The following is a 57,671-nucleotide window of genomic DNA, read 5'->3' on the forward strand; positions in this document are numbered from 1 at the left end:
GCATACTGGCTCAATACGGTTGGAATAGCAGGGTCGGTATCCGTAAGCCACTCTTCGAAGGTTTGGGAAATCTCACTAGGTGAAGTCTCGATAAAATCCTCGGTAGCTCCGATATAAGGTGGGTTAATCACCGAAACGCCTTCCACCGGATCCTTGATAATGATCTTCATCGTTCCTCCAAGAGGCTTCAGACCTTTATAGGTTGGCCATCCATCTAACAGTTTAGAGACATAACTCGAAGTAAAGTACATGGAGATTTCTGTCGTATCATCCTGGTAGAATAACGGCTTGGCATTCACCAGGTTTCCGTCTGCATTAGGATAAGAGCGCTGATAATCGATATACGCTCTCAAAGAGGTATGAGGATACTGATCAGGATGTGCCGTCTGCTGCTCAATGGTATTCCAGTTGGTATCACGAAGAACTCCTGTGGTATCTTCCAAAATATGGATCGATCCGTCCGGATTTTCAATCTCGATATCTCCATACGTAGCATCCCTGTCCAGATGGAAGAACCCTAAAGGTCCCGCCGTACGGAAGGCATAGCCGTAAGTATAAGGCTGGTGAACCAAATTATCTACCGTATCTTTAACCGTAAACTTCATATAATACGCCGTATCCGGTCTCCAAATCGGCTGTACAGAATGCGTGATCGCGGCAACAGCTGCCTGGGCTTCGGCTTCAATGGCATCCTGAGAAGGAATACTAAGGTTGAACTCATAATCTTCTACCGATAACCATTTAACTTCGTGGAATAACGTAAAGCATTTCTTGCTGCTTGAGCAGTTGCCCAAATCTTTAAGAATTGAAATAATATCTTCACAAGCCGTATTATAGGCTCCTCGATACATCACATAATAGCTCCACCCTCTCATAAGCGTCGTAGAGATGATATTAATCTGTCTGAATAAAACATCATTCAGATAGAAATATTCAGGATGACTTTCGATAAACTGATTGTAAGCTTCCATAAATGGAGAATTGCTCATCGGCGGTCTGTCATTAAAGATCCCAAACTCTTTGGTAGAAAGCTCTGTACTTAAATTACACAAAGTAGAAATTACACAGATATTCATATCTCTCGACAATCTCTCAATCTGTCTGAACTTCGTTCTTAAAGACTGGAAACGAGAGATAATACCCAGGTTATCCATCGGATTACTGCCAACATAGTATGAAAGATCTTCAAGCAATTTAGCATACTGATCCAGATAAACAGTATATAAAGCAGATGAAGTAATACCCGCCTGCAAGTCTGAAAGCATCGAATGGAAAACTCCCGACTCTACCTTACTTCTGATGAAAGCTCCGAACTGTAATGCATTAGGAGCATTAACACCTCCGGGGAAGAAGTCATTATTATAATGCTGGACAATCTGCGGATATAGTTTGCACAACATCTCGTCCTTATCCTGTCTCATACCCTCGCATCCGATCGACTGCAGTTTTTCCAGCTGAGACTGCAGACTCATATACTGCTGCCAGTCGCTTGGCTGTACCTGCCCGACATAGCCCCCATTGGACAAAGCCTGCTGGTAACCCTGCTGCATCAATACTGCCATCTGTTCCTGGATAAGATTGATCTGTACGGAATCCGCTACATCAGGAATAATAACGATTTTTGTAATCCCTTTTTTCGCAATATGTTCAGGAACCTCAATCTTATCATTCAGTGTATCCCGTGAATAGTATTCTTCATCCATATCGTACTGAACAAAAGACTGCGTATCATCAATTAGAGGACTGAAATACTGAATCGTTAATCCTGTACTGTACGTACTTAGCTTAAGCTCAACCTTTTGAGACGGTGCAGGAAGCATGATCGTAAGGTGAGATTTGTTCTTGAATTCCAGTGATTTTTCGAAGCCATAGATATTTACGGCATCGGATACCTTACCCGAATCGCCCTGCATCACAGGATTGCCGTTCGGATCTACACTATACTGTACATCGCCCGAGATCTGGTAAGAAGCTCCTTTACTCTGGAAGAAGCTGTTGTTCGATGCATAATACTGAATATTCAATGGCTTATCTAAAAAGTCGGAAACAGAATCATCGATATTCTGCCCTGTACAGAACAAGGTCGATGGCATCACGCCGTACTGCTCAGGAATAAACCAACCAGGATTTCCCTGCTCCGTATAAGAGAATGGCGTCATCCCCAAAATACGGATCGCATTGTACTGATTGTCCTTTTTCTGCCACTGACCCGCTTTGGCCGCATCCAGATACGTATTACCCGGATCCATAGCCTTGAATGGGTTATATTTAATCCATCCTGCAGGAATCAGCTGACCGGTAGCAGGATCAACATGCGCTTCTTCTTTGTAGGCATTGATCTCGATACTCTCAAGCGTATACTGGTGTTTGACCTGTCTCATTTCAAGACCTTTCATCACCTTATCAGGCGGGATAAGATCTACGGCATTACCCGCAGCGCTCGTATATCCGCCAATGATCTCATTGGATATTGAGCTCGGAAGTAAGCCCTTCGTGGTTTTGATATCAATATAGGTATCCAGTGGGACCACTTTGGTAATCGTATTTACCGCAGGATAAGATTCAGGATTAATAACCTGCTGAAGATCAAAGGTCTCATTGGTAAGCATGCTCACCCCTTTAACAAGACTCTCGGTCTGATCTGATATTTCTGTAAACGGATTCACAGGGTCTCTTTTAACCGTCTTATTGAATTCCCATTTAAGCTCGATCTTGGCACTGAAGCTCAGCTTAAAGAATAAAATCTTGATCTTAAACGCTACACTGAATGCGCCGTAGATAAGGAAAGGCTCGGGAGATTCTACCGCAAGAAGGATCGTGACCGAAGCGTAAATACGGATGATTTTAACATCGATATCAATCGTTAAACCAGCCTCAAAGTAAGCGCCCATCTGGGGCTTCTGGAAACTGATTTTTCCACCCAGTTCAAGATAAGCCAGAACAAAAATCTTAATCGGTCCGAATTTTCTGTCGAACCTGAATTCTCCTCGTGCTCCCGCTTCAATACCTTTGCCCGAAATCATTAAAAATGCTTTCAGCGTAAAGAGATTCTTCAGAAGACTCGCCGTAATAGGCGCCTGCTTGGTTCCGAAATTAATGTACCAAGCCGATGGATTGTTAAAGAAGAAACCGGCCTGAATCTCAGCATAAAGCTTGATGATATCTCCTGAACTTTCAGGGAATTTATAATCCGCTCCAAATCCGAATTCCAAAGAATTATCTCCGAAAATAAAGAACGCAAAGAATGGTGGATCATCCTGATACGTTACCCTGCTCGATAAAAGCTTCATCCTGGCATCTACCATCACCATCGACGGTAAAGACAACAGAAGCATCGCATTGGCTGAGATGATATTTCCATTGGCCATCGTATCACCTAAAAGGGCACCGACTCCTAACGAGAACGGGAAATTGTAATGCTCTGTCTTATCGGGACGGTTGAATTTATTAACCCCAACTCCACGCTCAGGGGCGGTATAATACTGATACCACGTGTTCTCGGAAGTCATCCCGATCGCTTCTTTCTCAGCCACATAACGGTAGCCTAAAAGACCGCGGAAGCCATAAATAGACACCGGACCAAGCGCAATAGGGTTCGGTAGTTCAATATGCGCATCAATCAGAAACGCAGGATATTTGGGCGCAAGACGCATGTCTACGCCTCCCGTGATTCTAGGGTTTTTGACCTTTAAGCTCACTCCACCCTTATATTCCTGGAATTCTCCCGGCTCAGGGATCGAAAGCCATCCTTTGATTGAAACCGTAGGATCACTCGAATTCGCAGGAATGATCATATCGACATGGATCGTCTGGATATGAAGATACGAATCCGGTCCTTTACCCTCAGCATCATTATTATCAACCGTATAGTAATACTTGATTCCGTCTCCTCGTGCATCAATTCCCGCGACACCGATACTGACCCCGCCATCAAAGCCGAAGTAGTTATACTTACGGATAACTCCTCCTTTTTCTCGCTCGTGAGAGCCAAAGTGGATCGCCGTAACTGAAACATCTACCGGTCCAATCGGAATTTTAATAGGCTTAGGTAACGTCATATTACCGCCGTTGACCTTGAAGTCGATATGCCCGTCGCTGTAAATCCTTAACGCGGAAATACTTAAAGTCTGGCCTTTTAAAAGTTCGCCGAAAGTGCCTAAGAATTCTACGTCGGCCGAAGCGCCGATATAAAACTTATCGCCTTCTTTGCCCAGTTCTACGGACTTTAAATGTAACTTGAAGACATCCGGAAGGGTAAGCGTAGGATCAAATGGTGGAACGGCTGCGGCAGCTACACGGAAGTCTCCATTGGCTTCAATATGTCCCTGAACCGTAATATTAGCAGGATTTCCTGAAGAATCCGTAAACTTCGGAATATACAGCTGTCCTTCGATATTAGAAGAGACCACAGCATTTTGCTTCAAAGTAATATCAAAAGATTTGAAACCTACTTTAAATCCGTCCTGTGAGCCGATTCTCTTCCATAAAATATTGTTGCTTAATCCTGATAAATAGGATTGATAAGCAGCCGCATTCTGGTAAGTAATGGAATTGGTCTGACCTACAGGCGTTAATGATAATGGAAATTTAAACGGATATGGGAACTCAGAGGATGTACTAATAGCCTGAAGATGAGTCTTAAGCTCAGCATAGTCATTTATCTCGACTTCTGTCATCTCCTGAGTCGCAGCATCTTTCTCAAATAGGGTGACAGGATAATCAAAATTGAATTTTGAATTATAGTATTCAAACGGCACTCCCGGATTCACAATCGGAACGGATTCTAACATGATCGTTCCGGAAACGCCTCCTGTTCCTACCAAAAGATCATAGCCGCCTAGGCGTAAAGATGTAGTGGTATTTTCTGGTGGGGTATTGTCATTATGGAACCATTTTGGCGGGAAAGTAACCGAAATAGCTCGGGCATAAACTCCGACAAAGTCATTAGGTCTTCCATCAGCATCAGCTTCAGCAATGTTCGAGGTTTTACTTAAGTCCACTTTTAAGCTTTCAAGCTGCAGAATTAATCCTGTATTCCCGATACTGGCATACGCCGGCTGCAAAGAACCCGCAAGCTCCATCTGATAACCGAAACCGGAATCTGTATCGGCATAAAAATCTGCTTCAGCAAATAAAAACTTACTGTTGGTTGTCGTAATTTCATTACCATTAGCATCAACAGGCTTTAAAATGTTTCTAGGAAACTCAATAGCTGCCGTTAATTTTAAAGTGGCACGGATTTTAGGTAAAATTAAGTCCTTGACGAAATCTTCGAAATCTCCGGGTACAAATGCAGAGAAGAATGTGCTTACCTTCTGTTTGGCTTCTGAAACACTCCCGGAGGATAAGATGTATAATCCTAAAACGGTAGGGGCAACAGCTTTATTAATTCCGTTGATTTCAGCAATTAACTTCTGATATTTATTATCTTCATAATCATCAATGATAATATTACTTCCATATAGAAGGTTGATATCTTCTATTAAGTTTTGGAAGTTAGACTGTACTGTATTTCCGGTCACAAAAGAATCTGTAGCAATCTTAAGTACCGTAATTTCTGAAACATCAAAAATAGTCAGTGCCAGATTAAACAAATCTTCAGCCGAAAATGAAAATTGATTCGCTTTAAAATATTTTACAAATTTTAATATTTTCCAATTCCAATATAGTGTCATCGGAAAGGATGAAATATCTCCATCCTGGAAATCAGGATTAAGAACCAAGGATATTCCGGTGCCCGGAATCTCTAGTGCAAGTTTGGTTTTGCTGACAACACTTAAACTGTAAAAGGCTTCAGTGCCTGATATATTTTTAGTGAAATAATAGTCTTTGTAATGTAATTTGCCCAGTATATTTTCCAATCCTGACTTAAGAAAGGATAGAAATTCTGGCAAATCATCTGCTTTTACAATATCTGTAACAGCAGGATAATATGTTAATGTATTTTGTGTTGGCATATAATATTTTTAAAATTTGGATATGGGGGTATAACCCTCTTATGAAAAGAGGTTAAAGTATTATTCTTATGTACAAGTTATTTACCTTAGATCATCTACCCGATATTCTTCTATAAATTTCCCTGTAACAGGGTCGTAAATAAAGCCTCTGGGAGGTCTACCATCCGGATATTTAGGTGGGCAAGCAATTTTATAAACTGCTTTCTTAAGGTCATCATCTTTAACAATCCTCCATCTTAGGATCTGATCTTCTTTTTCAATATCGATTTTAAAATCGTTTCTCATATTTTGAGCTATATCAAAAATAGAAATTGGATACCCTTCATCTTTTCTGATTTGATCATAATTGATATCTTCAATCAAATCTCCTTTTCCAGAATATTTTTTATGATGTCCGATTGGAAGGTCTAAAAAATAATGGGACTCAATAAATAAAGAATAATTTGGGTGATAGATATATACTTTCTTATAACTTCCTCCTATTTTAGATCGGATCATTTTATACGAGTCTACTGTAGAGAGTTTCTCCATATAGATTAATGAATCTTCTTTTTTAAACTCATAGACTTCCCAAACAACCCGTTTAAGGGTATCTCTAGCATCCTGAATTGAGCTTTTAACTCGCTTATGCTTATTGAATGTATCTATATCAAAAAATTTGAAATTTTTGTTTTCATTAATTTGAGAAAAACAGCCTGTTGTAAAGACAAATAAAGCTATAATACTAAATATATTTTTCATATTTTAATTTTGATCTTTCGACAATATTCTATTAACAATTTTCTTTTGCCAATTCCATATATTATTCGTAATTGTACTATAACTCATGTAGTTATCTGTAGATTTAAATTGATATGGATCATTATTAGGATCACCTGAGGCTATAAATGTATACTTTTTGTCAGTTTCAATCATAGGATTAGTGTCATCATGTGTATGATAAAGGCCAAGCGCATGATAGCCTTCATGCCCTAATGTCTCATTATTTCTACCTTTACATGCAACAACCGTTCTAACACCTATATGCTCTGTAATCCCTCCTAAATTCTTACCTGCAGAAGCGGAAAGAGCAGGTAAGGAAAATGCAAATATTTTAAGCCATTTTTCGTCATAACCTGAAATTCTATTCTTTAGATCAGTAAAAATACCAGCAGGTTTAAGATGAACAATGTTTATTCCATTAATTGGAACATTATACACAAACCAACCACTCGCACCTAAAGTATATCTTACATCACCTTGAAGCGATAAACTCATATATTTTATTTTTGGTACAATAAGAGCCTGATAAAAACTTTTGAAAAAAGCTTCTTTTTCACCATTCTTAAAATCTGAAGTTACAGTATCATAACTGGTTGAGCAAGCTGTTAAAAGCACATTTAATGGTTTCCTGGCTATACTATCATTACTATTTACCACAATAACACCTGCAAGCAATGGTTCACCGCCGCCTTTTGGATAGTACATCGCTTTAATCAATTGCTGATTAGTCATATCCTGTAAGCATGTAACTTTTAAGGATAAATTCATTCTTAAGGTATTATTACTTTGCAAGCTTGTAATTGAAGTTTTATCTAGTGAAAATTTATCACTTTCACTAAATTCAAATTTAATGATTCCTTGTTTAGCAGAAGGATTTTTAATATTTACTCTTAAAACTGCTTCATAGGACGGGTCAGGAGGAGTAAAGCCTAATTCATCTGCAACCGGAGCATTTTTGTCTCTATAATCTTTTGAGAATAAAGTTAAAAACGGAATACTATATGCTCCACCGGCAAATGGTAAAGAATAATATTCTCTTTTCAACGATTTATATGCTGTATCTTTATCACTATAAATCATATTACCCGAAGATACAGATTTTCTGTTATAACCGTTGAGAAGCCCATCATAAAGTTTAGGTCCGGGAAGAGTATTAGTGGGAGTATCAAAATCCTGAAAAACATTATCTGCATCTCTTAACCAGTCAAATCCAAATTCTCCATCATATGCTTTACTTACCGGTAAGAAAGGAACTGGATTACGCGGAATCGTTTTAAATTCAATCTTAACGGGTGCTAATTCTTTATAAAAGCGCTGGTACTTAGAATATTCAGCTGAAAAGAAAAACAGATCATCTAAGCTATAAACATAAATTGGAACAGAAGGATAATATATAGTCGTGCTAATTTGACCTGTAGTAACGTCTTCATATCGTATTCCAAGTTTAAACTTCCTAATGTTTTCATTCACAAAAGGTTCTTCTTCCAAATTGAAAAAAACATTATCCGCACCTGAAGGCAAAACAAAACTATTATATTCATCCTCAGTTATACCAAGTAACATATAAGAATATTTCTGAAAAGGATATTTTTCATGAAATAAACATAACGAATTAATAGCCGGACTTCCAAAAGTTCCTTTATAAATGGATAGGTCTTTATCTCCAAAAAGACTCACAAAATAGTCTTTTGAAGTTTTATGACCTTTCGCTGATCCGAAATTTATTTTATCTATACTTATATCATCATAATCCTTATTTTGATCTGTATTATTTTTAATTGTAGCTATAAAAAGACGTCTTTTCTTTCCATCCTTGCCTTCATCAAAAACAACTCTGTTTTGTATTATTGCAGTTTCATCAATAGAATCATCCAAATTTATATTTCTATTTCTGTCATATCCTGTCCAATACATTTTATCACTAGGATTTACAGTTATCGAGCTTTTAAGATTAGTAATCCATAAATCATTAAGATAATTTTCTTTTGGAAACTTTTGGAACATTCTTACATATAAAAAAGCAAATGAGGCACAAAAGCTAGATCCAGAATCTTTAAAAAAGTTTATCTTAACAGCAGAGGATTTTCCTTCCACATCTACCGGTGGATGCTCAAATTGTTCTGCTGTAAGTTGAGGACGTTCCGTTACTGGATATAGTAACAATTCTTTATTATTACTATTATTAGCCGGAGCGATTACATCTACTGAAATATTACGTTCTGGAATTCTTTCGTAAATAGTTTCCGTAATTTTATAATCAAACTGTATATTAACTGTCTGAGAGGCTGAAGTTCCTAATTGTTTTATTAAAATAGGCCACTCATGAGTAGCATTCTTTTCACTTGCAGCATCATTAAATCCATATACTTTTCTTGTATCCTCATAGTAATTAAAACTTCTATTATTTTCTCCTTGGATATACACATAAATTTTATCTTTAGTCTGATACTTTTTTAATATAGGTGAAACTTCATCTGCACTTTGTTTTTCTGAATTATCTTTTAAAATAATTTTACCACAATTAATATGGGATCCCCAAAATGCGGCAGCATCTAAAAACTGATGAATATGTTCTTTATATCTTTTCTTTTTGAAAGCTGTATTTAGCTCAGGAATGGATGTGTCTAATAAAAAATCTTTTGAAGATGCATATCCCAAATTAAGTTTAAACACATCTGATGTTACTATGGCATCTCCGTAATCCAAAATAATATCTAATCCTAATGCCCCGGAAAAATTTCCAATACTTTTTCCTTTCAAGCAAGAAAAATTTATTTTCTTATCAAATAGCTCATCTAAATGCATTTCGTTGGTCCCTGCTCCATACCCTAGCAAGTTTGCAGCAATAGTAGTTCCTCCAGGATTTAAATTATGATAAGCATCCCATAATTGGCTGATTATTTCAGGTTGGTTCTGATTTGCTGTATTTTTGGCAACAATATTATTATTTGCATCAATAAGATCAGATTTGTTAATACCTCTATAGACAAAATATTTAATCTTCAGTGGCGAGTAAATATCTGCATTCTTAATAATAATATTAACTTTATCAGGCTCTCCAGTCTGTTGTAAAATAGCTAATTGTCCATTTGCAATTGCAAAAACCTTAGCATTATTGCCCTTTACAAAAGAAGTAGTCCTATATTTTGTGAGTTCAGAACCTTTTACCGGACCAAACGCATCTGTTGTCAAATTTTGATCCGTCATATTTGCATCGGAAAGCTCTGAAAGCTCAGTATAAAAATATGATTCAGGGTTATAAATTTTATTTATTTTCATTTTTAATAGTAATTATTAACAACTATATCAACTTAATTCATTAATGAACAAATCAATATATTTATTAAATTAAAAACATTTTAAAATCTACATCATATGTAAGATTTTATCAAAAAGCAATAAAAACAAGGGAAGAGTTTTTATGGTTGTTTTATTAAAAATTTGATTGATTTTTTCTAGAATTTTAAAATATATTTTGTGATGTATTACTTGATTCGTTAGTTTGGAACAAACTTATTCCGTGTGAACGACAGAACTTGGCGTGATATATTTAAAAGTAAAAAAATGAATGATTCTCATGAGATAAGTGTTTTTTATATTAGCGCTAATATATTTTCCCTTGTTATTATTCGCTTAATTTTCTAAAGCAAAACTATCCCCTCTCAACGCCAAAACTTGACGCAACAAATTTATTTTTAGAAAAATTTTAATCTATTTAACCAATATGCTTATAAAAAAATAAAAAATCACAGGTTTAAATTATAATACAAAAAAATCCGAAGAAAAATTTTCCTCCGGATTTAATGTTGTTTAACAGATGTCAATCTACTTTAGAAAAATAGATTTTAATTATTTGCCTTTATTAAAACTCTTTTTCTGAACAAAAGCAATAAAGTACTGAAAAACAAAAGATAAGCAATATTAAATATCGCTCCTCCCACCCATCCGGAATAAGGAAGCGGTAAAAGGTTCTTCAAAGGGATGATCAACAGAGTCAGTACAAAAGGAGTCATTAAAGCCATCCATCTCGGAAGCAGGGTTTTCTTTAAAATAATACAGACAGCAAAAGCAATCCAGCCGACAGCCAAAACACCGATAGCTGATCCCCAGGCAATATTCAGCATTTTCATAAAGCCTTTTCCGGTTTCTAAAAGATAAGGATGGGAAGCCTGATCTGTATGGTAAACAGCTTTATAAATTTCTCCGACATAGAAAAAACCCGCATGTCCCAAAGGAGACAGAACCGCTCCTGCTAATAAAATCCAGTTAACAGCAATGGAATACCATTTTGTTTTATCTGCAAAAAACTGAAAAACAAGCCATGTGGCAGGAAGCAATAATGGAGCGGTCAGAGCACCGATCAAAGCACCAAACATCAATCTGGGAGTAGATCCTTCCAACATTAAGGTTGCAAACTCTACATCCACCCGATCTGAATAGGTTGTCGAAAATAAAGGATAATCGTCCGGATTCGGATCAAATCCGGCAACAAATATATCTCCGGTCAGCCAGCATACTGAAACCGTTATGGCAGCTGCAAAAGCCCAGTTTATTTTTTTTGAATAGTTCATATTTATTATTTTTAATGGAGTAAATGATTCCGAAGGCTTAAAGAATCTGAGTTTGCAGAATATCTTCTATTTTAATTTCATGGCCCGACATTTCAATAGTTTTCAGTCCTTTACCTTCCACAAGTTTAAGTTCTGATTGACCGATCAGTAATTCATCTACCAATTTTGTGTTTAAATTTTCTCTTCCCACAACAATATTTTGTATTCCCGTAATTCCATTGGGATGGTTGATTTTCTTAGGCCGCGGATTGGGAATATATGCAGACATCAGAAAGGGAAAATCAAAGTCATCAGGCATTAAAAGCTCCCACTTCAAAATTCTTCCGTGGATATCTTTTCTTTTAGCTTTATGAAATTTAACCGAAATATTTTTCTGGTTAAAAATCTCTTTCTCAGCATTTAAATGTTCAGCCTCGGACTCAAGAGACCATTCACTCCATCCCTCGCCTACATTCTTCCATTTTTTCATCCTGTTTAAAACAGATTGATAGCCTAAAACTCCCATCATCCATTTCTTATAAAAAGGAAGTTTGCAATCATGGTAAATTTCAATAAAAATTCCTTTTTCAAACCAGATCATTGCATTGTATGCTTTTACAGGATCGCTTCCATATTCTACTATAAAACCCGCTTCCCGGAGTTTTCCAACAGCAATATGCAGATCTTTGACCTGATACAAAACATGGCTTATCTGTAATTTATTCTGCATCAGTCTCAACATTTTCTTTATGTCTGTCCATGGCAGATTTATCTTCAGCAACACCCGATTTCCAGTACGAATACGCATAAAGTTCTTCCTGCTTCCAGGATTTTTCTTTTCGGAGATGATTTCGGATCTTTTTTACTGTAGAAAATTCTGCTGCCACATATCCGGATCGTGACCCTTCCGGCAATATCTTTTGTTTTACAATATCTGCTAAAAGACTTCCCTGCTGGGGATGCTCATTATAAACCCAAATCAATTCAATATCTGCCGAAGTCTGCAGTTCCTGCTCATCAATTTTACTGTCAACCTCCAGAATGCATATTCCTTTTGCTGTGGACGGAAGATCTTCCAAAATTGCAGCTATCACAGGAATTCCTGTTGAATCGGCAACCAAAAGATAATTTTCAGCTTTTCCGTAGAGATCTGTTTTTCCATCTTTCATCAAAATTCCCAGTAGATCACCTTTTTTTGCAGCAATAGCCCATTCTGAAGCAGGCCCTTCATCTCCATGAGCTACAAAATCGATCCATATTTCATTTTTCTCAAGATCAATTCCACGATGGGTATAGGTTCTTACAACCGGGCGGATTTCTTCCGGCTGGGTTTTCCACTGCATTTTTTCATAATCGAATTCCGGAAAATAAATCTTATCAACACCTTTCGGCGGAACAAGAATTTTGTTATTTATCCCTATTGTTGTATTGGCTATTAACGGAACATTTTCTCCGGTAAGAAAAATTCTGATGTAATGAGGAGTAATATATTCTTTTCTGCTCACTCTGAATTCTCCCTGTATTGTTTTAAAATTCTTCATTATTATATTCTTCTTTTATTTTTTTATGCCTGTCAGACGAATTACACTTCCTGTTCCTATATGATACATCCCTTCATTTAAATCAATGATTTGCTCTTTAAAAACCTGAAAATCAAAATTTTTAAAATCATTTTCGAGTTCCTCTATAGAAAATAAGCTTTCAATATCTGCCGGACCGCCAACTTTTCCGTTTTTTAATCTGTATTCCAGATGTTTTTTACTAAAGGCTTCAAAAATTATAAAACCTCCTTTCTTTAAATAGCCATTAAGTAACCGATGATATACCGACTTGATTTCTGCCGGAAAATGAGCATAAACCAGAGCAATTACATCAAAATATTCCTCTTCAAAACCAAGTTCCGGAAGCTCTCCAACCTGATAATCAATCTCAACATGATGCTGTTCTGCTAATTGTAAAGCTTTATTCTTCCCTTCTTCACTGATATCAAATGCTGTCACCTGCCAGCCTTTCTTTGCCGCATATACCGCATTTCTACCCTCACCTTCAGCCGCTAAAAGAATTTTCCCGGGTTTAAGTCCATCCAGTTCCTGTTGAAAATACATATTGGGATTTTTTCCATACGCATATTCTTCATCACGATAGCGGTCATCCCATCTTTTAAGCCAGTTTTTATCCATTATTTTAAATTTAATTTTACCTTACAAATTCTTGAGACCTGATATATTCATTTTCACGATTATGGTCTTCACTGCTGCACTTATGTTGTTCTTTTTGAATATCTTTTATAAAAACAAATACAATTATTAAGAATGATTCTAAATAATCAATACCTTTGTGCAAAAGTAGCCCCTAAAACTGATGGTCCGGGTACGCAAAACGGAATAAAAACTCCGTGAAAAGGAAAAATTCTAATTAAAAAGAACGGAAAATGACACTACGCCTGTACGATGAAAAAATTGGAAGAACATTAATAGAAAGAAAGTATCCCAACACGTATTTTTTGAATGACGGAGACATTAAAGAGTGTATCACCTATCTGAAACCACCTTACGGAACGGGGTTTTATCACGAAATCTGTTTTGGAAGTGTTCATATCGGCTTTGGAAATGTAGCCCTGGCTGATAAACTTCTCCTTTATTTTGAAACAGATTTTGATTCTGTTGAAATGCATTTTACATTGAAAGGTAAAAGTTCTGCAATGTCAGAAAATTTTCACAAAACGGTAACCTTTGACAGCTATCAGCATAACATCATTTATGCCCATCAGATGAGAGGCAAAATGGAGTTTGACGGTCGGGAAATGCAGATGCTTGAAATAAATTTAGCACCGGCTTTTTTCAAAAAATTTTTACCTGAAGATTCTGATCTGTTCAACAGTTTCAGAGCTGCGATAGACAGGCAGGATTCATGTCTGATCAATCCCGACCATAGTAGAATCAGCCTGGAAATGTATCAGATTCTCAACGACATTATGTATTGTGACAGAAAAGGTATTTTTAAAAGAATTTATCTTGAAGCTAAAGTTGCTGAACTTTTGCTTTTACAGCTTGAGCAACTTTTCATCAATGAATCAACTTCATCGCTATCCCATAAAGATGAGGAAAAAATATATGCCGTAAGAGATTATATCATCAGCAACCTCAATAAAAACTGTTCCTTAGTGGATCTTGCCCATCAGGTTGGAACCAATGAATTTACTTTAAAAAAAGGATTTAAAGAACTATTCGGGACTACTGTTTTTAATTTCTGGAACGATACCAAAATGGAACATGCCAAAAAAATGCTCCTTGAAAGTGATTTAAATATTAATGAAATTTCAGATCTTATCGGTTATAAAAATGCCAGACACTTTTCAACTGCTTTTAAAAAGAAATATAATGTGATTCCCAGTAAAATAAAGAATTAATAGGATACTCCGGCTGTTTATGAATAGATTAATTGAGGCTCAACCACAAATTATGGCTGAAATTCGAAGAAAAACAATCTGGCTAAGTTAAAAAATCATTCCCGAATAATTTACATCAAACTATCTTAACCCGTTGTGCATTTTAATTTGTTTTCGTCACTTCGAGTAGGTTTTTGAAAAAAAATCGTATCGGGAAGTTTGTAATTTTGAAGATGAATATTTTCTCGATACATATTTTCTCCACTTTGTTACGAAAAAACACTCGAACTGACGAATCTAATACCAAAATTTCGCAAAATGCACAACGGGTTATCTTAATTAGTTTTTAAAATATTCAATCCCGTTCTCACCTAAAAATCCTATTTTATCATTTGGCAACGTTACCTTAAATATTCCAAATTGCCAATGGCTATTAATAGGTATCGCTTCAAGGATTTCTATTTTTTTGTACTTTGGTTCGATCGGATTATAGGCCGAATTGAGTATAAACATCCCAAACTTATTGTCTTTTTCTATAAAACAAATGCCATTAAGTTTATATTCTATTTTATCATAGACAGAATCCAGTAAGACTTTACCCGTTTCATCAATCATTCCCAACTTATTATTTCTCTTCACAGAAAAAGTATAGTAACCATGATTGGGTGGGAAAATATCGATAATATCATCGTTTTCTAAAATAATCTTTCCTTTAGCTATAGAATATACACTATATTTATTTTCATTTTTCGTAACCACCATATCATCTAAAATACTCACGATCTTCCCATAAATACTTTCTATTTTTCTGTAATTACTTTGTTTTTCTTCATATTTTTCCCGACTGTCCCCCGGTCTATAAACCAATGTTCCTTGGGCCGGATTTAATTTTTCCTCAACTAAAATTTTATCGTCAGTGTATATCATTTCTTCATTGTTACCATAAAAGGCAATCCAATCCATCTTTTCTTTATTTACATTTTCCTTTTTAGGCCATCCGATAAAGGAATACTCAACCGGTATAATTAGCTTTCCTTTAGAATTTATTAAGCCTTGTTTATGATCCTTTGTTACATTGAAACTGCCATTTGCAACAGAAGATATGTGATCATATTCAATAGGAATAAAGATTTTAAAATCTTTTAATAATCCGACTTTATTATTCTTGTAGATTAAAATTTCATTCGAAAAGTTTGAGATTCTTAAAGAGTCTAAATCAGTATTGGGAAGCAACACCTTTTTATATTGGTTAACAATAGAAAATTTACCTTTGTTCTTTATTATATACTGACCCATAAAATCTGACCCAATGGCAAAATCTTCAAAATTTGCAATAAATGGCTTCACTTTTATCACTCCTAAAGTATCACAAAGTCCCCACGAATTACCTTCCCTAAAAGGAATAAGCAACTCATTCTTCTTCACATTTTGAGAAAAAAGATGTACCGTGATCAATAAAAAAAGTAATTTGAAAAATTTCATAAAGTAAGTATTGATATGCAAAAATAAACATACATTTCGAGCTTTGAAATGATGATGATACCCTTCTTCAAAATTTTTATTCAGGATTTATTTAATGTTCAGTATAAAGAGTTTTAATTGTTTGACGTGATAATTAGAAGTCCTTTATTTTAGCTGTTCAATAAAAAATCAGCTTATGGAATTACAAGAAAATATATGGAAAGAGATTTCCGGAATAGTTTTTAAGCTTTCCTATGATGATTTATAATGCATCAGAAAGGAATGAATTCAAAAAATGCTATCTAATAAAATTTAACAGACAAAACAAAAACTTTATTAAATTACTCTTACGAAAAAAGAAAAACGAGTTTGCCATCCAGCTGTTCACCGAATTACTCACTTTCGTTTGCATTTCTTTAATGTTTGATAATAAAAAAACCTTCAAATATATTTGAAGGTTTTTTATTTTTTGGTTGCTCACCTTGCGGAGATATATGGATTTAAAGAGAATATTCTAAATATCTCCAACTTAAAGTTAAATAAAAATTAGTACTATAAATACTATACAATCGTTGATAGTTTTTATTTTCTCTTATTTACCAATCTCTTTATAATAACGATCAGAACACTGTTTGAGAACTTCCTCCGTCTCTTTGAATTCTTTTTTCTTTTTATCCAATTCGTTTTGAGCTTTGTTGTAGTTCTTTGTTGCATTACAAAGACTTACTGATAAGATAAGAATCGCAAGCGTTGAAATGATACTGTAGATTTTTAATACTTTCATAGATGTGTTTTTTATAAATATAGAAAGAATTTTTAAAATCAGACTTTACCTAAATTTACAGTAAAATCTATTTTTACAATGATTTCTCATATAATGAGTTTCATCTTTATCAGTTTTTAATTCCCGATTAATTGTTTTTTTGTAATCTTCATACAAGAAAAAATTGTAAATAAGTCTGTTAGTCGAATAACATTCTAAATATTAATTTATATTTACTTATCTATAATTTATAAATATGAACGATCTATTACCATTAGCTCAAACTGATATTAAAAGTGCGGAACTGCTTTTTAACAATAAGATATACAGTAATGCAATATATTTTTATCATCAAGCGGTTGAAAAAGCGGTAAAATATCTTGGTTTAAGAATAGGAGTTATAGATATTCAGGATTTAAGAAGAAAAATCAGCCATAACCCTATAAAAGTCTTTAAAATTTTAGATGAAAAAGAAAACATATTTGATGGACAAGGAATCGATAACTTCTCATCGATGATAAAATTGTTAACTGATGAACAACTTGTAAACCGCACATTATCTGAAATTGAAAAAAGCACAAGAAATTTGTACGATTTAAATAGTAAAATTTCATTCTTTCAGAATTTTAAAAATTACATTATTGATAAAAATTTTGAAGAAAAGGAATTACTACTTTCTATAGAGGAAAATGCATATTACAACAAAATGGCTTCGGACTTTTTTAACCAGTTAAATGTCGGTGCTACAATAATGAGAATGTTGTTTTTAAACTCTTGCTTATGTACAAAATATAGTCTGGATAGTTACAGATATTCAAGCAATGAAGTTGGAGATCCAATTGAACACTTTTCAATAAATAATCCTATCATTTTAAAACTGGATATTTTCATAAAATCTATAAATATATGTGTATCTCAATTACCTACAATTAAATGGGAAAATGAAAAATACAATCAAACTTAATTAAGATGTAAAAGTATAATTTGATTTTATTTATTAACACAAAAGCTATGGATAATGGGCATGGTAATAATATAGATTTGAGATACATTTAATAATGTAATTTTATTTTACACTGTTAAGTTCTTTAAGTTAATGACTCCACTGAAACTATTGAGAATTCTAAAAAACTTAATCAATCTTCGTAATCCATTCGATAAAATAAAAGAAGCATAATTCTTATTCTCGATTATTTTAGTTAAAACCAAATATTATTTAAAAAACTAAATAATATAAAAATGAAACCATTTAACATTAAAAATTAAGTAAATTCATAAAATCTTTACACTCCAAGAGTGCCAACTTTAGTATCGATTGCCAATAATTTCTACCCATAGCATTTCTTTCACTTTCAATCTGTTTTTTCACAACTTTCAGAGAATTCACACTCAAAATAGGTTCATCAAATGCTTTTAAATCTGATAAAAACCTGCTGATAACGCCATCGGATACTTCAATAAATCGTTCAAAAAGGCCCATTTTATTATAATGAGTTTCAATTAAAGCAAATAAGTCTGTATCTATTGACGTATTATTCTCTAGTTTAAATTCAACAGTAACAGCTTTATCATCTACTTTAATGGTTGCAAAAAGATACTGGTCTTCCGGTAATATATCTTTATATAGATTTAAAAAAAGTGTTTTATCATTATCTCTCCAAAAATTACTTTTCTTCGAATTACATTGAGAGCAGCAACAGTGAAGATTGCGAGGATGAATTGTAAATTCTGCAAATTCCTCCTGCGGCACAAAATGGTCAAAAGTATTTGTTATACTCAAAGTACAATATTGACAATGAACTTCTCTTCCATTTTCGGTTGTTGTCAACTCAGTCCTAAGATCAACGAAAGCTTTTGCAGAGTACTTATACAACTCTTTTAAATTGGTACATTCATTTTCTGAAAAACCACGACTTTTCAATAATGCTAGAGAGTCACTATCAAAATTATCGTCATAAATCTTATATAATTTTTCGATGTCATCAGCATAAGGTGCAAGAAATATTTTAAGATCCTTATCTCGTTTGCTTTTAAGTACCTTTTTATAAAAGTCAAATGAGTTGCCAGCATGAGGTTTACTATTTCTCATTTTTCTTATCTAAAATGTTTTTAATATAAATACGAGCATTCAAACTTAACGGCATTTCATCAAATTCAATAGCATCAACAATTTCATCAAAGTCCATTCCTCGGTCAATTAAATCAACGATGATTTTTTTGTATTGTTTTGATGATTCTCTTTCTCCGAAAACTTCTTCAGTCAAGGTACCAAGATTTTCTCCAAAAGACTCTATTCCGATTCTCCTTATAATTGGGTTATCATTATCACGTTCCAAGATATAGACATTTTTGGAAAATAATTCTCTAATAACTATTGGGGAATGGGTAGCGATAATACAAAAAGACTCAAATTCATTAACTAAGTCATAAATAGTATTCATTAATTCTACTACAGCATTCGGATGCAGATGTGTTTCAGGCTCATCATATAATATTAAAGAATCAAGTCTTATATTAGCAACAATTTGAGTAATTATATATAATAATATACTTTGACCAGAACTTAATTGATCTTTTATTTTATCATATTGGTCTTTATTTACAGCGGGTAAATCTGGATCGACATCAATTGATCTTATATCAATAAATGCATCAACAATATGTTTATCAATGAAGTTTAATAAAATTCGTCTCCATTTTTTAACCCGCTGAAGCTCTTGAATACGCTTCCAATTGAAGTGAAAGCTTTTTGAAAGTCCAGCATCTGACCGCACTGTACCCTTTTCATTTTTTAAACCACAATAGACATAATTTAGATTAACATTCTTCTTAGGTAAGGGAAAATTATCAAATACACTATATGATACTGCAATAATTTTGCTAAAAGAAGGTACTGAATTATTGAATGCTTCATCATTTTTATTAGCTAAATTGTGAGGTAAGCTATTCATAAGCTGAGTTTTCCCTGCCCCATTTTTACCAATAATTCCAAAAATTCTGTCAGGGAGCGGATATTTGGTATTAAAGTTAAAGTTCACATTTGTTTCGTTCTTGCTGTAAGCGGGTTTAAATTTATAATTAAAAGAATAAAAGTTTTCCATATTAGCTCCATTAAGCTTTGGCCTAACTTCCCTTAAATAGCGCTCAGCATTATCTGGTCTAAGTAATGATTTTCTAAAGTTATAAGTTTTAGAAAATTTATCAGCAATATCACTAAAGTAAGCGGCATCTTTAAGTGCAAAAAGGATAGAAATTGTTACCTCTAGTGAAAAAAATTCAGAAAAATTAGCATAGAAATCATCCGTGTACGCTAATGAGCAAAATTCGTTAGAAAGTGTGAAGAATTTTTCAGGTAACAGTGACCATGTAGTTACATCTTCATAATGAATAATTCGTAGCTTGCCAATAAACGAAATATTTTTCCCAAAGTCCCAATAGTAAGTAAGTGTGAATACAGAAATAACACTATAGTCATTCCAACCTTTGTTTGGAGATAGTAAAAAATAACGTTCGTCTTTTGAATCATTAAGACTTGTCCCCTCTAAATAAAATGGAATATCATTAACCTTAATACCTTGTGGCAGATCTCCAATTTCACTTATTAATTCTACTTTTTGTATTGGAAGCTCAAATTCATCATATCCAATAATAACTAATCTTAAATCATCTTTTTCGAGCTCATAATCAATAGACATGCTAAGATTACTGATTTGCTGCTGATCTATAAAGTTTCTAGTATCAAGAGCAGATTCGATTAACTTAACAATGCTATCAAAATCTAAAGAATAAACTTTAAGAACATTCTCAAATATATCAATCGCTTCATAGTCACTATTCCTGAAATAGTGCTGTAAGATATCCTCTTCAACATCTACATACTCTCTCTCTAATATTTGGTTTGAAATATCTGCCCAAACATTTTTAATAATTGCTATAGCATTGTCTGATTTTTCTTCTGCTAAATATTGCCAAAACGGAATAATAACTTTTAGAATTTCTCTAATTGTGGTTTTTGAAATATTTTTGGGCATCATGGTTTAGTTTTTTCATCAAATATAAAAAACTATGATTTAAAAACATTCTAGTTCACAAATATTCAACAAACAGCCACTTTAAAATATCAAATGAAATTTGGATTTTTTTGTTACCTAAAAATTTATTTAATCGATATTCCTCAGCTAAATTCAGTGAAAATACTGAATACTCATCTAGATTACTTTTTTATTTTTACTGACAAAAAACTAACAGTCCCAAATTATATGCAAAATATAACACGAGAAAACTACAGCGAAATACTGCACGACTTTATCGATAAATACAACTTGAACAAGAAAAATATTTCCAAAGTTATTGGTTGCTCTTCAGCAACAATGGAACGTCTTTTAAACGGTAATATTCTTCCAAGTGATGAAATGTTAAAACAGACTGGAATACTTATCACTTTAGGCATTGAAAAGTATAGTAAGCTGACTAAAACAGAAAGGGAAAATATTTCGGAACTTTTAGGAACTCTTTCCGGCGGAGGTTTAGGATTTGCAACTATAACAGCCATTGTTAGCGAGTTAGGGTTTTTAGGACTTTCAGGAGCTGGAATTATGTCTGGTTTAGCCGTTTTAGGCAGCGCAGTGGGTGCAGGTGCAGCTGCTGGAATTGTTGTTGCAGCAGCAGTGCCCATTGCCGCAGGTGCGGCTGGATATGGGATTGTAAAAGCTGTAAAAGCAATAACTAGGAAATATAAAAACAAAAGTACTTTCATTGACAATAAATGGGAAATTGCAAAAGTCGATTTTATACCACAATAAACACGCAGAGAATTACTTTATAAATTAATATAGCGAATTACAAAAACTTAACTTTAAAAAGAAAAAAAACACAAAAAAACAATTTTTACGGATTTCCGTAAAAACCATCTTAAAATTCCTTATAAATTGCTTATTTAAACTAATTACTTAATCGAATAATGTTAAACACAGAAACCACAAATAGAGAAGAAATAATTCAACAGACTAGAAGAGATGATGAACGTTCGGATTTGAAACAACATGCAGATAAAATGCTACGGGATTTTGAAAAATTTAATGACTTTTCATCTAATCGTGCAATTTGGGAACTGGTTCAGAATGCTTGCGATTTAAGCTCAAAATGTGAAATTACAATAGACTATAGAAATGAAAGAATATCTTTTTCTCACAATGGGAAACCTTTCAATACAAAATCACTAATTTCTCTAATAAAGCAAGTTAGTGGAAAGTATGGCGAGCAGCAAGATATTAAAGAGGTAGGTAAATATGGTACTGGATTTTTGACAACACATACTTTTGGTAGAAAATTTTCAATTAATTCTGTTTTAGATACAGGAGAATTTTACTTACCAATAAATGATTTTGAAATAGATAGAACTCCAAAAACTTGGGAACTTTTGAGTGATAATATATCTGATCAGAAGAAAAGAGTTTACGAAATTTTAAAAAATGAAACAGCAATAAGTATAGATAAGTTTTTAACAACTTTTACATACCAACCAGAAACGGTAAAAGAGGTTGACTATATAAAAAAATCACTAACAGATCTGGATGAATACATACCCTATGTATTCACTATCAATGATAGGCTCAATAAAATAATACTAATTGATGAAAATCAAAATGTATGTACTTATACTTTTGATAAAAAGAGTAAAGTAGAAACAACTGAAGATATTAATTTATTCAAGACAGTCATTCTTAAAGACAATGAAGAAATATTTATTTATAGTATCATCGACGAGGAAGAAGAAATCGAAATTATACTACCAATTAACAAGGATCAAGAGGTTTTTGAATTTAATGAACGTCTTGCAAGGTTGTTTTTATACTATCCCTTAATTGGCTCGGAAGATTTCGGAATAAATTTTATTATAAATTGTAAAAATTTTCTGCCCACTGAGCCCAGAGATGGAATACATTTAAATAGTGATAAGTATCAAGTTAAAGATCAGGAGGAAAAAAACAGGCACATTATTGAAAAATGTACTAATTTAATATTTGATTTTTTGAATAGTAACGCAATAGAAGTTAGCAATCCCCTATTATATTCTACAATAAACTTTAAAACGAATTCAGATGATCTACTGTTAAACGAATATTTTCAAAAACTTCAAATTTCGTGGAATAGTAAGTTCAAATCTCTTCCTTTTGTAAATACCTTATCTGGTTACAGAACAGTACAAGAGGCTGAGTTTTTATCACCAGACTTTTTGGATACCAGTCCTGAAATCTTTGATTGCTGCTTTGAATTACTTTCAAAATTTTACAATTTAATTCCCCAAAAAGAAAATATTATCAAATGGAGTAAAAATGTCATCGATTGGAATGATGATGAGATTACACTTATAACGCACCAAGATTTATTGGAAAAAATAAGAGGCTGCACACTTGAGGATTTTAATGCAAAAACTTTAAATCAATATTACTCTTTTTTAATAGATAGAGGATTTTCAACTTACTTTAGCTCGCTAGAATTAATACCAAATATTGATGGTAAATTTCATAAAACAGGTATTTTATTATTAGCTAAAGATTTAGATAACAATTTAATTACGCTAGGTAAAACATTAATACCTGATTCTATAGACAAACTTATTCATAAAGAATTTCTATTCAATTTCAATTTAGAAGAATTCAATCGTAGAGATTTTTCAAATGATATAAAAATTTCACTGGATCAAAAAGATTTGTCCAACTATATTTATTTCCCTAAGAATCTCAGTTTAGAAGATTATCATTCAGATTTAGTTGATTCAACTAATAAAATAGACAACGATTATTTTATTTCTTTACTAAGATATTGTATGATCGTAAATAATAAAGAATCCTTAAGTAAGCCTAATCAATTAATCAAAAAAATATGTCAGTACTATGGCTTAGAAGATGAATTATTTGAACTAAAACTCTTAAGTGAGGAAAGTGAAAATATCGAATATAGGTCAACTCGTAAAAATTTAATAAAAGTATTCTTTAATCTCGTAGCATTACATAACAATGAATGGGTTCAAAAAAATCAAAAATTATTATTTGACCTTTGTTCCTTAAATGATGATAGTTATAAAGATATATATAAGGAAAGCAAGATCTACCCAAATCAATTATTTGAACTTCATTTGTTAGAAGTCTTGAAAAGAGATTTAGGTGTCAAAGAAAGCATCAAAAAGATTTATTTAGATACAACAAGAAAAGATATTAATGAAGTTTTAGTTATATCCGAATTTAATGATTTTCTTCCCGAAGCTAATTATATAGACAATAGACATTTAACTACGATAATAGAGAATATAATATTCCAAGAGAACGTTATTAATATTGATTCTCATACTCATAAAGATATAATCTTAAAGATTATTCCAAAACTGACTGATAAAGAATATCAAAATCTTTTTCCGCAGTTAGATGATAAAAAAGCAAATATCATGATTTCTGTTGTAACACAAGAAGAGACTAAAGATGATATTTTTGCTATTGTTACTTTAGATAGTGAGAAACTTAAAAAAATTGGAAAATTAATTCAACAGGAAAATTTTGAAGAACTTATCAATAAAGCGGAAAATATAATTATTGATGAACAACAGTCCAAATCAAATTTTGAACATAAATATAAAATTGGAACTTTTATTGAAAACCAAATACGAGCAAAACTTGATCAACAACTGAACGATAAGATCTTAATTGACAACCTTGAGTCCAGAAACGAACAGGGAGGTCAGGATATTGTCATTAGATTAGATGATGAACCAATCTATTATATTGAAGTTAAATCGAGATGGGACAAAAGAAATTCTGTAACAATGAGCAAACTTCAATTAGAACGTGCAGCATTAAATTGGGAAAAATATTGTTTATGCTCAGTAGATATAACACATTATGAAGGTGACAATAATAAATACAATCTTCCAATTGAAGATATTTTACCATTAGTAAAAATTATTGATAATATCGGAAATAATGTAAAACCACTTGTTGAAAATAATATTAAAGCAGAAGAAAGAATAGAAGATCAAGTACATTTAACTGATTACAGAGGTGTTATCCCCCAAAATATTATTGAAACAGGAAGTAATTTTGAAACTTTCGTATCAACTCTTGTCACTCACATAAAAACTGCTGAATTGAATGTTGATAGGATTTAATGAAAAATTAATGTGCGAAAATAAGTATATTTGATACTATCAGATTTATTAAAATGTCAATATATAAAGATTATATATACTTAGACAATGCATCAACAACCAAGATTGACGACAATGTCTTAAGTGCAATGATTCCCTTCATGTCGGAATTATATGCTAATTATTCAAGTTCTCATTTAATGGGAAAAAAAGTTAGAAATGAAATAGCAAACGCTAGAGAGCAGGTTGCTAATTTATTAAATGCAGATGCTAACGAAATAGTTTTTACTTCCGGTGCAACAGAATCGATTAATGCAGTACTGAAAGGGATTGTTACAAACTCAGATAAGTCTAAAAAGCCACAAATTATTACAGTAGCAACTGAACACTCAGCCATTCTCAGCACTTGTAAATTTCTTGAAGAAATAGGTGTCGAAGTGGTTTATCTTCCTGTTTTACAATCAGGAGTACTTGACATAGCTAATTTAAAAAATGTGATTTCTGATAGAACCCTTGTAGTTTCAGTTATGCTAGCTAATAACGAAACCGGAGTAATTCAAAATATAAAGGGAATCACAAAAATCGCTCATCAGTATGGAGCTCTTATGATGACAGATGCTACACAAGCAGTAGGTAAGATTCCCGTTGATGTTAAAGATCTTGATATCGATTTTTTGGTATTTTCCGGACATAAATTTCATGCTCCAAAGGGAATTGGAGGATTTTACTATAAGCAAGAAAATAAATTCACACCATTAATTCATGGTGGCGGGCAAGAAAACAATAAGCGCAGTGGTACATTAAATACTCCCGGAATCATTGGAATAGGCAAATGTGCAGAGATTAGCCTCGATAAAATGGATCAAGACGTTCAAAAAATAAAAAAACTACGTGATCGATTGGAACAAGAACTTTTATCGATCGAAGGAACTTTTATTAATGGATATTCGGCTGAAAGATTACACAATATAACCAATATTTGCTTCCCAAACATAGAAGCTGATTTTCTAATAGGAACATTGAGAAATATTTGTGTTTCAAATGGCTCTGCTTGTCATTCTGAATTAATAGAACCATCTCATGTATTAACAGAAATGGGAGTGAGTATTTCGGACGCATTTTCAAGTATTCGATTCAGTTTGAGTAAGTACAATACTGAGGAAGAAATTGATTATACGGTTCGTAAAATTAAAGAAGTTATAACCAATTTTCAAAAATAGCACTATCTACAAACTAAAACACCATGAAAGAATTATTTGAACAATTATATTTTAGCGCTACAGAACAAGATGTTGAAAAAACAATACAACAATTTAAAGATATTTTTAAAAATGAAAATTGGGTACCAATCGGTGGAAATGAATCTAATTTTAGTATCATTGAAAACCAACAATCTAATCCTATCGCTGCATTAGTTGAAAAGGTAACAAATTCAATTGATGCCACTCTAATGAAAAGGTGTCTTGAATTAGGAATTGATCCCAAAAGTAAAAATGCTCCTAAGTCAATGGATGAAGCAGTGGAGAAATTTTTTCCAAATAATAAAAATTGGGATCTCAATAAATTTAGAAGAACACAAGCTGAAGACATTCAAATAATCGCCGATGGACCGACGAGACAAAGCTCAGTCATTATATACGATAATGGTGAAGGACAACATCCAGAAGATTTTGAAAATACTTTTTTGTCATTGATGAGAGGGAATAAAAATGAAATTCATTTTGTCCAGGGTAAATACAACATGGGAGGTAGCGGTGCTATTGTATTTTGTGGAACAAAAGGATATCAATTGATTGGATCTAAAAAATTTGATAGGACAGGCAAGTTTGGATTTACTTTAGTTAGAGAACATCCTCTTTCAGAAGCAGAATTAACCACTAAAAAAAACACTTGGTACGAATATCTAAAAATTGATGGAAAAATCCCCCAATTCGATATTAGCGATATTGATTTAAATCTTCTCAATCGAAACTTTACCACAGGTTCAATCATCAAGATGTATTCTTATCAAATGAAAGGGATTTCAGGCTTTGCGCAAGATTTGAATCAAAACCTTAATGAATTTTTGTTTAAACCTGTTCTGCCTATATTTACAATCGACACAAAAGAGCGTTATCCTAATAATAAAGTTTTGCAAACTACCGTATATGGACTTCAAAGACGTTTGGAAGATGAAAAAGATTATGTGGAAGATTGGTTTTCAGAGGAGTATGATGATGCGCTTTTTGGAAAAATGAAAGTTACGTGCTATGTTTTTAAACCAAAACAAGAAGGAAAAACAGTAAAAGAAACCAAAGCAGATATTCAAAGGCGCTATTTTAAAAATAATATGTCTGTTTTATTTTCAATGAATGGTCAAGTACATGGTCATTATACATCTGAGTTTATCACTAGAAGTTTAAAATACAATTTACTTAAAGATTATTTGTTGATTAATGTAGATTGTTCAAAAATGAAGTATGAGTTTAGAAAAGATCTTTTTATGGCTTCCCGTGATCGTCTAAAGAATGGAGCAAAAGCTGAAGAATTAAGAGATTACCTAAAAATAAAACTGACAAAATCGAAACTTGATGAAATAAATAAGCGCCGAAAGGATTCTATTGGACTAGAAAGTGAAGATACATCAGAGTTGATAAAGAATTTTGCTAAAAATTTATCCAAAGATAGCGATTTGTTCAAGTTGATACAGAATACACTTAAACTCGAAGAGAAAACAAAAGACAAACCAGAAAAAAAAGAATCAAGAGGTAGTAAACTACAAGAAAGACAAGAAAAGCCATTTAAACCTGAGCGCTTTCCAAGTTTTTTTAAACTACAAAATAAAGCTAGTAATCCTATTTCTGTACCTATTGGTGGCGAAAAAACATTAAAATTTGAAACCGACGCTGAAGATCACTACTTTGACCGAACAGATGAGCCGGGCGATTTACAAGTAAGTATTTTAAAAATTAGAAGAACAGAAAAAGAATCTGACAACCAACAAGGAAATAATAAAGAGCCTGGAGAACTTTTAAACATTATAAAATCAAGTCCTGATAAAGGTACAATTAAGATAACATTTAATCCTGATGTTGAACTCAGACAAGGTGATGAAATCGAAATTGAAGCCTCTTTAAAAGGTGCAGGTTCAGAATCTTTTCAAGAGATTGTTTTTCTTAAAATTGTTGATCAACAACAAAAAAAAGAAACAGCTCCAAAGGAGGAAGAAGATTTTAGTAATATGGGATTGCCTGAATTAGTAAGAATTACAAGAGATCAGTGGGAAGGTTTAGAGAGCCACGGCATATCTATGAATTACGACACTGTAATGAATCCTGTAGCTTCAGGAGATATTTTAGAAAAAATTTACGTTAATTTAGACAGTAATGTGTTTTTAAACTATCGTAAAAAATTAAAGAACGAGGAGCAGATCATAGTTGCCCAGAAAAGATATATTGCATCTGTATACTTTCACTCATTATTTTTGTATATGATCACTAAAAAGAAGAATTACAAACTCTATTTAATGACAGAAAATAATGACGGAGAAATAACTATCGATGAATATATACGTGATGTATTTGATAGTTATTACTCCGACTTTCTTTTAAATTTTGGTATGGAGCAATTGATGGGTAGCTTGGATGATTAGCGTTTATGACTTGATTAAAAAAAATATCTAATTAGTTAAAAGTAGACATCTTTATCAAATTAGATATTTTTTTAAATATTAGTTATATTCCCAAATTTTTTCGATCAGAATAATCCTTTCATTTATGTAAGGTATTTTTTCTCGAAAATTACTTTTCTGAACGCTAGAAATCAAATTGTCCCAGTCCTTGTTATTTTTTAATATTTGTTTAAATTCGTCTTTAGATAATATCTCGGTTATTTTAGCATTGACATCTCCACTTAAATCATTTAAAATCTCAATGAAATTTGTCAAAATGATTTTTTGCTTTGTTTTTAGTTCATCAATAAATTTTGAACTGTAATCTTTAAGCTTAATTATCAATAGTCCTACATCCTTGTTATAAAGTAATTTTAAGGAATGGCAATAGGTAATTAATTGATTTTTCGAAATATATTTTTTCAGCCAGAAGATTGTCATCAAATCAATAGAATTGAGAATTCTACCCATCAAATTAATATTATAAAAATGATCAAAATCTGTTTTAGCAGGCTCATCATCAGTAATGAAATGTGTTTTAAGTAAATTTTCACCGAAATCATTTCCAAATCGACTTTCTTGCACTGAATAACTTACAGAATGCGATTCTCCGTTGTCTTTAAAACAATTAGAATTGTGTGTACGTGTGAACTCTAAGACGTCAGAGCAGTCAGAATTATCTATAAAATTTGCTAATTGTCCAAAAATTATATTATCTAAATCTACTTTATTCAAATCATCAACAACGTTAATAAATTTATTTTTTCGTAACTCATCAAAAACTTTTGGTGTTAATTTGATGTGATCAAATGTTTTTTGCAAAAATTTAATATATTCATCATCATAATTAATCTGCAATAGATTTAGAATAGTACAAGTATCTAAGTAGGCAATCATAAATTAATTTTCAAATGAGGGAATTTCATCTTTAAAAAGTTTGACAAATTCTATATCTATCAAATCTTTTTCCTCTATTAATGCTAATTCTAATAACAATGAGAAAACTTCATTTATCTTCCTTATAGACAAATTTCCAATATTTTCTAACACATAAATTAGTGTAGCTTCACTATCAAAAGGTCCAAATTCATTGTTCTGACCAATTGCCTGATGTAAAATCAATTCTTTAATATATGTAATGGCTTCACTAATAGTAGGTGCTTCAAATGATATATGAATTCTTGCTCTTGTTGATAATGATTCTCCTAAAACAATAGATAGATCTTCAACATTAAAAAAGGTTTTTGGTGTAAAATTTAAAAAAAGTAAAAAATGACTGTGTGCTTTATCAAACAATTGCCTTAAAAATGTAGTCATGCGATCCTGACTCTGTTTGTTCAAAGTATCAATATCTTCAAACTCGTCTAGCCAAACTATAAATGAAGAGTATGTCCTTTTTTCGTAGGTGATACAATTAATGTAGGTACTCAGAAAATTAACTATTTGTTCATCATCCTTCAATCCAAAAGGAAGTCCTAGTTTAGAAAGAGTTCCCTTTGTGGCATCACCAAATAAATAAGCTTCGATCGCCGTCAATTGCTCCTGACTGTCATCGGATGCTATTAACTTAAATAAATCAGATATGATACTATCATTTGAGTTTAAATCAATTAAAGCATCTATAGTTTCCTCAGTGTTAAGCTTTGCCTTCAATTTGTTGAAATCAGATTTAATAACTGATAAACTGATTTGTCCCAAAAAACTACGAAAAAATGATTGCACAGGATCTTTGGAGGTTCTAGGTAAGTTGATTTTAATACCTTTTGCCGGTGTGGTTGAAGATTCTACACAAATATCAGCAAGTCTCTGAGTTTTTGTATAATAATTAGCAGCATGAGTTTTGCCACTTCCATATCTTCCCCAATTCAAAACAATCCTTGATGGTGAAGTTTTCATTGAAAATTTCAATCTTTGCTCTATTTTTACTTTAAGCTCAGGAAAACCAGCCCAGATAAGATCGTGAGGATTTATAGATGGGCCAATTCTAAAAGGATTTTCCTTTAATTTTAATTCTGATAATTCCATAATTAGTTTAGTTTTTTAATATATATAGTTCCATCATTTTCCGTTTTAAACCAATCTAAAATGAATCTAGGATGGTTATTTTGTAAATATCTCCTTAAATCGTCAAACTCTATAATAACACCATCCTTTAAAAATGACTGGAAGCAAACATAATCAATTCCTTGTGATGCAGCAATCCTATTTGGTGCATTTGTTTTAAAGAGTTTAAAAGCTTCTAAAATATAGCTTTCAATTTTATCAAAGTCCCAATCCTTTCTTGAGAATTCAATCTCATAGATATAAGCAAATGTTCCCATATAATTCTTGCTTATAAAAGATTGCAACACAAGTTGTTTATTAAAATTAGAACTGTAAATCTGCGAAAGAATAGCAAATAAATTACGTCCAACTTTCGTTAAACTGTATTTCTTTTCTTTTGAATTGGATTTTAATTCTAAAATTCTTAAATCGACAAGCCAATTTACTCTAGGTTCTATTATATGCTCTAAATATACTATAGGACTTTTCCAAGCTTCAATTCTAGAAATTATTTCCATTATTTTTCTCTTATTTGTATTATTTTCAGAGAATTGTTGATTCCTTTCTAATTCTGCTATAACGTAATTAACAAAAACCTCCTTTATCTTCAATGTACTAATGGGTTTTTGTGCAATAAAAATAATATCAATAATAGACCAGATATAAAGGGAGTCCGTAATCAATATTTGTCTCAAAAAAAACATTTTATCAAGTAAACCAAACTCAAAAACATTTGTTGATATCTCGTCTTGATTTTCAGTAGAAACATTATTAAGATGAAAATAAATCTTACTCTGTTTACTCAATATATACGAATTATTTGTTCGGACAGTAATATCCATCTCTTCCAAAAGATCTACATAAGGTTTGGCAGAAGCGCCAGTGCTAGTTTTTTTTATAAGTCCTTTGTTATCACCTTTATTATCTGTTCCATATTCTAGCAAATCATTTACATACAATAAACTGTTATCTTCCACTTTTTTATTAAGGTATGTCGTTGGATAATAACTAGACTTATTAAACATCTCAATGATTAGTTTTAGGTATCCTAAACGTCGAGCTTTCGTGTTAGTAAGTAAAATATTAATCGTTCCACTTTCCTCTACACTACTATTAATAAAATAATTCTCATTATGAAACCACTGCGCAGGGTGTTTATTAGATAGATAAGCAAAAAAATCAAATGATAAATACTGCGGATATAAGATAATTTCAAAAAAACTAAGCGTTTTATTCTTATCAACTTTAGTAAAATATTTTGGTATTATATTTAAGTAGCTGTAAATAAAATTTAAAGTACTATATAATTTCCAAATTACTTTTTTTTTATCTTCATTATAATTTTTAATTACAATAAAGATAATATGTTTAGTATCAGGAAAATTATCTTCTAATGTTATAAATTTATCAAAGAGTATCTCAATAATAAATTCTCCATCTATTATTTCAATTGTATCCTCTTTAGTTTTTTTATAATCTAAATTTGCGATTATGTCTGATAATTTTGTCATTATATAAAGCAACTAGCGCAACCTTCCCCCTCAGCATCATCTAAAATATCTAAAAGATAAGGTGATTGTACCTTCGATTTTTTTCTTTCTTTACGTTTAATATATTCTTCTTTTATTCTCTCTATACGATCAGGTTGAATAATTTCAACTAAAGTTTCATCTTGTATCCAACTATAACCGTCCTTCTCATATTCCATTGCTTTTAAGAATAGATCCGGATGTTGTTCATACAACCAAATCCACTCTATCTTCTGTTGGTAAAAACAAAAGAAGCAACCAGAACGACTTCGGGCATAAGTTGATTTTTTTCCATTTACTTCAAATTCTATAGCCTTATAATATTCTGGAACTCCAACACCGGACTCCTCTAAAATTCTAAAAATATCGTCTCTAACAAGGATATCTTCATTATTGATTAAAGGAAAATCATTTTCTTTTGACAATGGATATTCGGTTGTTTGAAGAAACTGAAAAATTGCTTTATTATACTCCTTTATTCCTAAATCTAAAAGACTGTTCAATTTTTGTGTTTGACTAAAATTTACTGAAGTTTCCTCATTTATCACTTCGAAAATCCTTTCCCTTTTTTCACCTAAATCAATACTCTCGTAATATTTGAGAACATTAAGAATATTACCATTAGAAAGAAATTTTGCAGTGACATCCTCGCTAAAAATATTCTTCCTAAAAGGAAATATCGATTGAATATTAGATTTCTTTGATATGTAACCCTCCCTATCCTCATCACCTCTAATTCCGACATAGGAAATAACTAGATCATTACCCACAAATTTCTCGAAAGGCTCCAATTTTAACTTTTTTGTACACCAACGAGACATATTGCCGGGTAAAAAACCATTATACATTTTGATATAGTGATCGAAAGGATTTAAAGTCTCATCTGAAATAGATGGTAGTTTTATAATTTCTTTTCCAAGAAAATTTTCAAGATTCTCAATTAAATCATAGGTATCCTGAAGCTCTTTTCCTGTATCCGAAGTATAGTATTCAATATCTAGTTCAGGATGATTTTGTTTCATGTATATAGCTAAAGCGGCGCTATCCTTTCCTCCTGATATTCCTAAAACATGTCTAACCTTACCCATTACATTAATTTTTTTAAAACACCTGCTACCGCAGCTAAATCTATACTTTTGTCCTTAGAAAGTAATACTTTTATTTTATCTTGCAGTTCCTCAACATCATGACTTTTGCTCTTAGGCAAACGGATTACTTTATTTGATCTCTCCTCACCAAACGAATTAATCTGAATATCAATTGCAATTTCTTTTTCTTCATCAAATTTACTTTTTGAGATTCTATTTAAACTGTCCAAACTTAAAATCATATCTGAAAACTTGTCATAAAGCAAGAGTTCATCCTCATCAGTGAACTTTTCCAATGATTTGCCAGTTAAAGATTGTGCAAGAGAGCTCAACCAAGCCTTTTTCTCTTCTATTTGAGAATCTAATCGGAGTATAAATGATTTTTGAGAATTAAGCAATAAATGTCTGTGAATATTTTTATACCTATTTTGAAATATACTCTTGTATTTTTCAAAGATCTCAGGCGAACCTATAAATTTATCCTGTAAAAAAGATTCAAATCTATTGACAAGTTCATCAAAACTATTTCTAACCTCCTTTATCGAATCCTGTAAGTGAGTAATGAAATATTGTAACTCCGCTCTGTCTTTTTGTATTTTCGAAACTGAGCAACCTAATGCAGCAGGAAAATCCTCAAAAAAAGATTGTTCAGGATCCTTTGAATTAGCTATAGCTTCCCGAACTGCAATACTCTCCTTAGACAAACGCTTTGTTTGTTTTGAATATTCAGGTAACCCTCTGTAAAAAACCAAAAATGGTTTTATAGTTTCAATAAAGGTTTGAGCATTACTCTTATTATTTAAATCAATATTCAAAAACTTACGATAACTGTTGAAAATATCTAATTTAACACCGTCCAAAGCAAACGATTTAACTTCAAAATCTTCAGGTATTTTGGCTAATCTTTCCAAAATATCCTCATTAATTACTGGTGTATAAATACCCTCATTAAACAACGCATATTCATCCCTCTTTATGAATAAGAAAGTTGGAATCCAGAAATCAATAAAACCTTGTTTTAGTTTAAAAGGTTTTTTGCTAAGTACATCAACAAATTCAGAAACATTTCTTTTTGAAACTTTAGCGTTACTTAAGAATTCAATTGAAATTTCCCATAAATTATAAAACTCATTTTCATTATGTGGTTCAATAATATTTAATGAGCTATCATCATACAATTTAATTCCGTTATTTTCTAAAAGTGATAGATAAATCGTTTTTTCAGGTGGAAATTTATCCTCAGAAAAACCTAAATGTGGAACATCCCACTCATTTGACAAAGCCTTAAAATAATTCCTTTTGGCTGTATGAATAGAAGCAGATATTTTATGTTTATTTACTAACTCATTATTAAAATAAGGTGTTTTATGATAAACTGTTTCACAAATATAAGAAAGGAAAGAGTTGAATTCTTTTTGTGACTTTAATTTGATTTTCTCACCATTAAAAATCCATACAACGGATGCTTTTTCCCCGAAAAAACTATTCAGAATCTTATGATTTAATAAATTTCTCTGATGTAAAACAATATTCTTAAGCTCTGTAACGGCTACTCTATCATCAAGGTTTTCTTGAATAACTCTTCTAGTTTTTTCTATTTCGAAAAGTAAGTCTTTTATTTCCCTTGAATTCAAATAATAGCAATATAGTATTGCTTCTCCGTTTTCTTCTGATATTTTTTGAATATCAGAAAAAATATTTTTCTCATTAAACACCAAATTTATATAGCCATCAACATCGCCTAATGGTTTTGTGTCAATTGGCTGTGAGGATATTTTATATTCAAAGAGACGTGGAGTTCCAGTTTGAAACATTGCTTTCTTCGCAAGTACGGACGGAAGAGAGTAATTTTTATTAAGTAACGTTACAACGTCAGTAATATCGTCAATTTTATTTCCTGCTTCGTATAAAGCTGTCGGTATATCAAGATCTGTTCCTTCAAAGAGTATATATCTGTTGTTATAATTTCTGTAAAAAATTATTTTTTTATTCTCTAGATTCTCAATCAACATTCTTGCATTTGCGATACCAAGGCTCTTTTCAGCATAACAAACTAAAAAATCATGATTAATCACTGAACCGGATTGAGAATATATAGATAATAATCCGATGGTCTTAATTATCTTTTCATAATCGGATTGATATTCGCCAAATAATGTTTCAACTTTTTCCAAAGAAGACTTTATAGACTTCCATGCACTAAAATCCGGATTATATCTTGAGTTAAGGAAAGAATAATAATTATAAATTAAGTAATCATACACTTCAGAAATTGAATAAAAAGTATCATTCAATATTCCATGCTGATATAATCCTGTATGATCTGTTGATTCTAAAAATGAGAATAGTGATCGTTCATTTTGTCCATATTTTTGTAAGGATAAAGTCAGGACGTAGGACGAAATTACATCTAATGGATAAAGTTTCTTAGCTATACTATTTATATAATCTTCATTCGTATTAAAAGCTTTTGATATAGTTAATAACTCTACTATCTCATTAATAAATTTTTCTTTTTTAGTAGTCGAATTTTTTTCTTCAATATATTCAGATGCTAATAATAACAATTGTTCTACTGGTTCATTGAAAGTAATTTCTTTAAACCTCCCTTTAACCTTTGTCCACTCTTGTCTCTGTGAAGGCTCTAAATGAATTGCGTAAGCATCAAAATTTTGATGTACAGTTGTAAGTAATACAATATTATGGTCTGCATTATTTATAAATTCTGTAAACTGCTGTATAAAATATAGTTCTTTTTCTGGTTCATTATTAGAAGCATATTCCAAGAACTTCCCAAATTCATCAATCATAATGAATAACAGAGGGTTTTTAGAACCCAAATCGTAATAACGATTGTATATCTCTGAAAATATATTTTTGGAGAAGTTTTTATCGCTCTCAATTCCAAAACTATCAACTAATGCTTCTTTCAAAGAATGGTATTCTCCTACAATTTTTACAAACCCAACCTTCGGATTCGGTAGTATGTTCAATCCAAAATAAGCCTTATTTGATTTTAGTGTTTGTTCAATAGCCCATAAAAAGGAACTTTTACCTGTTCCATATGAACCTATAATATTAAATGACCTCAAACCTTGTTTAAAATCATTACTTATCTGATTACTGATACGAATAGCATTGGGTGTTGGAATATATTTTAACTCTCTATCAGTATCACGAATAATGTTTATAGAGGTATTAAACTTATTTGCCATAGTACTCATTTAAAATATCAAACTTATTAGGTTTTAAAGTAAACTGTAGCTCTTTAATTCCGGCATTATCACTAAATGTAATACCATATTCTTTATATTTAGAATTTTTTGCTATTGATTCTAACATTTCCATAAGAGAATTTTTTTTGATGGCAAATACAGATCCAGCATGATTTCGCTCTTGAAAGATAGTATTCAAACTAATGGAATTTTGGAAATCGTCTCGGTCTAGGATAGTATATAAAATTATTTGCTCCGGTATATTGATTCTTTGCTCATTTGGAATAGAATATAGCGAAGTTGATTTTTTTTCTTCCTGGATTAAATTAAGATCTGTAAGCAATCCCGAAAAAGTATCTTCTTTATCTTTTACTTGTTCAGTTGTTCTAGTATACATTTTAGTTAATACATCGAAATCTGTACTAACAGTTTTTTTGTTAAAGGTTAGACCGCCAAACTCATTTAACTTTCTTTCGGCAAAAGACAAAAAATTATCTTTAGTAAACTCTATTTTTTCTTTTCTTAAATCGTTAAATATTAAATCATATATGGACGCAAGTCCCTGACTAACTAGATGATAATGAAGCAACCATAGTGAGGTTTCATCTTCTAAGTATGGATCTTTACCATCAATAGAAAATAAATAGTCCGCTATCTCTGTAATATTTCCGTCTTTGTCTATCAAACCAAAGGCTTTCATCCAAAAGTTGATCGCAGAAACCATATTTTTACCTACCCCTAATATAACTACTGAATCATTATCAGTAAATCTACATCCCTTTTTTACAAAATCATATCCTTTTTTAAGCCATAATTGTCGACAATGAAATGTTTCATGACCTGAAAATGTAAGCTTTTTTGTAGATTTTGTCAATATTTCTGACATTTTTAAATTTAGTTTTTCAGATACAAAGTAACAAAAAAAAAGCAATCTTCAAAATTGTTTTTTAGTAATATCTTTAAATCATATAAAGTTAATTTATCAAAATATTTTATTAGACGAAAAATCTCACAAAACATCTTGATATTAGACTAACAAAACTTTATTTATCTATGAAAGGTTATGCAAAAACTAATACTATTTATGACTAAAACCAAAACGTTTCCTATGATGGAATAAATTTTCGGGATCTGGATAATATTTATCATTTACTGGAAGCACTATTTGCTTGTTAGAAAATGTAGATAATTTATACGGAGAATCAGATTCAATAAAATGATTGCTTATCAAGATTTTGTAATTATCAGAGATAGAAATCAGTCCTCTGTCAAAGGCTCGGTGTAAATTTGGGCACAAAGCAATTCCGTTAGTCAATGAATCATTATATTCTTCAGCAAATGGAATAATGTGACATGCGTCTATCATAGAATTGTCATTTTCAGTAATAATTCTCATACCTGAAATTGCACACATATTGTTATATAATTTCGGGATCTCCCTTTTAAAAATTGAACATCTAATAAAAACTTCTTCTTGAAATTCATCCTCTCTAAGCTTTTTTTTCAATAATTTAATTGTCTCTCGATATTCTTTACTACTGTGGCTTAAAATAGATAAATTAGGAAGATTTTCTTTGTGTAGGAGTTCGTAATTAGCTTTCGTTTCTGAAAAATAATATTCCAAAATAGTAGACTTTAGTATTTCACGCTCAGTATGATTTTTCAATAAGTGCACTAATTCAGAGTCAATTGTTGCAAATTTAACTGCAATTAAAAGATTGTTAAGATTACGCATAAGGCTTTTTGACTCCACCAATTGTTTGCAGCCTACATTAGCAAAAAGGTTCCAAAACGGTTCTGATTTCATATGATAAAAAGGCATGGCAAAAACAGCATGATGATTGGAAACTACTAATTTTGACCATATCATTTTAAATACTGACACAAAATTTGGTGTAATGTAAATATGCTCATTTTTGAAATACTGCTCTTCAAAAAGTTTTATAATACTTAATAGAAGAATTGGCTTGTGAGGCGCCCCTCCATTTTTATAATCTCTTCGCAATGAGATAAAACAATTTATATAATAGTCCAATTTAGAATTCATGTTATCAATAAAATTTTAGAATAGTAAATATTAATCCACTTCAAAAGAGCTTAAACATAACTTATCCCAATTTGAAAGAAATTGAGAACTATTTAGTGATGAAAGATCAACAATTCCTCGAGTTGAATACTGTTTACATTTATCAAAAGCTTCTTTACCTGTGGCAATATAAAAATCAGGAGATGACATGATATCTGCATTGAGATTTACAAAAATGTAATAATGGTTTATATTAATCTTATCTTTCATAAGTGGCCATCCAATATTTTTTCTTTTATAAATTGCTTTAACTTGAATAATAAATTGTTTATTATCTTTTTCAGCAAGAATATCTATTGCTTTTGCATTTCCCATCGTAATTCCAACACTAAATCCTCTTCTTAAGAGTTCAGCTGCTACAAAATATTCTCCAGAAAGCCCTGTGCTATTTCTTTGTATTTCTGCCATATTTCTTTATTAAAATGAATCTTATATTGCAATATAATAAAGTAAATAAAACATTAGAACAAATAAAAGATAAATAATTCATTGAAATGATTTTACTTTTTAACTATAATACACTGTATAGTAATAAATTCATTAAATTTTGTAACTTTTTTCAAAAAAAATATCCTTCAAAAATCAAGAAATGTTTTAGAAATAGGGGTGCTCAAGACACTGCAAAAATGCGATTCCAACCATAGAGAGGAATTGCATTTTTGCCGCAACATTTTCCAGAAAAAACTGAAAACCTGCGAAGCCTTAATCTTCGCAGGTTTTTAATTTAATATTCTTAATGGTGCACTCAAATATTTCTATAAAGACTATTAAAAATTTACAAAAGAAATATTATTCACTCACTTTTTTAAAAGAAAACACAATCCTCCCAACCTCCTTATCAAACCAAATATAACCCTGATACTCCCTCCCTTTTTCACTCACCAACCCACTGATATAAGCCATCTCCCCTGCCCTTAATTTATCAATCTGCCATCTACGAAGAGCTTTACCTCTAAAAATCGTAGGAACTACAAACTCAAAGCTATGTTCATTATTTCCTCTCAATTTCTTATTAAAGAAAAACTCCAACCACTGCTTTTCCGCATTAAACTGCAAAGTTGCATTGAAAAGCCTTTTACTCTTGGATAACATATTTTCAACAAACAAAGGTTTTCCCGAACGAAGAATTTCCTGCTGTTCTAAACTCAAAACCACATCACAGACCACCGTAGGAATTCTGATAAAATCTATTGGCAAAGAAAACAATTCATTAGTCAGCTTATCTCTGCTAATCAGTGACGGAATCACTTCTCCTGTGACAGGATTTACAAGCTCTACCACCCTGCCCATATTTCCGATATTTAAAAGATTTAGTCGGTCTTCCTTTGAAAACTTATGACCTAAAAACTTCTTCCTGAAATCAGGCATTTTTTGTGATCTGTAAACTTGAAGCACCACTTCCCCATTGTCATTTAATTTTAATTGTAGTCTAGCATTAACAGTACCTCCCTCTTCCCCATCATCACATCGTACAGGAAGCAACACTGAAGTTTTAAATCCCTTTAATAATTCATCCAAAACATTAAACTTTTCCAACATCTCGCGATCAAGCCCAATCCCAGCTACCGCATTCCAATCCACATCATTAATCTGATAACGGTATCTTGGATTAATGACTTCAGCAGATAGTCTCTTAGAATAAAAACTGATCCCATTCGAGCTATCGGTCTTCAAATTCTTTTTATTTCTCAAAACATCCACTGCATCAATCGAAACCTCATACTTTTTCAAATCTTCTCTATCAATAGATGATGAACTGTCAATATAATCTTGTAATCCTAGCGCAGTTTCTACCGCTTCAAATTCTGTCACCTTAAAAAATGAATAGTCTTCTGGATTTTTAAGCTGATGATAAAAATCCGCATAGAATTCGGTAAAAGACTCCGCTGAAGAATCGATTCTTATCATCGAATCGACCTTATCAAAACTAGGCTTAACATCGATAAGATGTCCATTTTGACTGACATTCTGAACCATTCCAATGGAATTATTACTGTGGTGAAGTACCAATAAAGTATTGGCTTCTGAGATTCGTGTATTATTGATTGTATTATTCATGACGCTTATTTTATGATTTGTTATTATTGTCTTTAGTCTTTAATTTAAAATTGATGTACAATCTTGTTTGAAATACCTGCAATGGAGTGAAACATCCTGCAACGGATAGATTTGTGTATTTCAACAACATTGTAAGATGAATTTTTAAAAAAGCTGTCTTAAAAGAATTAAGTTTCAATAAACTCCTAACTTTTACAATTCAGGACGTTGTAAAAGCCTGAGAGTTATCTTTTACACTTCAAGACAGCTTTTAAGAATTTATATCATCCCATCATCCGCAAAGGAATAATGAGAATCCGAAGTCAGGATCACATGATCCAGCAAAGTCATATTCATCACCTTAGAAGCTTCTTTAATCTGAGCAGTCATTTTAATGTCACTTGAAGAAGGATTCAAATTTCCCGAGGGATGATTATGGGCAACAATAATCCCCGAGGCATTACAAAGAAGAGCCGCCTGTAACACAATTCGGACATCGACCAATGTTGAAGAAATTCCGGATTCAGATATTTTCTTAATTCCCAATACCTTGTTTGCCTGATTCAGATACAATGCAAAGAAAGATTCCCGATAGTCCAGCTCATCCGCATCGAAATGCTCTCTGAAAATCTCCATTGCATCCCTCGACGATGCTATAGACCTTTCACAATTTCCTTTTCTTGAATAGCTTAATTTGATTTCATTAACAATATTGAATTTCATGTAATCTGCTCCGAGTGCGGCGGAGACCTGTTTTTCCCGCACCTACCATTAAAAACCTTATCGATTCTGAAATTGCAGCTTGAAGGAAACTTTGACTTTTTCTATTCTATTTAATCGTATGATGTAATGAATTGATTCAAAATATCTGATAAAGCGTTGACGCTTTATTCTGATAATTCGGTTAACAATTTTATCAGTTATACTTATTGATATCAAAAGAATAATAAGGATCAAAATTTCAATGAACTGCATTTGCATCTTGTGAGGTTTCTGACTTTTCTATGCGGATTACTATTCAGGCAGTCACAATGAAAACTGCAATCAATTCCTTGAAAACAATAAAAAAGTAGATTGATGAAAGCTTGAAATCTATTTGTGGAGGGTTTGGAATCTCTGATTCCGGATACCCAAAAAGATTTTTTTCAGTAGTGACGACGGAATATATTTGCTATAGAAAATCGGACAGCCTCATAGGGAACATTTTAGTTGAAAAATGATTTTTAGATAATTGATTCAATACTTAAAAAGAATATGAAGATAGTACTGAATGTTCAATAGCTTTAATCATTTAAAATAGTGAATGTTGAAAATATACAATTCGGCTTCAACTAGTCCTGATTGGGATACATTATTTGTTCTTTCAATGCGGAACTTTGCTTCATCAATTTTAAAACATAAAAATTATGCAGAACAATGAAAATAAAGTAGCATTGGTATCGGGTGCGAATACCGGTGTAGGATTCCAAATTGCTAAAGCCCTTGTAGATAAAGGGTATATTGTATATGTTGGCTCTCGTGACCTTCGAAAAGGTGAAATGGCTGTTGAAGAACTGGGTGAATCAGCAAAAGCGATTCAGCTGGATATTACAGATTCAGATTCTATCAGTGCAGCAGTCAAGGTTGTAGAAAAAGAGCATGGATACCTTAGCTTATTGGTCAATAATGCAGCAGTCTCTCATGCAGGCGCATCAGGACGTACGATGGAGGAAGTTTTGGGTGCTCAGCGTGCGAGTATTGCACCAATCAATGAGCTTAAAACGGTTTGGGATACGAATGTATTCGGAACATTAGCATTGACACAAGCATTTTTGCCTCTGTTGCATCAAGCAGACAGCGCAAGGATTGTGACCGTTTCCAGTGCTTTGGGATCTCTTGGTATAAATGCCAATCCTCAAAACCCATACCGTTCCAATTTTGATGCAGTCTATGGCGCTTCCAAAACAGCCCTTAATGGAATTTTTCTTTCATTGGCGATAGAATTGGAAGACACTAATATCAAAGTTCATTTGGTAAGCCCTGGATTTACGGCGACAGCGCTCAATAATTTTCAGGGAACGGATTCTGTAGAGGAAGGTTCAAAAGAACCGATCAGAGTTGCTTTAGCTGAAGATCTTCCGACAGGAAGCTTCACAGGTCCTGCCGATTTTAGCGGGGAAGACAATGTTCTTCCTTGGTAGTTTTAACACAAAACCTATGATCTATGGTCGTAGGTTTTTTTATACATTTATAGTATGAAACCCAAAGAAGATAAACTGGTACGATTCATTTCAATATCGGAAAGTCATCAGGCTTTCGGACTACCTGCACCGCAGCATCCGCTGATCAGCCTTGTCCATTTTAACAAGGATAATCCTTTTAATACAGCTATGGCACCGATCTATGATATCCTTAGCTTTTATAAGATCACCTTTATCACCAGAAATAAAGGAAGATTAAAGTATGGCAGGAATTACTATGACTATGATGAAGGCAGTATGTTGTTCCTGGCACCTGACCAGCTAGTAGGAAGCACCGATTATAACAGTGAGACCTATTGCTATATTTTACTGATCCATCCTGATTTTCTGCTGGGTCATCCCATCGCACGAAAAATAAAACAATACAGCTACTTTTCTTATGCCTCCAACGAGGCGCTTCATCTTTCGGACAGTGAAAAAGAAATCATTCTGTCGGTTTATCAAATCATGGAGCAGGAACTGAACAGCCGTGTAGATGAGTTCAGTCAGGAAGTTGTAATTGCTCAGTTGGAGTTGTTGCTAAGCTACGTCAACAGGTTTTATAAAAGGCAGTTTATCACCAGAAAAGGGGCTAATAATGATATACTTCAAAAAACTGAAAGTATTATTGAGGATTATCTCAACAATCAGCTATCATTGAAGCAAGGTCTTCCGACTGTGCAGTATGTTGCGGATCAGCTTAAAATCTCATCCGGATATCTGAGCGATCTCCTGCGCTCACTAATTGGACAGAATGCCCAGCAGTATATCCGAAGCAAAGTCATCGAAAAAGCAAAGGAGCGACTGACCAATACCAATCTAACAGTAGCTGAAATCGCTTATGAATTGGGATTTGAGCATCCACAGTCTTTCAGCAAGATGTTTAGGGTAAGGACGGGTCTCTCGCCTTTGGAATTTCGTAACTCATTTAACTGATAGCGGTTTTAAATCTGCTATTTGGTAGTATATATAAGATTTATTCTAATCTCTTATATTCTAAATTTATCAATTGGCGGCTTTAAATACCTGAAGCCTTAACTATTAGTATCAAAGCACTGATTTAACCGTATTGTCAAATCAATGCTTTGATAGATTAAATTATACAGATTGTATTTTATCTCTAATATTTATAACAATTAAACTGTTGGTGACGCCCCGCCATCGACAGAAATATTAGCACCTGTTATATACAATCCTTCTGAAGAAGCCAAGAAAGCCACTGTATTGGCAATCTCTTCAGGCTCAGCCATTCTTCCAATTGGCACACCAACAGCATCAATCACATTTTGGAAAGATTCTTCAAAACTAGTTCCTGACTGCTGAGCAATATTTTCAATAAAATCATTCATTAGCGGAGTTCTTACAACACCCGGGGATACACTATTTACTCTTATTCCTTTAGACCCTACTTCATTTGCCAATGCTTTACTATAAGCATTTAATGCGGCTTTCGCTGATGAATATGACATGGTCATTTCCCAGATGGGCTGTTTGGCTGCTCCTGTCGAAATATTGATGATGACACCCTCCTTCTGTTTAAGCATTGTAGGCAATAAGGCTTTATTCATACGAACAACTGACATGAAATTAAGTTCCCAGTCTTTTAACCAGTGCTCATCTTCCAATGTATTAAAACCTCCACCGGGGCTTAAATTGGCTCCGGCATTGTTAACGATAATATCTATTTTACCGTATTTTTCCAGGATCTCCTTTGCAATTTTTTCTGCGCTGTCTGCCTGAGTAAGATCAGCAGCAATAAAATGATGGTTGCTAGAGTTATCGTTTGCTTCTGTACGGGCAGTTGTTACAACAATTGCTCCGCTAGCATTAAGTTTATCCGCAATTGCCTTACCTATCCCTTTTGTTCCCCCTGTTACCAGAGCTATTTTTCCTTTTAAAGAATCATACATAATTGATTGTATTTTTAAAATTAAGTTGCAAATCTATTTCCATTACTTTACTTTTGCAAGTAGTCACACGATTGTATATTAGCAACACCAAAGTAACTTTTATTGGTAATCATATAGTTATGGAAAAAGAAATTATTGAAAAAACGGAAAATAAATGTGAGCTCCAGAAAATCCTTGATATTATTGGCGGAAAATGGTCAATGTCCATTATTTATGCGCTGATTCCTGAAAAAAGGCGTTTCAAAGAACTGGAAAGAATGATACCCGGCATAAGTACAAGAATGCTGGTGAAAGAACTAAAGAATATGGAAGAAAACGGCATTGTAACCCGTACAGCTTTTGCCACTGTTCCACCGACCGTTGAATATAATTTAACTGCTAAAGGAAGGAAACTGGAGCCTATCATTAATGATCTTTATCAATGGGGATTGGAATATATCAATTAGCATGCTGATTAAAAATGGATTTCCCAATAAATAAATTAGAATATATCTGTATTCAACCTGATGAACCGCTAACAAATATTGTGGAAAGTATCTGGATGGTAAAAAACCATTCTGATGAAGAAAAAGAAGGAATTATAGTTCCCGATGGAAAAATAGATTTATTTCTGTTAGCTGATGAAAATGGAAATTTTGAAATTTTCGTTTCCGGAGTATGTTCTGCTCCCATCACTAAACCTCCATTTCCCAAATCTACAATGTTTGCAATCAGCTTTTATCCCATCGCTGCCGAATATATTTTCAAACAATCTTTTGCGGATTTAAATAACATGAAGAAAACATTTCCGACAGATTACTGGGGATTTTCAAGAGATGATCTGAACGATTTCAACCAATTTTACCATAAAACTTTTAAGATCATTTCTTCGTTATTATCTAAAGAAATAGACGACAGAAAAAAGAAATTATTTAAACTTATTCATGCTTCTAAAGGAGAAATTACTGTAAAAGAACTCGAAGAAAATGTTTTTTGGAGCAGCAGACAAATGAACCGTTATTTCCATAAATGGTTAGGCGTAACGCTTAAAACCTATCTCAACATTATCCGTTTCTCCAACTCATTAAAACAGCTAAAAAATGGGGATTTCTACCCTCAACTCGATTATGCAGACCAATCTCATTTTATCAGGGAAGTGAAAAAGTTTGCAGGAGTAAAACCAATTATCTTAAATAAAAACGAAAACGACCGATTTATCCAATTGAGCCTTATGCCCGAAAAGTAATTTTGCTCTGTAATTAAAACAAGAACAAAATGAATTTAAACCACATCAATATCGTTGTACAAGATGTAAATAAAGCAGTAAATTTATTTACAAAACATTTAGGTTTTAGTTTAATTGTCAATCGAAACAACAAAATGGCAGTTCTGGAAAATGACCATAATTTTGCATTAGTTGTTTGGGGACAGGAATTGAACCACAAGGAAAATATGCCTGAATATCCGGAGAATTTCCACATTGGATTTTATCAGAATGATGAGCAAGCAATTTGGGATATCTATGAAAAGCTAAAAACAGAAACGGACTTACACTTTGAAAGTGAACCTAAGAAAATCAGGAACACGTTCGGTTTCTATTTCCTTTTTGAAAAGTTGATGATAGAAATAAGTGTTAATCCATTTAAGGGTAATATTGCATAACATAGCTAACAGCTGCCAATAGACCACTGAATTCAAGATCACGTAAATAAAATTACTCTCGCTATTTTAGGAAAGATTATAGCTAGGACTAATACAGCCAGACTTCTTATTTGTTTTTAAATTCAGAAGGTCTCATATTGGTCAGTTGATGAAAATTATTGCTAAAAGCAGATATGTTCGAATAACCGATTTCATAGGCAATCTCGGTCATGTTCAGATCTGTATCTTTTATCAATTCCATCGCTCTGATAATACGCAGCATCTTTAAGTATTGAACAAAAGTGATATGTAATTTCGTTTGGAATAATCTGGTCAGACTTCTCACACTCATTCCTGATTGCTGAGCAATATTATCTAAACTTAAATTTTCATTTAATCGATTTCTAAAACTGTCGATTATGGCATTGAGCCTTTGATCGTCCGTTGTGGGAAGTTGAATGGAGAATTTTTTGAGGCTTTCCTTTGATAATACATTTTTAAGCGTGGATAGAAATTCAAATTCCCACGAACCTTTGTAATAATCACCTTGCCATTTCTCGCTGAAAGAAAGCATTTCTGCCAGAAGTTTGCTTACCGGATAAATACCCAGCTCATCATAAAATTCACCATCTTTTTCGTCTGGAAAGTAAATATTGATAATGTACAAATCCTGTGTATTAAACATCAGATTGTGCGGATAATTTTTTGGTATCCATATGTAATGGTTAGATGGAATATAGAAATCTTTTGTGTCTGTTTGTAAATAAGCAATTCCCCCATAAACCAATAATAACTGAGCCTTATCGTGCTGATGAGAGGGCAAGCGCTGCTCCGTCTGTTGTCTCATCACGAGGATTGAATCGGGATTTTGATCCACACTACTTATTAATTGACCAAGTATATCCATGTGGCCAAATATAGCAAATATTAGGCTAATTATATAAAAATGAAACTAAGTGTATTGGATAATTTTGCAGTATTAATAGTACCAGAATCATTATGAAACGTAAAATCATAAAACCCGACAAAGATTTTGAACTTGAAACACGAGTCAAAAAATCCGAACATAAATTACCTCGTACAAATGAAGAAATTGATAAAGCCAACATTTACTGGCTGTCTTGTGCCTATTCCAGCCCCTTTATGCCAATGGTCGATTTAAGCTTTGCTTTTGATGAGTTGAAAAAGCTTATAAAACAATGGTTAGAAAAGAGAAAGAAACCAATCATTTATAAAAACAAAACTAATGAAACAATATAAAACAGTTCCGATTCTGGGTGTACTGATGCTGTTATTTGCACCCCATATTTACGCTCAGCATACAGAAAAAGTCCAACCTTTAAGTTTGGAAGAAATATGGAAAGTTGCAGAAATGAATAATCGACAACTGAAACTATCTGATCTAAATCTTCAGCAAAGTAAAATAGAAATATTGGAAGCCAAAGACCGTTTGTTGCCCGAACTTTCAGTAGGTGGGGACTTAAAACTCAATTCCAAATTTCTGATTTACGACAATGGATTATTCTCCTCTCCACAAGATGTGCCTGTAAAAGGTTATGGGTACGGAGTGGGATACAACTTAAACTATAACCTCTATAACGGAGGTAAGGACAAGAGAAACGTAGCCATGAAAAAGGAAGAAGAGACACGAAAACAATATGAAGTGGATCTGCAAAAGCATAGTGTAAAATATAATGTTGCAGTTGCTTATTTTGATTTATATAAGTTTTTGCATTTCTATGATTTTCTAAATGCAGAGATTGAAGCAGAAAAAAAGCAATTGAGATTGATAGAAAGTCTGCATAAAAACGGCACCGTATTAAAGAGTGATGTACTGAGAACCTCCGTGAAATTGTCTCAACTGGAACTTAATCTTTCCGATGTTACGAAAAAGATTGAAATCGCCAAACAACGGCTCAATATTCTGATGGGACGTGAAAATGATATGGGACTAGCAATCAAATACGAAGATACAATTGAATTAAACGCTATCACAGAAGGTGACTACAATGACTATGTAGACATTGCTTTTAACAAATCTCCAGAATACAAAATAGCCGGTAGTGACATCAAATGGAGCGAACTGAATGTAAAACAAGTGAAAGCTACTCTATTGCCCAAAGTTTCTTTGTACTCTAACTATAATTACAACTATCCACAGATTTCCTTTTATCCGTATTCAAATGACTTGTGGGGATTTGGTCAGACAGGAATTAAAGTACAGTATTCGATTGATAATTTGTACAAAAGCAAACATACCATTGCTCGTGCCCAAGTTGTCAGCAATCAGGCTAAAGAAAGAGTAGAAATGAAGAAGGATGAAATCTCTCTTCAGGTAAAAGAAGCTTATTTACAGCAACAGCAGGCTTTGGAGAGCGTGGAAACGGCAGAACAAAATATCATTAAAACTACGGAAACTGTCCGTGTTATCAGAAGTAGTTACTTAAATCAGGAATCGTTAATGACCGATCTTTTGGAAGCAGAAAACGCTTTATTAGAAGCAAAATTTAATCTGACAACAGCACAAACAAACGTAAAAATAACCCATATCAGACTATTGGCAATTATAGGAATTCTTTAATAAAAAAATTATGAACAAAAATAAAACAGATAAAATTATTGTAAGCCTAACCAAATGGTTTGGTATCGCATTATTCGTAGGGATCATTATTTGGGGAGCCACCTATTTCTTAAAAGGATATCGCTATGAACAAACTAATGATGCACAGGTAGATGCTTATCTCTCACCGATAAACGCAAAAGTCGGTGGCTATATCAGCCAAATATATTACAAGGACAATCAGCTTGTTAAAAAAGGCGATACGCTTGTGGTGATTGAACTAGACGAGTATGAACTGAAAAAAGATGCTGCATCAGCAGAGCTCATGAGTTCACACGCCAAATTACCAATTTTGACGGCTAACGAAGAAACACAGCTTAAAAGCATTGAGGTTATAAAAGCACAATTGGCAGGAGCTAAAGCAAGATTGAACCAACAGCAAAAAGAATTTGACCGTTATAAAAATCTACTAGCAGATGAATCTACCACACAACAGAAATTCGATAACATCAGTGCTTCTTTATCCATTGCACAGTCAGATTATGATCAGGCTAAAGCTTCTTTACAAGTAGCAGAATCTAAACTTAATGATTTTAGAGCTCAACATAATGCTATACAAGCAGAGATAAAAATTAAAGAAACACTTGTTCAAAGACAGGAATTAGACATTCGATACACGGTTATCACTGCACCTTTTGATGGACAAATTGGTAAAAAGACCATTCAAGAAGGTCAACTGATACAAGCTGGACAAACACTGGCTTTTCTGGTGAACAAAGCCGAGGAAAAATGGGTGATTGCAAATTTTAAAGAAACACAGATTGGCAACTTCAAGATCGGACAAGCGGTATCCATAGAAGTTGATGCCTTTCCGAATGAAAAATTCAATGGTACTATCGAATCACTTTCGCCCACCACAGGTTCACGTTATTCCCTACTGCCACCAGATAATGCTACAGGTAATTTTGTAAAAATTATTCAAAGGATTCCCGTTCGTATTAAACTAATCGATACACCTGAAAAATTAGGAAAACTCTCTGCCGGAATGAATGCCAATGTTTATGTTTTAAAAGATTAATGATGCAAGCACATAAAATACCTATTTTTAAATCCTGGGTATCTGAATGGATAGCGAGATCCGTCATATTTGCTATTCTGATGACCTGTCTGTTTAGCTTCGCCTTTTACGGAAGTCCAGCTGCAGCTATGGGTTTTTACGGCGTACAGTCTACCGATGTTCAATATGGTATGGTCGTTATCTATGGCTCTACCGTAGCTTTCCTAGCACTTGATTTTCGGATTGTAAAATATTTTACACCTAGGAAATATTTACTGATTGCTCTTGCCGTAAATGCGATATGTTCTGTAATCTGTTTTCATTTCAAAGATTGGACATTGTTTGTTATTTGCCAGTTTTTTCAAGGGATTACCTGTGCATTGATGTCTGGCATCGTCTTACAAATGATTTTTCCAAGATTACAGTCTGTACGTGCACGCGTAATTGCTTTTAGCCTACTGTATGGCAGCATACAGATTGCCGTTCCTTTTTATTCTATTTTTACCAGCTTGGTCATTCATTTTTTTGATTTTAACTGGCTATTCTACGGATTTATTGTCATACTCATCATTTTGACAATTATTGTATTGCTAACAATGAACAGTAAAGCCAGGTTTACCAAAAAGATACCATTGTATCAAGTGGATTGGATCGGTTATCTGTTTTACGTGTCTTTTATCTTAATCTTAGGATACATCCTTGTATATGGGCGACAATTGGGCTGGTTCGGTAGTTCATTAATCGCTATTCTTAGTGTAATCAATCTAATTATTCTTTCGCTTTTCATCGTTAGAGAATTGAAGCTTAAACGACCATTAATCAACTTACAGATTTTCAAGACAAAGAATTTTGTCATTGGGCTATTACTACTTTTTACATTTTATATTTTTAAAGGAAGTACAGGACTTGCTTACGGCTATCTTGAAGTAATTTTAGGAAATGACCCACTGAGCACCATCCCTATATGGACGTCTGTAATTTTTGGAACTACAGTTAGTATGTTCATTATCTCCAGATTTGTCTTGATGAGCTACAACCTGATAAGAATGATTATTGTTGGCTTTGGAATAATGGCGATTTATTATGCTTATATGATACTATTTGTTTCTGTACAGGGCGAAACAATTGATTTCATTCTACCTATGTTTATTTATGGTGTGGCAACAGGAGTCTTATTTGTTCCTATTGTTTCATTTACCGCTTCATCAGCACCTCCCCAAATTGCTATAAACGCATCGCTTGTTGGTATTTTGGCTAGGTTTATTGGGTTTACAGCTAGTCTGGCACTGAATAACGAACTTCAATTATTTGCAAAATCAGGAGTTCGAGAAAAGATCCGGGAATCACTCACGGAAACTAACCCTCAATTACCAACTACCTTACTGGATATTCAAAATCAATACATAAATGCAGGTAGCGACATCTATACTTCAAAAGCAGTATCCACAGGCTATTTCAATCAAATGGTAGGACATCAGATATTGGCTCGTGCTACTAGAGATTATTATGACTTGATGTTGACAGGTGTGATTTTCGTCATTGTTATTTTACTATTATTACCTCAAATTCAAAATATTGTTTTGAGACTAAGAAAAGGTAATATGCCTTATTGAAAATCATATTTTGAATGTATTTAAAGCTTCTTATGGATGAATTTATGATCAGGACAAATGCTGGTGAAGGAACTGAAAAACATGGAAGAAAACGGCATTATAACCCGTACAGCTTTTTGCCGCTGTTCCATCGACCGTAGAATATAATTTAAGTCCCCAAACAAAGGAAAATTGGAATCTATAATTGATGAACTCAATGGTGGATTGGAATATATCAATTAGTCAAAAGGTTTCTTTTCATATAATACACCATTTTAAAGATATACTCATTTTCATACAGCTGAATCAATTAAACGACTGCCTGAACTCCAAAGGAGAAACATTGGTTTTCATCTTAAAAAGCTTGCTGAACGATTGAGAATGTTCGAAACCCAACCCATAGGCAATTTCCGAAACAGAAAGATTTGTCGTGGACAGTTTTTCTTTAGCTTTTTCTATGACTGCATTCTGAATGTATTGCTGTGTATTGAACCCTGTCAATGAACTTAACATATCACTCAGGTAGCGTTGAGAAAGTTTTAATTCGGAACTGATATATTTAACAGACGGCAAACCGTTCTTCAGGCTATTTTCTTCATCGAAATAATTATTTAAAAGCCTATCCAAAGCGGTAATAATATCATGATTAACTGCTTTCCTCGTAATAAACTGCCTGTTATAAAATCGATTGCTGTAATTCAGCAACAGTTCTATTTGTGAAACCAAAACATCCTGACTAAAACTGTCAATATTATTGTTCAGTTCATTAGCTATTGAAGCAAATAGATTGGCAATAATTTCTTTTTCTTTGGCTGATAAAAACAGAGCTTCTGCAACATCATAGGAAAAAAATCCGTATTGGTTTATTGTTTTCCCCAAAGGATAATTCCGAATAAAATCCGAATGAAAATAGAGAGCAATACCTTCGTAACTCTCTATTTCTTCCGGTGGTAAAACGATTTGTTTAGGTTTTAAAAATGCCAATCCACCCTCTTCAAAATCATAATATCCCTGTCCGTATTTGATATGTCCTGTAAAAGTAGGTTTAAAGGAAATCTTATAAAAATCAAGACTTACCTTTTGCCCTTTTGGAAACATTTCAATTGAAACGTCATTGTAATCCACCAAGGCGATCAAAGGATGCATTGGCGCAGGAAATCCCAGCACACGCACTAATTGAGATATGCTTTTAATATGACTGATGTTAGATTGTTTCTGCATTTTCATTCACTAATTTAATCAATTTTGCTTGGATGGACGAATCACTACATCTCCAATTTCAACATCATCGGGCTGGCTGATAGCATATATTACTGCATTGGCAATGGCTACAGGATCTATAGCCATTTGTTCCATTTCATTTTGAATAGCTGATTTCATTTGTTCATTCTTAATGCCGTTTGCAAAATCTGTTTTCACAAATCCAGGTGAAATCCCTGTAATACGCAAGTTTCCGTCTGACTCCTGACGAAACGCTTCTCCAATAGTTCGGATCGCATTTTTAGTTCCGGCGTAGACCCCCTGCATGGGTACGATCTTTATCCCTGCTGTTGAAATAATATTCACAATATGTCCCGACCCTTGTTCTTTGAAAACAGGAATTGCAGCCGCCATTCCATATAAAACGCCTTTAAGATTAATATCAATCATTTCTTCCCATCCATCAACATCCAAGTCATCAATCCTGCTTAATTGACTCACCCCAGCATTGTTTACAATGACATCTAATTTTCCGTAATGCTGAACTGCTGCATTGACCAATCCAACCAGATCAGCTTTATTCTTTACATCAATTGGAACAAAGATGGCTTCACCATCTTTGTTTTTAATTTCTTCAACAACCTGCTGTAATTGTTTTGCACGTCTTGCACCCAAAACGACTTTTGCGCCTTCCCTTGCCAATTCCACCGCAATGGCTTTACCCATGCCGCTGCTGGCACCTGTAATTGCTATTACCTTTCCTTTGATATTTTGCATTCTTGTTCGTTTTATCTGTCAATCTGTTTTTCTAAAAATTCAGGATACCGGTCACCTACAAGCGTAATACCTTTTACTGTTTTGTCAATCTTTGCCAATTCATCCTCTGTTAGTATAACCTCGGTGCTTGCAATATTTTCTTCCAAACGATGTAGTTTTGTGGTGCCGGGTATTGGTACTATCCATGGCTTTTGAGCCAAGAGCCAAGCCAACGCTAATTGTCCAGTCGTTATATTTTTTTGTTGAGCAATCTCAGAAAGAGCATCTACCAGCACAAGATTAGCCTTGATGTTTTCTTCTGTGAAACGGGGAATAACATTTCTACGGTCAGCATCTTCCAATTTTTTATTGATTACCCCTGTAAGAAAACCTTTACCCAAAGGACTAAACGGAACAAAACCAATTTCCAACTCTTCCAACAGAGGTATAATTTCATCTTCAGGTTCACGCCAAAACAAAGAGTATTCACTTTGCAATGCTGATACAGGTTGAACAGCATGGGCTTTTCGAATCGTTTTAGCACTTGCTTCAGATAAACCGAAGTATTTCACCTTCCCTTCCTGTATCAGATCTTTTACTGTTCCTGCAACATCTTCTATCGGCACATTAGGATCAACTCTGTGCTGATACAATAAATCAATGTAATCTGTTTTCAATCTTTTCAAAGAAGCTTCAGTTACTGCTCTTATCGTCTCCGGTCTGCTGTCTAAACCAATTACCGGACTACCATCTCTACAACCAAATTTCGTAGCAATTACCACATCTTTTCGGTAAGGCTGTAATCCTTCACCAACCAATTCTTCGTTGGTAAAAGGACCATAAGCTTCTGCTGTATCAAAAAATGTGATACCTCTGTCAACTGCACTGTGAAGAAGACTTACAGCATCTTTTTTATCAAGACCTTTACCTTCTAAAAAGTTGAGCCCCATACATCCAAAACCCAATGCTGAAACTTCTAACCCGCTATTTCCTAATTTTCTTTTTTGCATAACTTTTTTGTTTTTAAACCTGAATAAATTTCAAGTACAAAATTCTTATTTGTTATTCTTAAAAAAGTAGTTCAATTGGTAAGTATTGTAGTCAGATCTTCAGAAGTATTCCATATTCTTCAATTGAGCGCGATCCCACTATCAATGGAACAGATACATCACTTATATTTTCCACTTTATGGATTCCCGTAAAAAACAACTTAATCGTTTTATTACTTTTGGTGATATATTTAAAACTATGAAAAACTTCTCTTTACTTTCAATCCTATCTTTAATTCTATCATGTAGTACACCTGCCGAAAAAAACACTCTCAAATTCACTAAAGAAACCTACATCGGTGAATGGCCATTTTCTGTCAATGAGATTGAGGTGTATTGTTCCGGTTATACCGAAATATATGGTAGAACAAATGATGGAAAGGTCTATGCCCTAAATGGATCGGCAAAAGGCGCCTCTCATGACAACAAATCCATTAGCAAAGTTGAAGAGATATGGTTGGACGATCCAAATTGGGCAGGGTTGAAGATTTCCTATGGAGATTTTATAACACAGGGACTGACCCTGTGCGAGAACAAGTAAAACAGTTGATCATGTTAAAGAGTTTTTGCCAGAAAAAAGCCGATGACCAATGCCAATATAAGTGCAAAGATGATCTTTACATAATCAGTTTTGCTGTTTTGTAATTCCTGATTCAGTCTTACATTATCCTGATTCAGTGTTTCCAATCGCACTTTCATAGCGGCCGTCTTTTCATTGACTGCAGACTGTATATTCCTTTCATGAAGCGTATGCATCTCCTTTTTATAGCTTTCCAATTCTTCTTTTCGTTGCTTCTCCTGTTCGCTAAAGTTCTTCTGCGTATCCTGAAGTTGTTTAACGGATGATTCCTGAAGTTTCTGGAATTCTTCGTTCCTTTTGGATAACTGTTCTGTTAAAGTTTTGACCTGCTCAGAAAACTGTTTAGACACATCTTTCTTGACCTCATCGATTAAAAGAGCTCTTGAATTGGAGCGTTCATGAGACAATTTTTCTGCTATGGCATGCAATCCTGATCCATAATCGTGGGGTAAATGGAAACGTTTATCTGCGAGTTTGTCAAGCAAGGTTTCATCGACCGTATGTCCGATTGCAGTAATCGTTACTTTATTAAGTTCAATAAACAACTCAGAAAGTTGAATATTATTAAATGTCTCCATGCTCTGACGGTCGCCTCCTCCCCTTACTAAAGCAACTATATCGTACTCCATAGATGAGATTTCATTCAATTTGGAAATGATTGCTGTTGAGGAGGTAATATTACAACTATGGTCATCGATCTCAAAATATTGCCCAGAAACATCCAGACCTTCTAAAAAATCCTTTTGAACAATTGCGTTATTCCCGTAAATATTAGCTATCCTCACCTTTTCATCTTTGAGCATTTTATCTCTAATCAAAGTTTCTAGATCTTTTGATCCGATTTCAAGTTTTCGCTGGATTAGCTCATATCTTTCCAATTCCTCTTCCAATATCGACTTTTCTTCCTGCTGGATGATTTCATCAACTACAAATCGCAGTTCTATCGAAGAATTTTTAATACTTTTCTCAATATATCCTCTAAGGGTATAAATTTCATTATTAATAATTTTACTCCTAAGTAATGAAGAGATACGAACTCCTATTGAAGTATGATCACCTTCTGAAAATAAGAGGTCATAATAATAATTTCCCTAGGATTTTCCGCCGCCATAAGCATATCTTCCTTTCAGATATATCAAATTTACGGTAGCATGAAGCTTAAGGGCATTGCTAAAAAGCCCAATTACTGAAGTGGGAGAATAAGTCTGAAAATTGATGTCATTATTCATACGATATAGAGCCGATCTTCATTAGGATTTCTGCAAATTTATCACAATTCATTAATCAATCTAAAGGTAAGATTAATTCTTTCTTTCATCGGTTTAGTTGACTTGGCAATTCGATGCTCCCAATTCTCCTGAAGATCTCCTTTCATAATGAGCAGTGAACCATGAGGAAGAGGAAGACTGTATTTGCTTTGATGATGGTCTTTTTTTCTAAAATCAAAATTCCGGATTTCTCCGAGGCTGATCGAGGCAATAACGGGTCGTGTTCCATATCTGCTTTCTTTATCCCTATGCCAAGCAACTGAATCATTGTTATTCCGGTAAAGATTAAGCAAAACACCATTGAATTGATAGCCGAATTCTTTTTCTATTCTTTCTTTTAAGGATAGCAATTCAGGAGTCCAAGGATTTGCACCTGATACATTTCCATCCAAATCAGAAGATGAATTATCACTAAACCAAGCTGTAAGACGGGGAGTTAAAACCGTTTTGTCATACATTTTCTGAGTACGCTGCTCCCAAGGAGTATTCTTAAGAAGTAAATTTTTAAGCAAATCAGCTTCTTCCCTGTTCAGAAAGTTTTCCCTGTATTCCAAAAGGTCTTTTGGAAATTCATAAAACTCTTCTGCATCAAATAAACTCAGCTGACTCATTGCAATTTTCTTTTGAAATATTTATATTTGTTATATCCTGTTTATACGGGATTTTTTTCATCATTTGTGTTTTTAGCTTCCCCTCGGGGAAGTTTTTTGATTAATGAACTATGGGAATTATTCAAAATGAATTCACTTCTTATCCCTAATTTTTTCTTTAATCTGTTTGATATCAGTTTTAATCTCTGTGATGAAATTTTGAATATGATGCTCTGCAAATTCATCAGGCTCGTATTCTTTTGTATTGATACTACAAGCAAATTCCCAGATTTCTTTAATTTCAGGCAATGGAATTTTATATGGATCATAAAAACTATTATCGGCCTTAACCCAAATACTATCTGCTTCGTGAAACTGAAACCTTTTGTAGCTAATCCCATCATTGGACGTAATAAAAATGTAAGTTCTATCCGCTTTCAATTCAGAGAGATCTTCAATATATTTTCCTACAATATAGGTTCCATCTTTATAGGGTGGCATAGAATCGCCGCCAGCTGGAAAAGCTCTAAATTTTCCGTGGTGTAAAAATGGAAGCGAAATAGTCTCAAGACTTTCTATATATTCCGGATCACTATATCCAT

46 protein-coding genes (1 of these 46 running past the window's edge) are annotated in these 57,671 nt (G+C 33.1%); 16 read left to right on the forward strand and 30 right to left on the reverse strand.

What is annotated here, in order from left to right:
* The 7 genes from M2373_RS20915 to M2373_RS20945 all read right to left on the reverse strand — a co-directional run.
* A partial coding sequence (locus M2373_RS20915; protein ID WP_259113221.1) for a hypothetical protein occupies positions 1-5,957 on the reverse strand: 5,957 nt, incomplete at its 3' end.
* A gap of 81 nt (positions 5,958-6,038) precedes the next feature.
* A complete protein-coding gene (locus tag M2373_RS20920) occupies positions 6,039-6,698 on the reverse strand; it encodes a hypothetical protein (RefSeq protein WP_259113223.1) in 660 nt (219 codons plus the stop codon).
* A gap of 3 nt (positions 6,699-6,701) precedes the next feature.
* Positions 6,702-9,998, reverse strand: a complete 3,297-nt coding sequence (locus tag M2373_RS20925) for a hypothetical protein (protein ID WP_259113224.1) — start codon at positions 9,996-9,998, stop codon at positions 6,702-6,704.
* Positions 9,999-10,564: 566 nt separating this feature from the next.
* On the reverse strand, positions 10,565-11,290 hold the full coding sequence (locus M2373_RS20930) for a DUF6796 family protein (RefSeq protein ID WP_259113226.1): 726 nt from the start codon (positions 11,288-11,290) through the stop codon (positions 10,565-10,567).
* A 37-nt stretch (positions 11,291-11,327) separates the two neighbouring features.
* Positions 11,328-11,999, reverse strand: a complete 672-nt coding sequence (locus tag M2373_RS20935) for a VOC family protein (protein WP_259113227.1) — start codon at positions 11,997-11,999, stop codon at positions 11,328-11,330.
* Positions 11,989-12,810, reverse strand: coding sequence for a siderophore-interacting protein (locus M2373_RS20940; protein WP_259113229.1), 822 nt, complete (start codon positions 12,808-12,810; stop codon positions 11,989-11,991). Before M2373_RS20940 ends, M2373_RS20935 begins: the two co-directional genes overlap by 11 nt.
* Positions 12,811-12,825: 15 nt before the next feature.
* Positions 12,826-13,449: a bifunctional 2-polyprenyl-6-hydroxyphenol methylase/3-demethylubiquinol 3-O-methyltransferase UbiG gene (locus tag M2373_RS20945; protein ID WP_259113230.1), complete on the reverse strand. Its 624-nt coding sequence runs from the start codon at positions 13,447-13,449 to the stop codon at positions 12,826-12,828.
* 251 nt (positions 13,450-13,700) lie between these two features.
* On the opposite strand from M2373_RS20945, the gene M2373_RS20950 reads away from it, so the two are divergent.
* On the forward strand, positions 13,701-14,678 hold the full coding sequence (locus M2373_RS20950; protein ID WP_259113231.1) for a helix-turn-helix transcriptional regulator: 978 nt from the start codon (positions 13,701-13,703) through the stop codon (positions 14,676-14,678).
* Positions 14,679-14,996: 318 nt separating this feature from the next.
* Here M2373_RS20950 and M2373_RS20955 read toward each other — a convergent pair whose 3' ends face one another.
* Both M2373_RS20955 and M2373_RS20960 read right to left on the reverse strand, forming a co-directional pair.
* Positions 14,997-16,139: a WG repeat-containing protein gene (locus M2373_RS20955; RefSeq protein ID WP_259113233.1), complete on the reverse strand. Its 1,143-nt coding sequence runs from the start codon at positions 16,137-16,139 to the stop codon at positions 14,997-14,999.
* 571 nt (positions 16,140-16,710) lie between these two features.
* Positions 16,711-16,902: a hypothetical protein gene (locus tag M2373_RS20960; RefSeq protein WP_259113234.1), complete on the reverse strand. Its 192-nt coding sequence runs from the start codon at positions 16,900-16,902 to the stop codon at positions 16,711-16,713.
* Between the two features lie 235 nt (positions 16,903-17,137).
* Between M2373_RS20960 and M2373_RS20965 the strand changes: the two genes are divergently transcribed.
* A complete protein-coding gene (locus M2373_RS20965; RefSeq protein ID WP_259113236.1) occupies positions 17,138-17,845 on the forward strand; it encodes a HEPN domain-containing protein in 708 nt (235 codons plus the stop codon).
* 291 nt (positions 17,846-18,136) lie between these two features.
* On the opposite strand, the gene M2373_RS20970 is transcribed toward M2373_RS20965, so the two are convergent.
* Complete coding sequence (locus M2373_RS20970) at positions 18,137-18,970, reverse strand: hypothetical protein (protein ID WP_259113237.1); 834 nt, start codon at positions 18,968-18,970, stop codon at positions 18,137-18,139.
* The gene (locus M2373_RS20975; RefSeq protein WP_259113239.1) at positions 18,960-20,915 is read right to left on the reverse strand and encodes an AAA family ATPase; all 1,956 of its coding nucleotides are present in this window, start codon (positions 20,913-20,915) and stop codon (positions 18,960-18,962) included. Before M2373_RS20975 ends, M2373_RS20970 begins: the two co-directional genes overlap by 11 nt.
* A 90-nt stretch (positions 20,916-21,005) precedes the next feature.
* Here M2373_RS20975 and M2373_RS20980 point away from each other — a divergent pair, with 90 nt between their 5' ends.
* The 4 genes from M2373_RS20980 (at position 21,006) to M2373_RS20995 (ending at position 28,652) form a co-directional block, all read left to right on the forward strand.
* Positions 21,006-21,683 (forward strand): hypothetical protein, encoded by a 678-nt coding sequence (locus M2373_RS20980; protein WP_259113241.1) that lies wholly within the window; start codon positions 21,006-21,008, stop codon positions 21,681-21,683.
* A 158-nt stretch (positions 21,684-21,841) separates the two neighbouring features.
* Positions 21,842-25,042: a sacsin N-terminal ATP-binding-like domain-containing protein gene (locus tag M2373_RS20985; protein WP_259113242.1), complete on the forward strand. Its 3,201-nt coding sequence runs from the start codon at positions 21,842-21,844 to the stop codon at positions 25,040-25,042.
* A gap of 53 nt (positions 25,043-25,095) precedes the next feature.
* Complete coding sequence (locus M2373_RS20990; RefSeq protein WP_259113243.1) at positions 25,096-26,241, forward strand: cysteine desulfurase family protein; 1,146 nt, start codon at positions 25,096-25,098, stop codon at positions 26,239-26,241.
* Positions 26,242-26,264: 23 nt separating this feature from the next.
* A complete protein-coding gene (locus tag M2373_RS20995) occupies positions 26,265-28,652 on the forward strand; it encodes an ATP-binding protein (RefSeq protein ID WP_259113244.1) in 2,388 nt (795 codons plus the stop codon).
* Positions 28,653-28,730: 78 nt separating this feature from the next.
* On the opposite strand, the gene M2373_RS21000 is transcribed toward M2373_RS20995, so the two are convergent.
* The 10 genes from M2373_RS21000 to M2373_RS21045 form a co-directional block, all read right to left on the reverse strand.
* A complete protein-coding gene (locus tag M2373_RS21000; RefSeq protein ID WP_259113246.1) occupies positions 28,731-29,567 on the reverse strand; it encodes a hypothetical protein in 837 nt (278 codons plus the stop codon).
* Between the two features lie 3 nt (positions 29,568-29,570).
* Entirely contained in the window at positions 29,571-30,695 is a 1,125-nt protein-coding gene (locus M2373_RS21005; protein ID WP_259113247.1) for a hypothetical protein, read from the reverse strand.
* A 2-nt stretch (positions 30,696-30,697) separates the two neighbouring features.
* Positions 30,698-32,224, reverse strand: coding sequence for a hypothetical protein (locus tag M2373_RS21010; RefSeq protein ID WP_259113249.1), 1,527 nt, complete (start codon positions 32,222-32,224; stop codon positions 30,698-30,700).
* Positions 32,224-33,330 (reverse strand): phosphoadenosine phosphosulfate reductase family protein, encoded by a 1,107-nt coding sequence (locus tag M2373_RS21015; RefSeq protein WP_259113250.1) that lies wholly within the window; start codon positions 33,328-33,330, stop codon positions 32,224-32,226. The genes M2373_RS21010 and M2373_RS21015 overlap by 1 nt, the downstream gene beginning before the upstream one ends.
* The gene (locus M2373_RS21020; protein WP_259113252.1) at positions 33,330-36,545 is read right to left on the reverse strand and encodes a hypothetical protein; all 3,216 of its coding nucleotides are present in this window, start codon (positions 36,543-36,545) and stop codon (positions 33,330-33,332) included. Before M2373_RS21020 ends, M2373_RS21015 begins: the two co-directional genes overlap by 1 nt.
* Positions 36,535-37,431, reverse strand: a complete 897-nt coding sequence (locus M2373_RS21025) for a DUF4007 family protein (protein WP_259113254.1) — start codon at positions 37,429-37,431, stop codon at positions 36,535-36,537. The genes M2373_RS21020 and M2373_RS21025 overlap by 11 nt, the downstream gene beginning before the upstream one ends.
* A gap of 192 nt (positions 37,432-37,623) precedes the next feature.
* On the reverse strand, positions 37,624-38,592 hold the full coding sequence (locus tag M2373_RS21030) for an HNH endonuclease (protein WP_259113256.1): 969 nt from the start codon (positions 38,590-38,592) through the stop codon (positions 37,624-37,626).
* A gap of 30 nt (positions 38,593-38,622) precedes the next feature.
* The gene (locus tag M2373_RS21035) at positions 38,623-39,039 is read right to left on the reverse strand and encodes a hypothetical protein (protein ID WP_259113257.1); all 417 of its coding nucleotides are present in this window, start codon (positions 39,037-39,039) and stop codon (positions 38,623-38,625) included.
* Positions 39,040-39,420: 381 nt separating this feature from the next.
* On the reverse strand, positions 39,421-40,689 hold the full coding sequence (locus M2373_RS21040) for a DUF3945 domain-containing protein (RefSeq protein WP_259113259.1): 1,269 nt from the start codon (positions 40,687-40,689) through the stop codon (positions 39,421-39,423).
* A gap of 258 nt (positions 40,690-40,947) precedes the next feature.
* The gene (locus M2373_RS21045; RefSeq protein ID WP_259113260.1) at positions 40,948-41,391 is read right to left on the reverse strand and encodes a JAB domain-containing protein; all 444 of its coding nucleotides are present in this window, start codon (positions 41,389-41,391) and stop codon (positions 40,948-40,950) included.
* Positions 41,392-42,074: 683 nt separating this feature from the next.
* Here M2373_RS21045 and M2373_RS21050 point away from each other — a divergent pair.
* Together M2373_RS21050 and M2373_RS21055 are read left to right on the forward strand one after the other, a co-directional pair.
* The gene (locus M2373_RS21050; protein WP_259113261.1) at positions 42,075-42,848 is read left to right on the forward strand and encodes an SDR family NAD(P)-dependent oxidoreductase; all 774 of its coding nucleotides are present in this window, start codon (positions 42,075-42,077) and stop codon (positions 42,846-42,848) included.
* Between the two features lie 54 nt (positions 42,849-42,902).
* Entirely contained in the window at positions 42,903-43,823 is a 921-nt protein-coding gene (locus tag M2373_RS21055; protein WP_259113262.1) for an AraC family transcriptional regulator, read from the forward strand.
* A gap of 200 nt (positions 43,824-44,023) precedes the next feature.
* Here M2373_RS21055 and M2373_RS21060 read toward each other — a convergent pair whose 3' ends face one another.
* A complete protein-coding gene (locus M2373_RS21060; protein ID WP_259113263.1) occupies positions 44,024-44,797 on the reverse strand; it encodes an SDR family oxidoreductase in 774 nt (257 codons plus the stop codon).
* Between the two features lie 119 nt (positions 44,798-44,916).
* Here M2373_RS21060 and M2373_RS21065 point away from each other — a divergent pair, with 119 nt between their 5' ends.
* Genes M2373_RS21065 through M2373_RS21075 form a run of 3 tightly spaced genes read left to right on the forward strand, consistent with a single transcriptional unit; the run spans position 44,917 to position 46,438 of the window.
* Positions 44,917-45,243 carry a helix-turn-helix domain-containing protein gene (locus tag M2373_RS21065; protein ID WP_259113264.1) on the forward strand — a complete coding sequence of 109 codons (327 nt, stop codon included), beginning with the start codon at positions 44,917-44,919 and terminating at the stop codon, positions 45,241-45,243.
* Between the two features lie 14 nt (positions 45,244-45,257).
* Positions 45,258-46,022 carry an AraC family transcriptional regulator gene (locus tag M2373_RS21070; RefSeq protein WP_259113265.1) on the forward strand — a complete coding sequence of 255 codons (765 nt, stop codon included), beginning with the start codon at positions 45,258-45,260 and terminating at the stop codon, positions 46,020-46,022.
* A gap of 29 nt (positions 46,023-46,051) precedes the next feature.
* Entirely contained in the window at positions 46,052-46,438 is a 387-nt protein-coding gene (locus tag M2373_RS21075) for a VOC family protein (protein WP_259113266.1), read from the forward strand.
* Positions 46,439-46,544: 106 nt separating this feature from the next.
* Here M2373_RS21075 and M2373_RS21080 read toward each other — a convergent pair whose 3' ends face one another.
* The gene (locus tag M2373_RS21080) at positions 46,545-47,324 is read right to left on the reverse strand and encodes an AraC family transcriptional regulator (RefSeq protein WP_259113267.1); all 780 of its coding nucleotides are present in this window, start codon (positions 47,322-47,324) and stop codon (positions 46,545-46,547) included.
* Between the two features lie 92 nt (positions 47,325-47,416).
* On the opposite strand from M2373_RS21080, the gene M2373_RS21085 reads away from it, so the two are divergent.
* Genes M2373_RS21085 through M2373_RS21100 form a run of 4 tightly spaced genes read left to right on the forward strand, consistent with a single transcriptional unit; the run spans position 47,417 to position 51,647 of the window.
* Positions 47,417-47,677, forward strand: a complete 261-nt coding sequence (locus M2373_RS21085; protein WP_259113269.1) for a hypothetical protein — start codon at positions 47,417-47,419, stop codon at positions 47,675-47,677.
* Positions 47,664-48,998 carry a TolC family protein gene (locus tag M2373_RS21090; RefSeq protein ID WP_259113271.1) on the forward strand — a complete coding sequence of 445 codons (1,335 nt, stop codon included), beginning with the start codon at positions 47,664-47,666 and terminating at the stop codon, positions 48,996-48,998. Before M2373_RS21085 ends, M2373_RS21090 begins: the two co-directional genes overlap by 14 nt.
* A 10-nt stretch (positions 48,999-49,008) precedes the next feature.
* Positions 49,009-50,055 carry an HlyD family secretion protein gene (locus tag M2373_RS21095; RefSeq protein WP_259113272.1) on the forward strand — a complete coding sequence of 349 codons (1,047 nt, stop codon included), beginning with the start codon at positions 49,009-49,011 and terminating at the stop codon, positions 50,053-50,055.
* Between the two features lie 2 nt (positions 50,056-50,057).
* Positions 50,058-51,647 carry an MFS transporter gene (locus tag M2373_RS21100; RefSeq protein ID WP_259113274.1) on the forward strand — a complete coding sequence of 530 codons (1,590 nt, stop codon included), beginning with the start codon at positions 50,058-50,060 and terminating at the stop codon, positions 51,645-51,647.
* Between the two features lie 285 nt (positions 51,648-51,932).
* Here M2373_RS21100 and M2373_RS21105 read toward each other — a convergent pair whose 3' ends face one another.
* From M2373_RS21105 to M2373_RS21115, 3 genes are read right to left on the reverse strand one after another with little or no spacing between them, the layout of a single operon-like run.
* Complete coding sequence (locus M2373_RS21105; RefSeq protein ID WP_259113275.1) at positions 51,933-52,847, reverse strand: AraC family transcriptional regulator; 915 nt, start codon at positions 52,845-52,847, stop codon at positions 51,933-51,935.
* 18 nt (positions 52,848-52,865) lie between these two features.
* Positions 52,866-53,603, reverse strand: a complete 738-nt coding sequence (locus M2373_RS21110; RefSeq protein WP_259113277.1) for an SDR family oxidoreductase — start codon at positions 53,601-53,603, stop codon at positions 52,866-52,868.
* Between the two features lie 11 nt (positions 53,604-53,614).
* Complete coding sequence (locus M2373_RS21115) at positions 53,615-54,592, reverse strand: aldo/keto reductase (RefSeq protein ID WP_259113278.1); 978 nt, start codon at positions 54,590-54,592, stop codon at positions 53,615-53,617.
* A gap of 178 nt (positions 54,593-54,770) precedes the next feature.
* Here M2373_RS21115 and M2373_RS21120 point away from each other — a divergent pair, with 178 nt between their 5' ends.
* Positions 54,771-55,172, forward strand: coding sequence for a YebY family protein (locus M2373_RS21120; RefSeq protein ID WP_259113280.1), 402 nt, complete (start codon positions 54,771-54,773; stop codon positions 55,170-55,172).
* A 14-nt stretch (positions 55,173-55,186) separates the two neighbouring features.
* On the opposite strand, the gene M2373_RS21125 is transcribed toward M2373_RS21120, so the two are convergent.
* The 4 genes from M2373_RS21125 to M2373_RS21140 form a co-directional block, all read right to left on the reverse strand.
* Positions 55,187-56,101 (reverse strand): exodeoxyribonuclease VII large subunit, encoded by a 915-nt coding sequence (locus tag M2373_RS21125; RefSeq protein ID WP_259113281.1) that lies wholly within the window; start codon positions 56,099-56,101, stop codon positions 55,187-55,189.
* 201 nt (positions 56,102-56,302) lie between these two features.
* Entirely contained in the window at positions 56,303-56,440 is a 138-nt protein-coding gene (locus tag M2373_RS21130) for a hypothetical protein (protein ID WP_259113282.1), read from the reverse strand.
* A 41-nt stretch (positions 56,441-56,481) separates the two neighbouring features.
* Positions 56,482-57,090, reverse strand: coding sequence for an alpha-ketoglutarate-dependent dioxygenase AlkB (locus M2373_RS21135; RefSeq protein ID WP_259113284.1), 609 nt, complete (start codon positions 57,088-57,090; stop codon positions 56,482-56,484).
* Between the two features lie 132 nt (positions 57,091-57,222).
* Positions 57,223-57,671, reverse strand: the 3' portion of a protein-coding gene (locus M2373_RS21140) for a LexA family transcriptional regulator (protein WP_259113286.1). The gene runs 328 nt beyond the window's last position; the window shows 449 of its 777 coding nt (coding positions 329-777); the start codon falls outside the window, past its right edge — the gene reads right to left on this strand; its stop codon occupies positions 57,223-57,225.

Origin of the sequence: Chryseobacterium sp. JUb7, assembly GCF_024806495.1 — a bacterium.
In the GTDB taxonomy this organism is placed as follows: Bacteria; Bacteroidota; Bacteroidia; order Flavobacteriales; family Weeksellaceae; genus Chryseobacterium.

Bases quoted from the DNA above. Each gene is read 5' to 3' on its own strand.
- M2373_RS21065 (WP_259113264.1), top strand. From the start codon at position 44,917: ATGGAAAAAGAAATTATTGAAAAAACGGAAAATAAATGTGAGCTCCAG.
- M2373_RS20965 (WP_259113236.1), top strand. From the start codon at position 17,138: ATGAACGATCTATTACCATTAGCTCAAACTGATATTAAAAGTGCGGAA.
- M2373_RS21035 (WP_259113257.1), bottom strand. From the start codon at position 39,039: ATGGCAGAAATACAAAGAAATAGCACAGGGCTTTCTGGAGAATATTTT.
- M2373_RS21085 (WP_259113269.1), top strand. From the start codon at position 47,417: ATGAAACGTAAAATCATAAAACCCGACAAAGATTTTGAACTTGAAACA.
- M2373_RS21105 (WP_259113275.1), bottom strand. From the start codon at position 52,847: ATGCAGAAACAATCTAACATCAGTCATATTAAAAGCATATCTCAATTA.
- M2373_RS21005 (WP_259113247.1), bottom strand. From the start codon at position 30,695: ATGGAATTATCAGAATTAAAATTAAAGGAAAATCCTTTTAGAATTGGC.
- M2373_RS21075 (WP_259113266.1), top strand. From the start codon at position 46,052: ATGAATTTAAACCACATCAATATCGTTGTACAAGATGTAAATAAAGCA.
- M2373_RS21015 (WP_259113250.1), bottom strand. From the start codon at position 33,330: ATGGGTAAGGTTAGACATGTTTTAGGAATATCAGGAGGAAAGGATAGC.
- M2373_RS20940 (WP_259113229.1), bottom strand. From the start codon at position 12,810: ATGAAGAATTTTAAAACAATACAGGGAGAATTCAGAGTGAGCAGAAAA.
- M2373_RS20990 (WP_259113243.1), top strand. From the start codon at position 25,096: ATGTCAATATATAAAGATTATATATACTTAGACAATGCATCAACAACC.
- M2373_RS21030 (WP_259113256.1), bottom strand. From the start codon at position 38,592: ATGAATTCTAAATTGGACTATTATATAAATTGTTTTATCTCATTGCGA.
- M2373_RS21100 (WP_259113274.1), top strand. From the start codon at position 50,058: ATGCAAGCACATAAAATACCTATTTTTAAATCCTGGGTATCTGAATGG.
- M2373_RS21120 (WP_259113280.1), top strand. From the start codon at position 54,771: ATGGATTCCCGTAAAAAACAACTTAATCGTTTTATTACTTTTGGTGAT.
- M2373_RS21045 (WP_259113260.1), bottom strand. From the start codon at position 41,391: ATGAAATTCAATATTGTTAATGAAATCAAATTAAGCTATTCAAGAAAA.
- M2373_RS21090 (WP_259113271.1), top strand. From the start codon at position 47,664: ATGAAACAATATAAAACAGTTCCGATTCTGGGTGTACTGATGCTGTTA.
- M2373_RS20980 (WP_259113241.1), top strand. From the start codon at position 21,006: ATGAAATTTGGATTTTTTTGTTACCTAAAAATTTATTTAATCGATATT.
- M2373_RS20935 (WP_259113227.1), bottom strand. From the start codon at position 11,999: ATGCAGAATAAATTACAGATAAGCCATGTTTTGTATCAGGTCAAAGAT.
- M2373_RS20970 (WP_259113237.1), bottom strand. From the start codon at position 18,970: ATGAGAAATAGTAAACCTCATGCTGGCAACTCATTTGACTTTTATAAA.
- M2373_RS20985 (WP_259113242.1), top strand. From the start codon at position 21,842: ATGTTAAACACAGAAACCACAAATAGAGAAGAAATAATTCAACAGACT.
- M2373_RS21095 (WP_259113272.1), top strand. From the start codon at position 49,009: ATGAACAAAAATAAAACAGATAAAATTATTGTAAGCCTAACCAAATGG.
- M2373_RS21115 (WP_259113278.1), bottom strand. From the start codon at position 54,592: ATGCAAAAAAGAAAATTAGGAAATAGCGGGTTAGAAGTTTCAGCATTG.
- M2373_RS20950 (WP_259113231.1), top strand. From the start codon at position 13,701: ATGACACTACGCCTGTACGATGAAAAAATTGGAAGAACATTAATAGAA.
- M2373_RS21025 (WP_259113254.1), bottom strand. From the start codon at position 37,431: ATGTCAGAAATATTGACAAAATCTACAAAAAAGCTTACATTTTCAGGT.
- M2373_RS21130 (WP_259113282.1), bottom strand. From the start codon at position 56,440: ATGAATAATGACATCAATTTTCAGACTTATTCTCCCACTTCAGTAATT.
- M2373_RS20920 (WP_259113223.1), bottom strand. From the start codon at position 6,698: ATGAAAAATATATTTAGTATTATAGCTTTATTTGTCTTTACAACAGGC.
- M2373_RS20925 (WP_259113224.1), bottom strand. From the start codon at position 9,998: ATGAAAATAAATAAAATTTATAACCCTGAATCATATTTTTATACTGAG.
- M2373_RS20995 (WP_259113244.1), top strand. From the start codon at position 26,265: ATGAAAGAATTATTTGAACAATTATATTTTAGCGCTACAGAACAAGAT.
- M2373_RS21080 (WP_259113267.1), bottom strand. From the start codon at position 47,324: ATGGATATACTTGGTCAATTAATAAGTAGTGTGGATCAAAATCCCGAT.
- M2373_RS21055 (WP_259113262.1), top strand. From the start codon at position 42,903: ATGAAACCCAAAGAAGATAAACTGGTACGATTCATTTCAATATCGGAA.
- M2373_RS21000 (WP_259113246.1), bottom strand. From the start codon at position 29,567: ATGATTGCCTACTTAGATACTTGTACTATTCTAAATCTATTGCAGATT.
- M2373_RS21060 (WP_259113263.1), bottom strand. From the start codon at position 44,797: ATGTATGATTCTTTAAAAGGAAAAATAGCTCTGGTAACAGGGGGAACA.
- M2373_RS21110 (WP_259113277.1), bottom strand. From the start codon at position 53,603: ATGCAAAATATCAAAGGAAAGGTAATAGCAATTACAGGTGCCAGCAGC.
- M2373_RS21040 (WP_259113259.1), bottom strand. From the start codon at position 40,689: ATGAATAATACAATCAATAATACACGAATCTCAGAAGCCAATACTTTA.
- M2373_RS20945 (WP_259113230.1), bottom strand. From the start codon at position 13,449: ATGGATAAAAACTGGCTTAAAAGATGGGATGACCGCTATCGTGATGAA.
- M2373_RS21135 (WP_259113284.1), bottom strand. From the start codon at position 57,090: ATGAGTCAGCTGAGTTTATTTGATGCAGAAGAGTTTTATGAATTTCCA.
- M2373_RS20960 (WP_259113234.1), bottom strand. From the start codon at position 16,902: ATGAAAGTATTAAAAATCTACAGTATCATTTCAACGCTTGCGATTCTT.
- M2373_RS21020 (WP_259113252.1), bottom strand. From the start codon at position 36,545: ATGGCAAATAAGTTTAATACCTCTATAAACATTATTCGTGATACTGAT.
- M2373_RS20930 (WP_259113226.1), bottom strand. From the start codon at position 11,290: ATGAACTATTCAAAAAAAATAAACTGGGCTTTTGCAGCTGCCATAACG.
- M2373_RS21050 (WP_259113261.1), top strand. From the start codon at position 42,075: ATGCAGAACAATGAAAATAAAGTAGCATTGGTATCGGGTGCGAATACC.
- M2373_RS20955 (WP_259113233.1), bottom strand. From the start codon at position 16,139: ATGAAATTTTTCAAATTACTTTTTTTATTGATCACGGTACATCTTTTT.
- M2373_RS21010 (WP_259113249.1), bottom strand. From the start codon at position 32,224: ATGACAAAATTATCAGACATAATCGCAAATTTAGATTATAAAAAAACT.
- M2373_RS20975 (WP_259113239.1), bottom strand. From the start codon at position 20,915: ATGATGCCCAAAAATATTTCAAAAACCACAATTAGAGAAATTCTAAAA.
- M2373_RS21070 (WP_259113265.1), top strand. From the start codon at position 45,258: ATGGATTTCCCAATAAATAAATTAGAATATATCTGTATTCAACCTGAT.